The organism is Microcystis sp. BLCC-F210 (assembly GCF_042134685.1).
Taxonomy (GTDB): Bacteria; Cyanobacteriota; Cyanobacteriia; order Cyanobacteriales; family Microcystaceae; genus Microcystis; species Microcystis aeruginosa_D.
In genome coordinates, this window is the sequence record NZ_CP169647.1 from 1834808 (window position 1) to 1892478 (window position 57671).

Sequence of the window (57671 nt, forward strand, 5' to 3'; positions counted from 1 at the left end):
TAAGTCTATCCATATACTATTGTGACTTAGATCTTGACCGCTTAATAGATTAATTGGGGGAAATTTTTTTTAGGCCGTTAATTCTTCGGCGGCGTGGGCCAGTTGGGCGGCGACTTTGGCTAAATAGGGACGACTTAACCACCAGATAAAGGGGGACAGCCAACCCCGCAGGGTGACAGAATAGGAAATATAACTACCACAGAGGGTTGATTCGACTTGGTAGGTCATTTTCTGTTCCATGCCGGGGATAGCGAGAACTCTGAGGCTGAGAAGTTCCCCGGGACGGACATTTTCCACGAAAACCCGGATAGGAATGGGAGTCAGACGGGTGACAGCTTGATAGATTAACCCCGGTTTAGCGATTAAACCCAAGGGAACATCAGCTTTGGCGATCAAAGGATGCCAAGAGACATCGGCCACATTAATTAATTTTTGCCAGAGGACATCGACGGGGGCGCTACTGACCACCCGATAGGTTTTGTAGAGTGAAAACTTACAGAATAGTCTGCCTTTGGCCGCTACAATCCTTAGGGAAAAATTGAGAATCACCGATCGCCCCCCCCGCAAAAATAATCCAGGTAATCTTCTATTCTAGAAAATAAATGACTTTCTAGGGGTGAGTGCTTTCTATAATTTCAAGGTGTGGCGGTAAGTTATTATCAGCCGTCAGGAGTCAGGATTCTCTGAGTTGGTATTCAGGATATGGGAGACAGGTTTGAGGTTTTGGGGTTTTGGGGTTTTAGTTCAATTTCCCCACTTCCCCACTTCCCCAATTGATAATTCATAATTCATAATTTATAATTCCCACTCCCCCTTACCGCTCTTTCTGGCGAGAAAAAGCCAGATCAGCAGTCTCGATTACCTTTAATAGCTGTTCGATGCGGTTTTCCGTCGGGGGGGCCAAACAGGGAAAAACGGCTAAACCGGGGATTTGATTGGCCACCTCAGTGACAGCCACATCAAGGGTGACTAGGGGTAAATTAGCGAGGGTTTCCGACTCGCTCAAGGTTTGTAGATAAGAGTATAAATCTTCTGCGATCGAACTATCGATTAAGATAGCGTCCACCTCCCAGACAGTGGCTAAAAGTTCCGCCTGTTCGCAACTATCGGCCTCAATAAAACGATAATTCTCCCGAACTAATTGATTATTCCAAATCCAGCTAAAGGAAGATAAATCGGAGAAATTGGGGGCATAATGACCGTGTAAACGCAGCAGAGTCGGAGCAGTGCGCTGTTTTCGGCTAGGAACAGGGGAAACGGTCAGATTCAGACAAGCTTGCAGGGCTGCCGAGGTAATCGGTGGAACCAGAAAACTATCGGCTCCTTGCTGTTGACTGCGGTTGCGCTCAGAATCGGCGGCGGTGACAATAACTTTTATATCTTTGGTTTGGGGATGGGATTTCAGCAGCGTTAACACATCCCAACCGGACAGGAGGGGGAGATTGGGATTGAGAAAAACACAACGGGGTTTTAACTGCCTGGCTTTTTCGATCGCTTCCGTGCCGCTACGAGCGATAATGGCTTTTAATCCCAATTCACTCAATCGATCGACAAACTGTTCAATCACTTGGGGATTAGCTTCCACCACTAAGACCAGACGTTGGGGAGTGGCGGACTCCTGATCGACACTTTGGGGATGAACTGGAAGTAGTAAAGTAAATTGACTGCCTTCCCGAGCTTTGGAGACAAAAGATAGATCGCCACCGTGACAGCGTGCTAATTTTTGGCTGAGAACTAAACCTAAACCCGCACCCTCAAATTGACGGGTGAAAGGACTTTCTAGCTGTTGGAATTTCTGAAAAATCAGATGCTGGGATTCTTCCGGAATACCGATTCCTGTATCCCAGACGGTAAAAGCCAGCCAATTTTCCCAACGATTGACTTTAATGCCCAAATTACCGCCATCGATGGTGAATTTCACCGCATTATCTAATAAATGCACTAACATCTGTTGTAAACGGGTTTCATCGGCCAGGGCATAATCTAACCCAGATTCGATGTCAAGACGATAGCTGCTGGGGAGATCGAGACGTTGGGGATATTTATCGACGATGATATCGTACACCCGTTGACAGAGGCGATCGATTTTGACTCTAGATAAAGTTAATTGTAGTTGTCCTGTCTCTAGGCGGGTTAAATCGAGGAGATCATTGACCAGAGACATCAACTGACGACCGCTGCGATAGATTAAATCGGCATATTTGGACTGTCGGGGGTTAAGTTCACCGATTTTTTGTTCCCGCAGCAGATTGGAGAGACCAATAACAGCGGTGAGGGGTGATTTAAACTCATGGCTAACACAGGCGAGAAATTCATCCTTGAGACGATTTAAATGGACTAAATCGGCATTTTTAACCGCTAATTCCTGACAATAGTGCTGTTGTTCGGTGATATCGGTGGCTAACAGTAACCACAGTCCTGAAGCTTTCTCGATCAAAGGATAATTATCTGTTAAATTTAACGGCGCAGACAAGAGGCGCCAAGTCTTGGCTAAACCCGATGTCACTGTTTCTAGACGCTGGGGAAACAGGGGAGGAGTGGGGGATTGCAGGGTTAAGGGATCTAAAGTCAAGGGAGAGTTACCGATATTAGCGGGGAAAGCTGCCCCGATTTGTTGACACCAAGCCTGATTTTGGTATAAAATCCCTGCTTCTGGACTGTAGAGCAGCAGGGGCAGCGGTAATTGTTCCAGAAATTCCAGAGGACGATCACTGCGGGGGGGGAAATTGCGATCGCTGATGTGGAGCTGCGGGGGAGGATCATCGAGAATTGAGTGTCCGAGACAAAATTGCAGAAGTTTGCCCGTGTCTAAGCGTCCTAATAGTTTGCCCTGAGCATCGACTAAAATAGGGGCTAAGGAGATCGCTTCTCCCTTCAGGTTTACGAGAAACTCACTCACGGCCATGCGCGAGTTAAGAGAGATAATCGGACGCAGCCAACCACTCAGATCCAGACAGTTGGAGGAAGGGTTTCTGGTTTCGGGGTGCTGTTGTTGATAGAGGAGGTAAGCAATCAGGGTTTGACTCTCAATCAGTCCTAGGGGACAATACCTCTCATCCACTACCACGAGCGCTTCTGGATTGCCCCTATTAATTAAATCCCAAAGACTAGCCCTGTCAATAATTAATTCACAGGTAGTGACAGATTGATTAAAGTGATGGAGACTGAGGGTAACGCTAGGCATGGGAATAATTGGAGGGGCAGTGGCGGTAACTTTAGGGCATAATTAACAAACTGATGGCCAAACTATTAGTAGTCCTAAAACTTGAATCTGCTTTGATTATGACGATCGCTCATCTAGGGGACCGCTCCATTGATTACAATTAACTACGATACCCACTGCCAAAAAGCCGAGTTAACTTTAACTTCCCTTAGCTGATGGCGGGGGGGTTGTCTTCTCAACAGAGAAAGCCTAACCTATTGTTTGTTATTTTCTATCTACCTTGCGGGTGAGAAAACGTTGCCTCCGAGACTGACTATTTATGCTTTTGTCCCAACGGACTCACCCTTGATGGAAGTGAGTTCACCTCTGGGGCTGGTTAATTCTTTGACGGCTTTATTGGCCAATGAACGCTATAATCTGACCCTAGGGTCGTCTTCTAGCGAATTACTGGCTAATATCGAGGCACAGAAGGAAAAAATCGATTGTTTGCTGGTAGTCTTTCATCCTTCCCTACAGCCGACTTTTAATCAACTCTACGAAGGGGGGATTTTACTGCCAGTGGTGATCATTGTCGCCGACAAAAACATCACTGCCGAGACAAATGACTCCCCCACCTGTCTCTATCATAGTGCCGAATTACAAATTACACTCAAGGAATTAGACAGCATCACCGCCGTCATCGACCAAGCGATCGCTAGATTTCTCCATTTAGCTCCTAATTGCTCTTTTTTCGAGCGTACTACGATTGTTAACCAACCAAATCCCGTGGAAAATAATCACAGTTTTCTCCTCCTACAACAGCGCCGTTTAGCAGAAAAATTAAAAGAAAGACTCGGCTATTTAGGTGTTTACTACAAACGCAACCCGCAGCTATTCTATCGCAATCTTGCCCCGGAGGAAAAAAAAGAATTACTGCGGGAATTAAGAGCAGATTATCGTGAGATTATTTTGAATTACTTCCAACAGGATTATCCGATTAATCAAGCGATCGATGAATTGGTTAATAATGTCTTTTTTACCGATCTCTCAGTGTCGCAAATTCTGGAAATTCACATGGAGTTAATGGATGAATTTTCCCAACAGTTAAAATTAGAAGGCAGAAGTGAGGAAATTCTCCTAGATTATCGTCTCGCTCTCATTGATATCCTTGCTCACTTGGGGGAAATGTATCGTCGTTCCATACCTCGCGAGGATATCCCTTATGATTTATTATTGGGAATAGACTAAAATCTCCCCCCATAAATAGCTATGAACTCTTATCCCCAGCCCTTTTGATTCTAACCTATGAGCGTCTTTAAAAAAACCTATGTTTTAAAACTGTACGTCGCCGGCAATACCCCCAACTCCGTGCGAGCCTTAAAAACCCTGAAAAATATCCTAGAAGAGGAATTTCAGGGAGTGTATGCGCTCAAGGTGATTGATGTGCTGAAAAACCCACAACTAGCGGAGGAAGACAAGATTCTCGCTACTCCTACCCTTGCGAAAGTCCTACCTCCCCCGGTGCGGAAAATTATCGGTGATTTGTCCGATCGAGAGAAGGTTCTGATCGGTTTAGACTTGCTATACGAGGAAATTCGTGAACGAGAAAATGATAGCTAGGTCTTCGGCCATAGGTGATTAGACGGGTTATATTTATTGAAGAAGAAATGATCGGGGCGTAATCTAGTACGTCTAGGGGAAAGTCAAGAGTCAATGGAAATCAAGATGGTGTAAAGTGTCTAGTCAGGCTTGATATGTTTCTGTGGAAAAATTAGATAAAAATTCTACTCTTTAAATATTCACTGGATAAATAATGACTCAATCTAACTCTAATAGCCAATCAAATCCACCGATTAAACCCAAAGGTGTTCGCAAAATTAGAACTCTAATTGAAGGTTTTGATGAGATCACTCACGGTGGTTTACCCCTGGGGCGAACTACCTTAGTTAGTGGCACTTCTGGCACGGGAAAAACCCTGCTTGCTGTGCAGTTTCTCTACCATGGGATCAAGTATTTTGACTATCCGGGCCTGTTTGTTACTTTTGAAGAATCTCCCACCGATATTATTCAAAATGCCTATAGTTTTGGTTGGGATTTAGAGGAATTAATTGACCAGGGTAAGTTATTTATTCTCGATGCTTCCCCAGATCCGGAAGGTCAAGAGGTGGTGGGTAGTTTTGATCTTTCGGCCCTAATCGAGCGCATTCAATACGCAATTACCAAATATAAAGCCAAACTGGTATCAATTGACTCTGTAACGGCGGTTTTTCAGCAGTACGAAGCGGTGTCAGTGGTGCGGCGAGAAATTTTTCGGCTCGTGGCCCGGTTAAAATTATTAGAAGTGACTTCAATTATGACCACGGAACGTATCGAAGAATACGGAGCGGTGGCCCGTTTTGGTGTGGAGGAATTTGTCTCTGATAATGTGGTAATTATGCGGAACGTCCTAGAGGGAGAAAGGCGACGCAGAACCGCAGAAATCCTCAAATTACGGGGAACAACCCACATGAAAGGGGAATATCCCTTTACTATCACCAATGACGGCATTAATATCTTCCCCCTCGGTGCGATGCGTTTAACTCAGCGCTCTTCTAATGTCCGCATTTCTTCGGGAGTAAAAACCCTGGATGATATGTGTGGGGGCGGTTTTTTCAAGGATTCGATTATTTTGGCCACAGGAGCAACCGGTACGGGTAAAACTCTCTTAGTCAGTAAATTTTTGGAAGAAGGCTGCCGGCGCGGTGAGCGGGCGATTTTATTCGCTTATGAAGAATCTCGCGCCCAATTGTCCCGAAATGCCTCTTCTTGGGGTATCGATTTTGAGGAAATGGAACGCAAGGGATTATTAAAATTGTTGTGTTCTTACCCGGAATCGGCGGGATTAGAAGACCATTTACAGATGATTAAGTCGGAAATCTCGGAATTTAAACCCTCTCGTATTGCTATTGATTCTCTATCGGCGCTCGCGCGGGGGGTGACAAATAATGCTTTTCGGCAATTTGTGATCGGGGTGACAGGATACGCCAAACAGGAGGAAATTACGGGATTTTTCACCAATACCACCGACCAATTTATGGGAGCGCACTCAATCACCGAATCTCATATTTCTACGATTACGGACACGATTTTAATGTTGCAGTATGTGGAAATTCGCGGCGAAATGTCGCGAGCGATTAACGTCTTTAAGATGCGCGGTTCTTGGCACGATAAAGGGATTCGTGAATATACTATCAGTCAGGATGGGGCGGATATCAAGGATTCTTTCCGCAATTATGAGCGGATTATTAGTGGTTCCCCGACTAAAATTAGCGTCGATGAAAAGAGTGAATTATCGCGAATTGTTCGCAATGTGCGCGAAAAATTACAGGATGAATAATCGCGAGTTGATTGATTTATAGCAGTTATCTTAATGGTGAGGTACGAAGTTTTCCTTTTGGGGAGTCGTACTAAATCCGTTGAGTATAGGCTAGGGTTTGCTGAAAAAGTGTACTGGTGAGGTGTAGGAGTCATTAGCCGGCTGTGAGAGTTCGGCGTTAGACTTTGGCGTAAGCTTTTGTTGAACGCTCAGACCAAGCGCCGAACGGAGGCAGCAGTTTCAGGCTTTGTTGCCCTCCTTTTTATACCAGTTTATGTACTATAAAAAGAATAATGCAAGGTTTTTGAATGTCCCAATCCTATTTTCTTGCACTAACACCGGATTTTAACAAGTCAAAAGCCTTATTTTAAAAGGGTTGTACCATTATTCAGCAAGCCCTAGGCTAGTTATGAGCAGAGGCAAAGTTGGAACTAGACAAGTTCCAACCAGTAACAAAAAATTGACCTTGAAGATTAACGACGGATTGGTGCCATCACACCGTCGGCAGCAGCGCGAAAAGGTTCCACTGCCTCGCTATAATCGATCGGTAAAATAGCCACCACGTTATCGTGAGGACGGGGGATAATCACCCAGGTTTCTAAAGCTGCCCCCTCGGTTTTATTGACGGCTTCAATGCCGGCAGCCATAGCAGTTTTTACCTCCTGTACATCCCCACGAATATTGAGGGTAAAACGGGCGCTTCCTGCTCTTAAATAACCAACAATCGTGATCCGTCCTGCTTTTACCATCGCATCGGCGGCCGCTAGAATACCGGGGAAACCTTTGGTCTCAATCGATCCCACCGCGGGTTGGGCTGTCATAAATTAACTCCTAATAACAAAAATCAGATAAGTTCAATTGATAGAATCCAATCTATTTTCCAGTCTTTAACTATAGTCTAGTTTGGGGCTAATCGCTAGGGAAATTAACTGCGAAAACGGTCTGACTTAGGCGTATGCTGCACTGGTAAAACCGCCAGTACATTTTCTGGAGGATTCGGTACGATGTAATGACTGACCACATTACCACCAAAAGCGGTCATGGCCGCCGCTAATCCTGCCTCTACTGCCGGTTTAACCTCGGAAATCGGACCGCGAATCGCCACTAAAAATTCGCCCCTTTCCGCTAGATCAAAATAAACTAGGGTGACTCGTCCCCCTTTAACCATGGCATCCGCCGCCGCTAAAACGGGGGGAAAACCCAACGTTTGAATGACTCCGACCGCCTCGGGCATTTTTCCTGATCTCCTGCGAAAGCAACTTTACATTATACCCCGATCCTGTCTTGATATTTTCTTCTGGAAATCCTCGACCGATCGAGCCTGTTTTTTCTCTAAATACTGTTGATGGGACTGATCGGCCAGATAATAATCTCCTGCGGGTTCGATCAAAGTCACGATATCCTGCTGAAACTTTCCCGATAGTTGTAGTTGACGCTTGGAAGCAGTGGCGATTAACTTTTGTTGCGGGGTGTGATAAAAAATAATCGATCGATATTGTTCTCCCCTGTCCGGTCCTTGGCGATTTAACTGGGTCGGATCATGAATTGACCAAAAAACGGCTAACAACGCCTCGTAGCTTATTTCTTGGGGATTATAGGCAATTTGTGCCACTTCCGCATGACCAGTAATTCGCGATAAGACATCGAGATAACTAGGATTGGGGAAATGTCCCCCCATATAACCCACAGAAGTCGCTAAAACCCCAGGTAAACGCCGAAATGCGTCCTCGGTTTTCCAAAAACAACCGGCCCCAAGGGTGGCCTTTTGGCCGCTATTCATTTCCCCTCACATCCTTGGCAAATTCTACCACTGCTTTTGTAATTGTCTCGCTTAAATTAGCATAAACTTTGGCAAAAGGGGGAGCTTTTTCGGTTAATCCTAGGATATCCGCCGTTACTAACACCTGACCATCACAATCTTCCCCCGCACCGATACCAATCGTCGGGATAGTCAATTTATCGGTAATAGTAGCGGCTAAATTGGCGGGAATATGTTCCAAAACCAGGGCAAATACTCCCGCTTTCTCCAAAGCTAAAGCTTCCTCGATTAATCTTTGTGCATCCGATGGAGTTTTTCCCTGCTGACGGTATCCTAAGCGATGGACTGACTGGGGAGTTAATCCGATATGACCCATAACAGGGATGCCTATCTCGGTTAAACGGCTAATCGTCTCGATCATAGCCGGATAACCTCCCTCTAATTTTACCCCTTGCACTCCCGCTTCTTTTAACATCCTTCCCGCCGAGTGAATTGCCTGACTGACACTTTCCTGATAGCTGAGAAAAGGCAAATCACAGACAACTAAAGCTTGTTTTACCCCACGAGACACGGCCGCCGCATGGTGAATCATCGCCTCTAGGGTGATCGGTAAAGTGGTAGGATAGCCCAAAGCGGTCATAGCTAAGGAATCACCCACCAAGATAATATCAATTCCTGCCCGATCGAGCAGTCGCGCGATCGGATAATCCCAAGCTGTGAGGGTGACAATCGCGCGTTGTTGCTGTTTCCACTCGATTAATTTGTTGGTGGTGACTGCCATTGTTTATTCACTGCGGACAGCTTCGAGAATACGGGAAAAATAGAAACGAGTGCTAGTCATACTCGTCCGTTCAATTTTAAAGCCATTTTCGTTGAGAGCGGCGATAATAGTTTTTTCCTTGTGTTGATAAGCGCGAGTGGTTTTACTCGGGCCGGGGAAAAATTGACCAATTTTCTTGAGAATGGTTAATAAACAGGTTTTAGGGGCAAAACTGAGAATTAAACGGGATTGAGCTAGGGATCCCAAGTGTTTAATCATGCCTAAGGCTTCTTCTGTGGGATAGTGAATGAGAACATCCAGACAGATGACCGTGTGATATTGGCCGGTTAATGCTTCTAAATCTTGAACGGCAAAGGTGAGTTTACCAGTATCTGCTAACTCTTTGGCCGCTCTTTCCTTAGCTTCTGTCACCATTTTCTCAGAAATATCACTGGCGAAAATAGTTGCGCCCGCTTTAGCGAGGGGAATACTAAGACTACCGACTCCACAACCAGCATCACAGATTGAGAGATTAGGCAAATTGTCATCACTTTCTAACCAACCGATAACAGTATCGAGCGTCTGTTGATGACCGATGCGAATATCTTTTTGTACTTTGTTAACTTCGCCATCCCCATAAATCCGGCGCCAGCGATCGAATCCTGTGGCGTTAAAATAGTCCTTGACTATGGCTTTATCGTCTAATGTGTTGGTCATAAGGAAATATAAACGAGTGGTCTCTGAGCTATGCCGAAGAGCGGAGATGGTTATTAGTTTATCCTACCGTGAAAGCCAGTTTTCCGACTGAATCATTCAGAGACATCATTAGAACATAAGTATTATTTTGTTCCCCCGTACTGCCAAGGATTGTCAAAGATTTGTAAATTTTTTGAGCAAAATCCTTGAGGTAATGCTAGGCTGATTGCAGTGAGCAAACCATAGCTTAATAACGATTAAATATAAGGTTAGGGTTTTAAACTTATATTATCGGTTTAAGTCTAAGTACATAGAAAATTAATTGACATTCCCTAACCTAGTTCCGTTGTTTCCCAGAGCCTGAATTGATAGACAAAATTTAACACCAATCGGGCTGGAGTTCTGAAAAAACGGTACTTAGAGACTGGAGTGAGCTTAGGAAAATGGTTTCCCAAACCGTGAACATTTTGAGGGTAGTTAATTAACTAACTCATCTCTAATTTTATTGAACTATCCTGAACAATTAAAGGATGGTTAGACCAGTGGTTAATGATTGAAAAATTTTCAGAAAAAGGGCTGGTGTTAAGCCATTTTTCCGTGATTGTATTAGCTAAAATGTGCATTTTTTGGAGGTATTTTTTATGTCTGGACAAGCGAGTTTTCCCATCCCCAGGACTGCCTCAAATGAGGAAACCACAGGGCGATATATTGTTACTTTCCAAGATGGAGCAACCCCAGAAGGAATCGCCGCTCTGCGAGATGTGGCGGGGATATCTGCCTTGCCCGATGCCCGGGATTTTGCCGATTCGGCCATGGACAGTTCAGAGCTAGATGCGGCGGGAGGGGGAACCTTTCCGACTTTGGGAGTGGCAGTGGTTTCTATGGATGACTTAGCCTTGAGCGGTGTCATGAACATAGCGGGGGGAGGTTCGGCAATTTTAGCGATCGAACCCGAACGAATTTACTATGCGATCGAGGAGGGTTTATCCTCGGAATACTTCAAGGGTTATCGTGATGCCGTCAATCATCTTTATGAACAGTCCAAGGCCAAAGAAGAACTGGGAGACAAGGATCTCGCGGCCCTGGCCTTTCTCGATGATGCCCAATCCACTTGGGGATTAAAAGCCACGAAAGTAATCAATTCCCGTGGTCGCAGTGGTCGCGGTATTAATGTGGCTGTATTAGATACCGGTATGGATTTGAACCATCCCGACTTTTTTGGACGATCGATCCAAAGTCAGTCTTTTGTACCAGGAGAAGCGGTGCAGGATGGTCACGGTCACGGCACTCACTGTATCGGTACCGCCTGCGGATTTAAAAATGTCAACGGTCGCCGCTACGGGGTCGCCTACGAAGCGACCATTTACGCAGGTAAAGTTCTCAGTAATGCTGGCAGTGGTTCCCAAAGTTGGATTCTGGCTGGCATGGAATGGGCGATCGCCAGTCGCTGTGCGGTGATTTCTATGTCCTTAGGCAATAAAGTTCCAACCCTCTCCACGGCCTACGAAACTATCGGCCGTCGCGCTTTGCAAAATGGTTGTTTGATTATCGCCGCAGCCGGCAATCACCGGCCTGGTACGGTGGGTCAACCGGCTAATAGTCCCTCAATTATGGCCGTGGCGGCGATCGATAGTAATCTGCGATTAGCCTCTTTTTCCTCTGGTTCTGGTACTGCCCAAGGTGCTAACGTAGATATCGCTGGTCCCGGGGTGGCGATCTATTCTTCCGTACCGATGCCCGGACGTTACGCCGTTTTTAACGGCACCAGCATGGCTACCCCCCATGTGGCCGGGATCGCTGCTCTTCACGCTCAAGCTTCGGGAGTCCGCGGGGCGCAACTCTGGCAGTTACTCACCTCGAAAGCCTTGCGACTGTCTATTCCCACCGTTGATGTGGGTAGTGGACTGGTTCAAGCGCCTTAGCAGTCAGTATTCAGGAGTTAGGAGTCGGGAGTCAGGGGATTATTTTTATTTATTCTCCCCCGTCTCCCCTCTCCCTTCTGCCCCATCTCCCTACTTCCCATCTCCCCGGCCCCCCTTCTCGACTCCTGCTCATCTTTTTACTTTCATTAATAGCCATGGAAAAGATTATCGTGACGATCGATGAACAGCATTTAGCCGATATTCAGACAGTGGCCAATAATTTACAATCCCTGGGCATGACAGTAGATAATATATTATCGGTTTCTGGCATTATTACCGGTTCGGCCTCTCGATCGCTGATTCCCTCTTTAAAGGCAGTCCAGGGAGTTCTCGATGTGGAGGAAGATAAGGAAATGTGGGCTATATAAGCTGTTGACTATCTAAAAAATTGGCTCTTCTAGGTTCTGTGTGATAAGTTTAACTTACTATATGATCGATCGATCTTTGTGTCCTTTGTGTCTTTGTGGTTCGTTTCACCCCCTCGCTAGAAGGAATGTACCTTAGAATGCATTTTGTCCACCAAACCCAAGAGAGCCAAAAATTAGTCGTCAAGCCTCTAGGATAGCACCAGAGAAGGGAGCAGGGAGCTTTTTGATGTGATCAGTATTAGGCAGTAATACTAAATTAGGTTATTAAAAACTGATTATTTATTTCCCCTTTTGCCTGTTGACTTCTGCCTCTTGCCTGTCCTGATATGTAGTCTATGCTCAACGGATTTAGTATAATCAGTGAAAAGAAAAGTCCCAACTTGCTACTTAATAATATTGAAAACTCAAATCTGATCACTGATCACTGACTCCTGACGGCGAAGGAGAGGGCCAGGAGCGATTGCAAGTCTGTGGAAAAACTTAATTTGTTTTGCGCTTCACCGTTAGTTAACCTAAAGTGAATATCATGTAATCGTCCCAAGATCGATTAGTAAGGGTTCCATGTCAATTATCACCCATAGAACTAAGATCGTAGCCACGATCGGCCCTGCCAGTAATTCGCCGGAAGTCCTCAAGGAGATGATCGGTGCGGGGATGAATGTAGCGCGGCTAAACTTTTCCCACGGTAGCTACGAAGATCATGCGAGAGTTGTTAGCCTTTTACGGCAAATTTCTCAAGAATTAGACAATCCGATCACTCTCCTGCAAGATTTACAAGGTCCAAAAATTCGCGTCGGTAATCTCCCCAATGATTCGATTACCATCAACGACGGCGATTATCTCACCCTTGTACCCATGGATGAGTATCGAGGAGAAGCGAACACCGTTTCGATCGATTATCCCTATCTGGCCGAGGAAGCACAGCTAAATGAGCAAATTCTCCTTGATGATGGCTTATTAGAGCTAAAAATCGTTGAAATTAACGGAAAAAACCTAAAATGTCAGGTGTTAGAAGGAGGGATTCTCAAAAGTCGCAAGGGAGTTAATCTACCCCGTCTCAATTTACGCTTACCTTCCATGACCGAAAAAGACAAACAAGACCTAGAATTTGGTCTTGCTCAGGGGGTTGATTGGGTTTCCTTGAGCTTTGTTCGTAAAGGAGAAGATATCAAGGCGATTAAGGCATTTTTAGCCGAGAGAAATCATGGGGATGTGCCAGTGATAGCTAAAATTGAAAAACCGCAAGCGATCGAAAATTTAGAGTCAATTGTCGAGGAATGTGACGGAATTATGGTGGCTCGGGGCGATTTGGGGGTAGAATTAAGTCCCGAAAAAGTCCCCATGTTGCAAAAACGCATTATCAAACTCTGCAACATGAAAACTATTCCCGTCATCACTGCCACCCAAATGTTAGAAAGCATGATTCACAATCCCCGACCGACTCGGGCCGAGGCCAGTGATGTGGCTAATGCAATTATCGATGGAACCGATGCGGTGATGTTATCGGGGGAATCAGCAGTGGGAGATTTTCCCGTCAAAGCGGTGGCTATGTTGGCCAAAATCGCCCATGATGTGGAAGCAGATGTGAAGTTTGATAATGTTCCCCCCAATCAGTCCGATGAAACTCATGCTCTCAGTGAGGCTTTGGTGGCGATCGATCAAACCCTTGATCTCCGTTATATTGTCACTTTTACCACCTCTGGCTACACTTCGCTACTGGCTTCTAAGGAACGGCCCTCGGTTCCTGTGATTGCCATGACTCCCAACAAACGCATCTATCACCGTCTCAACCTAGTCTGGGGTGTGATCCCGATTCTTCTTGACCATCAGGTGTCTGTCTTTGAGGATGTGTTAAAGCAAACCGAATCAATTCTGCTTCAGAAAAATCTAGTCCAATCCGGCGATAAAATCCTGATTATGGCGGGAATTCCCATGCAGAAAACTAAAGGTACCAATTTCCTCAAAATTCACACCATTTCCTAAGTTCTAGGAGTCGGGAGTCAGGAGACAGGAGACAGGAGACAGGAGATTATTTCTATTTATTCTCCCCACACCCCACACCCCACACCCCACACCCCACACCCTACACCCCACACCCCACACCCCACACCCTACACCCCACACCCCCACTTCCTCCTAATTCATAATTCCCATCTCCCCACTTCCCAAGAAAACCCATGTCAAAACTTGTATTAATTCGTCACGGCCAAAGTCTTTGGAATGCGGCCAATAAATTCACTGGATGGGTCGATGTTCCCTTGAGTGAACGCGGTAGGGCTGAAGCGATGATCGCTGCCTGTAAACTTAAAGAAGCCAATATCACGATCGATGTTTGTTTTACCAGTCTCCTAATTCGCACGATGGAAACGGCAATAATTTGTCTGACTGAGTGTGATGAAATTCGTGCCGGTAAAATCCCTATTTTTAAACACGATAGCGATGATCCTGATTGGCACGGCTGGGATCGGTACGATGGTGATCCCAGTCAGGAAATTCCGATTTTTCCCAGTCAGGCCATCGACGAACGCTATTATGGTGATTTACAGGGTTTAAATAAAGCCGAAACTGCTGCTAAATTCGGAGAGGCACAGGTTAAGGAATGGCGTAGATCCTATTTTACCCGTCCTCCCGGAGGTGAAAGTTTAGAGGATACCGTCGCCCGGGTTGCACCCTTTTTTCAGAGTCGTATTCTCTCCCATATCCGACAGGGTGATAATGTCTTGGTGGCAGCCCACGGTAATTCCTTACGGGCAATGATTATGACCTTAGAAAATCTTAGCCCAGAAGAAGTCCCCAGTTTGGAGTTAATCACGGGAGTTCCAATTGTCTATGATCTCGATGAGACGGGAAAAATTATCAGTAAGCAAATTCTGCCCTGATTTTTCCGTCTTCTTCCAGACGCGCGAGGTCATTTTATGTTAGGTGGGTAGATGCTAAAAATTGTCAGACACCCTCCTTATTAAGGGGAAATGAAAAGGGGATTAAGGCGGAATCCATCTTCAATTTGATCATAACCAGCTACTTATCCCCACACCCCACGGAAAACTTTTTCAGCAGATACAGATTTTGGGCGGTGGATTAGTTGTGATAGAAATATAAGTATCGATCGCTTGCTGTCAATCTTGATGAAAAGACGATATTTTCTGGCTTTTATCGGCTCAATTGCCCTTATTTGCTTATTATCTCCAGACATAAACCTTTTTTCCTCTACTATCACCACCAGCGAAACCCAGACAATTCTAGTTTCTGCCGCCGCTAGTCTCAAAGATGCCCTAGAAGAAATCAAGCCGGGGTTTGAAAAAGCCCATGGCAACATTAAAGTTAATTATAACTTCGGTGCGTCGGGGGCTTTGCAACAGCAAATTACACAAGGTGCGCCGGCCGATGTTTTCCTCTCGGCTGCCAGTAAGCAAATGGACGCTTTAGCAAAAGCTGGTTTAATCGATACAACTACCAGAAGAAAGCTGCTCACTAATCGCCTAGTTTTAATCGTTCCCAAGCATTCCACCCTAAAAATCAGCAATTTTCGTTCCCTGACTAACAGTAATGTCAAAAGAATTGCCGTGGGTGAACCGCGCAGCGTTCCCGTCGGTCAGTACAGTGAAGAAGTTCTGAAAAATCTCGGCATTTTAGAGCAAATAAAACCAAAACTGGTCTTTGCCAACTCCGTCCGTAATGTTCTCGCCGCCGTAGAGACTGGTAACGCCGATGCTGGCATTGTTTACATCACCGATGCGAAAATTTCCGACCGGATAAAAGTAGTGGCTACGGCTGCCAATAATCTCCATTCTCCGATTATTTACCCGATAGCTGTGATAAAAGCCAGTAAAAACCCGCAAGCTGCCAAGACTTTCGCCCAACATCTCACCAGGGCAGCCGCTAAAAACATTTTTGAAAAATTCGGCTTCGGAATAGCCAGATAATTTAGGGGAAGTGGAGAAGTGGAGAAGTGGAGAAGTGGGGAAGTGGGGAAGTGGGGAATTTCAACTAAAACCCCAACACCCCAACACTCCAACACCCCAACACTCCAACACCCCAAAACCCCAAAACCCAACCCCTGACCCCTGAAAAATGCCAGACTTTTCCCCCCTAGGGATATCCCTGAAAACCGCCACCATTGCCCTGATAATCATCTTTTTTCTCGGTATTGCCGCCGCTTATTGGATGTTGGGCTATCGTGGACGGTGGAAATCCCTAATCGAGGGAGTTTTCGTCGCGCCTTTAATCTTGCCCCCGACGGTGCTAGGTTTCATTTTACTGCTCCTATTCGGCAAAAACGGACCATTAGGACAGTTATTAGACCTATTTAACTTTCGCATCGTTTTTACTTGGTATGCCGCCGTTATCACCGCGACGGTGGTGGCTTTTCCCCTGATGTACAAAACCACCCTCGGGGCTTTTGAACAGGTGGATGCCAGTCTTTTACAGGTTGCCCGCACCCTAGGGGCATCGGAAGGGAAAATATTCTGGCGCCTACTTTTGCCCCTCTCCTTCCCTGGGGTATTAGCAGGATTAACCCTAGCTTTTGCCCGCGCTTTGGGGGAATTTGGGGCGACTTTGATGTTAGCGGGTAATATTCCGGGGCAAACTCAAACTATCCCGATGGCGATTTTCTTCGCTGTGGAAGCAGGAGCGATGACCGAGGCTTGGATCTGGATGTTTATTATCATATTAATCTCCCTATCGGGGATTATCGCCGTTAATCTCTGGCAAAGTCAACGTAAACAGCAATTAGGACGACCGGGAGAAAGCAAACCTAACGAGATGGAGGACTGGCTGCCACTCTGGGAGGGTCGCAATTTTGCCCTTTTAGCGGCTGAAAATCCCTATTATAGGGATAAAATAGGCTTATTTGTCGATATAGAGAAATATTTACCCGGTTTTAACCTCTCAGTCACTTTTAACTGCCAAAATCAGCCATTAGGACTACTAGGGGCTTCGGGTTCGGGAAAAAGCCTGATTTTGCGATCGCTAGCTGGGGTGGAAACGCCCTCAAGGGGTCGTATTGTCTTAAATGGTCGCATTCTCTTCGATTCCGAAAAGGGAATTAATCTCCCCAGTCGTCAGCGTCATATCGGTTTTGTGGTGCAGAATTATGCTCTTTTTCCCCATCTCACCGTGGCAGAAAATATCGCTTTTAGTCTCCCGAAAAACTTATCTAAAAAAGTTATTAAACAGCAAATTGCCAACCAATTGGAATTAGTGCAGTTACTTGGCATGGAAAACCGTTATCCCCATCAATTATCGGGGGGACAACAGCAACGAGTCGCCATTGCTCGCGCTTTAGCTAGTCGTCCGGAAGCTTTATTATTAGATGAGCCTTTTTCTGCCCTTGATACCCATCTACGCGCTCAATTAGAACGTCAGATGATCAAAACTTTAAGTAATTACGATGGTGTGACAATTTTTGTTACCCATAATATGGATGAAGCTTATCGAATATGTGAGAATTTATTAGTTATGGAAAAAGGGCGGGCAATTGCTAATAATTCTAAACAGAAAATTTTTGAGCAACCAGATAGCGTTAGTTTGGCCAAGATTACTGGTTGTAAGAATTTTTCTCGTGCTATAATCATTAATAATCAACAATTAGAAGCCATTGATTGGGATGTTAAATTATACACCGTCCCCGAAATTCCCGACTATTTAGCCTATACGGGAATTCGCGCCCATCAAATTATTTTTGGTCGAGATTTAGGCGATATTAATACTTTTCTCTGTTGGTTGGCTAATGCCATTGAAGGACCCCATCGAGTGACTCTCTATCTGAAACTTAATCAACCCTCCAACCACGATCAAGATTTTCATATCCAAGCAGAGTTATATAAGGATAAATGGTTAGAAATTAAGGAGCAAGCTTTGCCTTGGACTGTTACTTTATCTCCCCAGCGTTTATTATTATTAAAATAAACAGAGATTTTGATGCTAATACTAAATCTAGTGATTAAAAACTGATTATTTATTCCCCCTTTTGCCTCTTGCATGAGTGCCTCTCCTTGTAACTAGCCTATACTTAGGATTTGGTGTAGAGTTTTACCGATTTTGGGGTGGTCAATTACCTAATTTTCAGGGAAAAAGTGCCTGAAATTTCCCCCCGACCACTCCAAAGTCCGGTACTTTTGGATTTTAAAAAGGTCTAAAGATATTATCCAACAAGGTTTTTAGATTTATTCAGCCAGCCCTACTTAAAGGATTTAGTATGATACTCAGCTTTTTATTCTACCTTGTTTGAGTTAGCGATCGCTTTTTCTTAACTTCTCCAGTCAAAAAGTTGCACACGGGGGTATTATTCTGTAGGAGCGCACGCTCTGGACAACCCCTGAGATAAACTTTTCTGCACTACAAGCGCAGGATATCCCTCCGCACCACCTAGAAGGAGAATCTGATGTTCAAAATCGATACTTGCTGTACTCTCGTACCCTATTTTGAAGTACAAGAAGGAAAAATTGATGCGTTCAAAAAACTAAGCCCCAAGTTCATTGAGAGAGTCCGCACCGAAGAGGGCTGTATCCATTATGCTTTTTCCTTTAGCGGCAATATTCTTCATTGCCGCGAGGGTTACATCGATGCTTCCGCAGTTCTTGCCCACCTGCAAAACGTCGGGGAACTGCTAGACGAACTTCTCAAAATCTCCAAGATTATTCGCCTAGAAGTTCACGCTCCCGCTGCCGAAATCGAAAAGCTGCGAGAGCCGTTGGCTTCTCTTAACCCTCAGTTTTTCGTTATCGAGGAAGGTATTCGCCGCACCAGTGAATCCTAACCCCATACCGACACAAAAGAGAAGGAGTAAACTAGAGAGGGTAATTAAACCCACATTCCGCACCCTAAAGTGTCACATTGAAAATTTTATCCAAATCGTCAAAACGATTGCTGGCTCTGAATTACAGGCTAATTTGTTTGTCTAGCAGATGCACAATTAGCCCTAAAAATCTGATAGCTCTGATACCAAATTATTGAGATAAACTCTCATTAAGCTGGCGATCGCTGACTAGAGTGTGACACTTCATAATTCTTAGTAATCGCTAAAAGTCTTACTATACAAGGGCTAGAGCAACTTTTGATTTCAACGACTAGGGTGCGGAATGTGGGATTAAAGGCTCCTACAGGGTGTGAGGGGTAGGATATAGGGAAAAATCTTAAGACCAACGAAAGAAAATGAACTTATTTCGACAAAACCTAAGCAATTAGCCTGATTGTTCCCCATTATCCCTAGATTCTGGCATCTTCTCTGAAAGAAACAAAAAAGCACCCCCTCGCGGGAGTGCCTTTTCGTTCAGACTAGGAATTAACCATTGATAGCAGGAGCAATCAGAGCTACAGGAGCCTGTTCACCACTAGCTAAGTCTAAGGGGAAGTTGTGAGCATTACGCTCGTGCATTACTTCCATCCCGATACCAGCGCGGTTCAGCACATCGGCCCAAGTACCGATTACACGACCTTGAGAATCGAGAATCGACTGGTTGAAGTTGAAACCGTTGAGGTTGAACGCCATGGTGCTAACACCCATTGCCGTAAACCAGATACCGATTACCGGCCATGCACCCAAGAAGAAGTGCAGAGAGCGGCTGTTGTTGAAAGAAGCGTATTGGAAGATTAAACGTCCGAAGTAACCGTGAGCGGCAACGATATTGTAGGTTTCTTCTTCTTGACCGAATTTGTAACCGTAGTTCTGAGATTCGATTTCCGTGGTTTCACGCACTAACGAAGAAGTTACTAACGAACCGTGCATGGCACTGAACAAGGAACCGCCGAACACACCAGCAACACCTAACATATGAAAGGGGTGCATCAGGATGTTATGTTCTGCTTGGAACACAAACATAAAGTTAAAGGTTCCAGAGATTCCTAAAGGCATACCATCAGAGAAAGAACCTTGTCCGATGGGGTAAATTAAGAATACAGCAGTAGCGGCGGATACAGGTGCAGAGTAAGCTACACAAATCCAAGGACGCATTCCTAAACGGAAAGACAGTTCCCACTGACGACCGAGGTAGCAGAAAACACCTAGTAAGAAGTGGAAAATGACTAACTGGTAGGGACCACCGTTGTATAACCACTCATCTAAGGAAGCAGCTTCCCAGATGGGGTAAAAGTGGAGTCCAATCGCGTTGGAAGAGGGAACAACTGCACCAGAGATGATGTTGTTTCCGTAGAGTAGAGAACCAGCTACAGGCTCGCGAATACCGTCGATATCTACAGGAGGAGCGGCGATAAAGGCGATGATGAAGCAGGTGGTGGCGGTGAGCAGGGTGGGGATCATGATGACACCGAACCAACCGATGTATAAACGGTTGTTGGTGCTGGTGATCCACTGACAGAACTGCTCCCACAGGGAAGCGCTCTCGCGCTGTTGTAGAGTGGTGGTCATTGGTTTATGATTCCTATTAAGTTATCGAGGTACGATTGATTGATGATGTTTCTATCTTAGAGAGTTTGTAACGGTTTGTAAAGGGGTTTGAAACTATTGTTACTTATGCTATTGATAAGTTTAGCTGATATTAGAGGGGGAAAAATAGAAACCCACTGTAAACGTCGCTTCCCTCTATGCTTTCTCCAGAAAAATGGTGACAATCAATAGCACGGCGAGTAAGATAGTTACAGATGAGCAACGTGGCACTTCTAAGATGGATGTGGTTGTTATTGCGGTGCGCTCAATACTGGGGCTGTGCTGAGACTGTACCATTGAATCAGAGATTGGCTGAGTTGGTGAGCCGAATAACAGCACTGAAAGCGAAAGAAAAGGTAAAAGCAAAGTAGGGAAACTACGATGGGTAATGAAATCATTAAAATCTTTCTCGCCTCCTCATCTGAATTGAAAGATGATAGAGAACAATTTGAAATATTTATCAACCGTAAAAACAAAAAATACATAGAACAGGGAATATTTTTAGAATTAGTTGTCTGGGAAGATTTTATCGATGCTATGTCAAAAACGCGCCTACAAGATGAATACAATAAAGCGATTACACAGTGCCATATTTTTGTCAGTCTCTTTCATACTAAAGTAGGTAAATACACTGAAGAAGAATTTCTCAAAGCGTTGGAAACCTTTAAAGCAAATGGTAATCTACGGATTTATACCTATTTCAAAAATGCACCCATCAATGCGAGTCAAATTGGACCAGAAATTATGACTTTGTTGAATTTCAAGGAAAGACTCCATAATTTAGGACATTTTCATACTAGCTATGCTGACATTAACGACCTGAAACATAAATTTAGCGAACAACTAAATAAGATTATGCCAAAATTAGCCAGGGAAATCGAGCCAGCTTTTCATCAAGAACAGCAGGAAATAGAACAAGCACCGAAATCTCAGATTCAGCAGTTAGAACAACAGTTAGAACAAGAGCGACTAAAAAACGCTCAATTACTAGAAAGAATATCTCGCTTAACTGAACAGCTAATAAATTGTTCAAGTGTAACGGAGAAGGATCGTATCCAATCTAGAATTAAAATACGGCAAAAAAAACTAACAGAAAAAGAAGCAATAATTTCTCAGATGCAAGAACAAATAAAGCAGCTACAATTTTCTTTAAAAATTGTTATAACAGGAGAAATCGAACTCGAAAGTGAGAAAGGAATCGACTACACTAAACTTCGTGACTTACTAGCAGCAGGTAAGTGGGAGGAGGCGGATCAAGAAACAGTTAAAGTCATGTGTCAAGCAGCAGGAATAGACAACAAAGGCCGCCTAGACTCAGTGTCTATCGGCAACTTCCCCTGTATAGATTTACGAACTATTAACCAACTCTGGCTGCACTACAGTAGCGGTAAGGACGGCTTCAGTGTCCAATGTCAAAATATTGAAGCGATTGGTGGCGTAGAGGGATTAAGGAAGCGAGAAACCTTGTGTTTGTGCCGCCCGTACCTACTAGGTACATCCCTTGATTTATTAGAGGCTCTCTTCTCTCGCGTAAAGACTTGTAACCTGGGACATATAACGATTTGGCGGTGCTACAATTAAAAGAGAAAGTTTGCTCCAAGAAAACCATGCAACTAGAAGAATACTTTGAAGTTTTTGAGCCAGATGACATCCGCATTAAAGGACATCGCATTGGGATTGAGGATGTCATCAACTACCATTTAAAAGGTTATACTTCCCAGCAGATTCTCCAAGAGTTACCCACCTTAAACCTAGAGAAAATTTACGCTACTCTCACCTATTACTATCAAAATAAGACCCTGATAGATGCTTATGTTCAGCGCCTCCGTGACTGGCAGGAAGAACAATACCAACAGTGGTTAAATACCGAGCCATCCCCCCTGATTCAACGCCTAAGACAACTAAAACTAAAACGGAAACAGCAAGAACTAAACCTCGCATGAAAATCCGGTTTTTGTTAGATGAAAACTTATCCCCAGACCTCAAAATATCTCTGTTACGATTGAACCCTAATCTCGATATTTTGCGAGTAGGTGAACCCGATGCACCACCACTGGGAACTTTAGACCCAGAAATCCTAGATTATGTTGCGTCATTTCAACGGTTGTTAGTTACCAATAATCGTCGCAGTATGCCCGGACACCTGAAGAACCATTGGGATAAGGGTGGACATATTTGGGGTTTACTATGGTTGCGTCCCAGTGCTAATTTAGAAATCTGGGCAGAAGAATTATATCTGATTTGGGAAGCATCCGAAGCAGAAGAATGGATTGACCGAGTTGATTGGATTCCCTTTTAAATCTTCGCTATTTATAGAGGAATATGAGTAATCCGGTCTTGATAATCTTGGGCATCTCCTAATCAAGCAATGAGAATTACTTAATACTGATTAATAATTTTCTGCCGCTGCCCTTTCTGCCTTTAATTTCCGCATTTTCTCCACAAAAGCGGGGGGTTCATCTAAATCCGCTGAGTGTAGGCTAGTTATACAGAGAAGAACAAATGTTAGCCTCTAGCAAGATTTACCTAATTTAAAGGTATATTAGGAACGTAGAATATCGGACAAAATATCTATAATTAAAGTTTGAGTTTTTAATGATAATGAGCCTAGTTCACGCTGAATCAGTGAAGCTCGAAGTGTTACTAAATGATCAAGTCTGATGGCTGAGGATTGGCGAAGACCACTTATCATAAAATCTGGACTTTCTGAACTCAAAATAATATCTGTACGAAGGAGATTTTCGGGAATACGACTGGTGATCAGGGCAAAGATAATGTGTTGATAGCCTCCAATTTTATTGGTTAGGCAATAAGCAGGGCGAACTTTACTGGAAGATAAATCGTCGAAGGGAAATTGAATCAATACGATTTTACCCTTCATTGCTTACAGGTTGTCCATCGTTTAGATTATAAATATCTTCTTCAGTATCATGCAGAAAAGCAAAGCTAGGGTTATGGGAAACGGCATCTAGCCAGTGTTTTTCGTTCAGTTCATCCTCCGACATCAAAAGAATGACGCGCACAAATCGATCTTTTTCTTGAGGAATAGGATGATCAAGTTGAATTTGACCTTGGGTATTGAGGATACCAGTGGTTTCAATCGCACGCATAGCAAAGTCTAAAGGGAGTAATTCGATTCTAACATTAAAAATGTGGCTACTATGAAATTAGGATTAAAGGAACGGGGAATGGGGGACAGAGTAAAGTAAATGTTTACAGATAGTTCTAACAATTCAAAACCTGATCAGGATTTTCAGGATTTTCAGGATTTGAAAATTTCAGGATGATCAATCCAAAATTATCAAATCATCGCCTAATTCAGCAACGCTTATCATAATTCTAACAACAAAAAAGCACCCCCTTGCGGGAGTGCCTTTTCGTTCAGACTAGGAATTAACCATTGATAGCGGGAGCGGTCAGAGCTACAGGAGCCTGTTCACCACTAGCTAAGTCTAAGGGGAAGTTGTGAGCGTTGCGCTCGTGCATTACTTCCATACCGATACCAGCGCGGTTTAACACATCGGCCCAAGTACCGATTACACGACCTTGAGAATCGAGAATCGACTGGTTGAAGTTGAAACCGTTGAGGTTAAACGCCATGGTGCTAACACCCATTGCCGTAAACCAGATACCGATTACCGGCCATGCACCTAAGAAGAAGTGCAGAGAGCGGCTGTTGTTGAAAGAAGCGTATTGGAAGATTAAACGTCCGAAGTAACCGTGAGCGGCAACGATATTGTAGGTTTCTTCTTCTTGACCGAATTTGTAACCGTAGTTTTGAGATTCGATTTCAGTGGTTTCACGCACTAAGGAAGAAGTTACTAGGGAACCGTGCATGGCACTGAACAAGGAACCGCCGAACACACCAGCCACACCTAACATATGGAAGGGGTGCATCAGGATGTTATGTTCTGCTTGGAACACGAACATAAAGTTAAAGGTTCCAGAGATTCCTAAAGGCATACCATCAGAGAAGGAACCTTGTCCGATGGGGTAGATTAAGAATACAGCAGTAGCGGCGGATACAGGTGCAGAGTAAGCGACACAAATCCAAGGACGCATTCCTAAACGGAAAGACAGTTCCCACTGACGACCGAGGTAGCAGAAGACACCTAGTAAGAAGTGGAAAATGACTAATTGGTAAGGACCACCGTTGTATAACCACTCATCTAAGGAAGCTGCTTCCCAGATGGGGTAGAAGTGGAGTCCAATCGCGTTGGAGGAGGGAACAACTGCACCGGAGATGATGTTGTTTCCGTAGAGTAGAGAACCAGCTACAGGCTCGCGGATACCGTCGATATCTACAGGAGGAGCGGCGATAAAGGCGATGATGAAGCAGGTGGTGGCGGTGAGCAGGGTGGGGATCATGATGACACCGAACCAACCGATGTATAGACGGTTGTTGGTGCTGGTAATCCACTGGCAGAACTGCTCCCACAGGGAAGCGCTCTCGCGCTGTTGTAGAGTGGTGGTCATTGGTTGATGATTCCTATTAAGTTATCGAGGTACGATTGATTGATGATGTCTCTATCTTAAGGAGTTTGTAACGGTTTGTAAAGGGGTTTGACGATATTGTTACTTATGCTCTTGATAAGCTGAGGTTATGAAACGGGTCGGGTGCGGTTCGGTCTTTTCTGATCTAAGATTGAAGATATGACTAGACGACCTCACGACCAATTTGCCAAACAATACCTAGAAGAATTGCTGTCTCCTTTGGGAAGGGTGGAAGTTAGCAAGGAAGTGGCGGATGAAACCCGTCAGGTGGATGTTTTCTTCTCTCCTGACTCTAATATGCGGGAAAATGCTCAATCTTTGGGTCTTTTAGGGCAAATGGTGACAACAAGCACTTTGCTTGAGCCTTTTCGCAATGCTCCCAATCGAACGGAAATTCGCAACTGTATCTTAAAATTGTTTTCGATTTTCGCTGAACTTCAACGGAAAGGGAAACGGGAAAAAACTGAGTTAAACGAGGATGACTTACCTAGATTATGGATTTTGGCTACTTCTATTAGTTTACACATCCTAGAGAGTTTTGATGCTAAATTAGAACTAGAAAACTGGACAGAAGGGATTTACTTTTTATCTCCCTCTCACCGAACGGCAATTGTAGCGATTAATCAGTTACCTATTACCCCGGACACTTTACTGTTAAGATTGTTGGGAAGGGGGAAAACCCAAAGCCAAGCGGTGAGAGAGTTGCTTGAGTTGCCCTCTGGCGATTCCTTCCGTCAAAATGTCATGGAATTATTGATTAGTTGGCGTGTGAGTGTTGAAGTTAACAATCTTTTAGAATCAGAAGATAGGGAGGTATTTATGGCTTTATCTCAATCTTATTTAGAGTGGAAAGAGGCGACTAAACGGGAAGGACTTCAACAAGGACTTCAGCAAGGACTTCAACAAGGACTTCAACAAGGACAACGACAAATTATTGAAAATTTAATGCAAGTGAGGTTTGGAGAATTGGATGAGTCTTTAATAAAAGTTATTGATGAGTTGCTCAGGTTATCACCGATGGAGTCTAGTCGTTTATTATTGGAGTCTTCACGGGAAGATTTAATCAGACGATTCCTCTCTGAATAAATTAATTAAGGTTCTTCAGTTTGTGGGCTCTTCGGTAACTGTTATGCAAATAATTAACTTAAAATAAAATTCGATGAGAGAGCCTACGCCCAAAAATAGCTGAAACCCATACAGGAAAAGGTTTAAGGCACAAACTGGTTAATACAAAAAGATAGACAATCGAGTTAAGATTTGATATAATAGCCAAAAACCAGAGTATTTTACTTATGATACTTGACAAATTTTTGAACCTAGAAGGAACCTCTATTCAAGGCTATCTACACCTAGAAAATATCGGTATAGTTTTCCAAATCGAATCGAAAAATAAAAAAGCAGTCTGTCCTCGTTGTGGGTTAGAGAGCGATAAACTCCACCAAAATCATCGACATTTAGTCAAAGATTTACCGCTCTCAGGTCAACCAGTGTACCTACAAGTTAATCGTCGTCAATTTAAGTGCGATAATTGTCGAAAACCCTTTAGCGAAGAGTTAGATTTTGTCGCCAGTAAACGAACCTATACGAAAAGACTAGCCGAAAATATACTAGAACAATTAAAAGAAGGAGATATTTTAAATGTTAGTCGAAGAAATGACGTAACGGAAGAAGAGATACAAAGAATGATAGAGGACATAGCCAAAGAAATTACAGAACCAGACTTATCGAAATTAAAAAGACTAGAATTGATGAAATCGCTCTAGTCAAAGGACAAAAAAATTACTGTGCGGTTTTAGTAAATTTAGATACGGGAAAACTAATAGCTATTCTAGAGAAGCGAACACAAGAAGAATTGAAAAAAACGCTTACAGACTGGGGAAAAGAGGTGTTAGAGCAAATTGAAGAAGTCAGCATAGACCTTTGGTTGCCCTATAAAAATTTGGCGAAAGAATTGATACCATCGGCCCAGGTAGTCGCCGATAGATTCCATGTAATGACTGGACAGCAATTCTCATTTTGAAACTATTTTGCGTTGTTTCAGCGATCTAGAGATTCGTTAAGAATTATTAACCCCTCTAGGTGCAAGGGTTTTAATGTCATGAAACCTTAAAATGAGAATTGCTGCTTCTAGGTAGGCAGAAGTGACATCATACAAGACTAATGTTCCTGATTCTAAGTGTTTAAGTGCTAGGTGCTTCTCAATTTTCTCTTGTTTTTCTAATAACCAATCTAAGGCGTTATATAATTCGTCTTCATCAGCTTTCTCTAAGTCTAATAATTGTCCTAAACTCTGACTGTAAGTTTCGCTATTAAACCCTCTTGCTGTGGCTAGTTTCGATTTAGGATTGATGATTCTTGCCACAATCATTGCCACGACTAAGTTTCTGATTCGTGAGGATTTTTCACTGATTATTTTATCTAAACCTAATTTTTTAATCGTCTCTAAAATAGCCATTACATGACCATGAGGAAGACTTCTAATCACTTCAAAATGATTGGGAATGCCTTCATTCATGGACAGTGTTGCTCCTTTAAGAGCCAGTTTTAGATTGTCGATAATATCATCGGGTAATTTTGAGAGATTGGCCAGGGTTCTTTTTTTGACTTGATCTCCTTCTCAGTAGGACTCTCGAAGAAGAACAGCGGGGGGAGAATTACGGTTAGGAACTTTTTCTATATACATGGCTATCATTTTAGCAAATGGAGAGAATTCTTGTCCATTAAGAAATATTACAAATTACATGGGTACATCAAGAAGGGTTAAGGGGGTGCATCCATTGATGGATAAGGGTTTTCGTCTATTATGGTATATATGCATGGGGGAAGTTCAGTAATGAAATTAAAAACTTGACTCACTATCATTGGCTAACTTATGACTGATTGTTATCATCTTTTTAAAACAGGATTTAGTATAATTAGAGTTTGCTGAAAAAAGTTTTCTGGGGAAAGTGCCTGATGAGCTTGGTTTTCCCCATGATAGGGACTACAATCGAGTTTTCAAATTCTCCCAAGTGGATTGATAGGTATTGCCTAAATCTGCCTTGCGACGATTAAAAATCGAATAGAGAGCCAATTTGACTCGATCGATAATCAATAACCAGACTAGGGCATAGAGCCAGCTTTTTGCCACTCCCTCAAAACCGATCGGGGCGATCAGGATTCCGAACAGCGAAATCAGCGAAGATATAATGACCGAGATGCCAGTAGCGATCGCTAGAGGTTTAGCAGGGGCCAAGGACCAAAACGCACCTTTTGCCCGCACCGAATAGAGAGTCATCATCCCTAAGAGAGCGATATTGAGGAAAATATAGGTTTGCACCTTGTCAGGAGTCATTCCCCATACCCGGCCCGCTAGATAGTACACCAGAAAAGTGGCAATGACGTTGACCACGCCCAAAACCGAAGCAATGGTGAGAACTTTCGGCATATCCCAAGCTTGGGGTACTTTCGATATCTTGGCATTATCGTAGGCGATCGTCATGATTGCTCCATCGTTAAGAATTGCTAAGAAAACGATCATAATTGCCGTAATCGGGTAGGAATTAAAGAACAGAATCGCCAAAGTGGTAAAAACGAGAATCTGAATTGTGGCGATGATCCGATAGAGAACATAACTGGTCATCCGCTCAAAAATCTGACGACTTAACCTAATTGCATCGACGATTACCGATAAACCGGGGGTAAGGAGAACTATATCGGCCGCCGCCCGGGCTGCATCCGTCGCCCCGGAAACCGCAATCCCCGCATCGGCTTTTTTCAGCGCCGGCGCATCATTGACCCCATCTCCAGTCATACCAACAATGTGATCGGTTTTCTGCAAGACATCGACGATATGATATTTGTCCTCTGGGAAGACTTGACCGAAACCATCGGCACTGAGAATCTGTTCATCGAGGGTTCCTAACTGATTGGGGGGGACTTCCCGAAAAATTTTGGCATCGAGGATATTGTTACCTAAACCCAATTGTCGAGCGGTTTCCTTAGCGATTAACACCTGATCCCCCGTGATCATCTTGACGGGAACCCCTAATTTTAGGGCGGTTTGTAGGGTTAATTGGGAATCAACCCGTGGTGGATCGAATAGGGAAATAATGCCCAAGAATTGCCATTGACCTTGGGGGTTGGTTTTTGCCACTCCTAGGGCGCGATAGCCTTTTTTGGCGTAATCTTCGATGATTTGATTCACCGGCCCTTCGATTTCCTCTTTATTGTAGGCTAGATCGAGCATTACCTGCGGTGCGCCCTTACTGGTTTTAAAAGTCTGACCATCGGGGGCGGTAATATCGGCTTCGGTACGTTTAGCGACGGGATCGAAGGGGGTAAAGTGGGTGACTTGATAGCGATCGAGTACCGTGGCATCTTTTAAACCGGCGAGAATAGTTTTATCGATCGGATCGTCATCGCTAGTTTGGGAAGCGAGGGAAGCGGTGAGAATTAGATCGTCGGCACTGATCCCCGGCAGGGTGTAGGGATCGCCTAAACTCAGCTGATTAAGGGTGAGAGTGCCGGTTTTATCGGAACAGAGCATATTCATGCCCGCTAGTTCCTCGATCGCCGCCAAGCGTGTCACCACGGCGTTTTTATCCGCTAGTGCCTTCGCCCCTACCGACATACTGACGGAAAGAACTGTGGGCAAGGCGACGGGAACAGAAGCAATGGTGAGAACGAGACAGAATTTCAGCAAGCGGATCAATTCTAAGCCCTGTTTTTCGACAATACCGTTATAGAGACGATAAACAACGATAATAGCGATTAAAATCAGGGCAATGACGATGAGAAAGTCGCCGATTTTGAGAACTGATTTCTGGAAATGGCTGACGTTTTCGGTACTGGCTACCAGTTTAGCGGTACGACCAAAAAAGGTATTACTGCCGGTCCCGTTAACTATGGCCTCAGCTTGACCTTTTTTCACCACTGAACCTGAGTACACTTGTTCGCCAGAACTGCGATCCACGGGTAAGGATTCCCCCGTTAGGGCAGCTTGGTCAATTTTGACGGGATCCCCCGGCAGCAATCGGGCATCGGCCGGCAGCACATCGCCGATCTTGATCCGGATTACGTCTCCTGGTACTAATTCCCTAGCGGGGACGGAGATAAATTTGCCGTCTCTTTTGGCATCGGCATTGAGGGCGAGTTGCGCTTTCAGGGCAGCCACCGCATCCCCGGCGGTTTTTTCCTCGAAGTAGCCGATCAAGCCGTTAGCCACCAATAGAATGGCGATAATCACGAAGTCCACCCAATCACCGACGATAGCGGAAAAAATTACCGCCGCTTCGATCATCCAGGAAAAGGGATTCCAAAAGTAGGAAAGGAATTTGAGCAGGGGGCTGACTTTTTTCTCGGCAATCTCGTTATAACCGTCGCTATCGAGGCGATTTTTTGCTTCACTGGTGGTGAGACCGTCGGGAGATGTTTTCAGTTGGATCATTAAATCTCGCATGGAGATTTTTGAGAGATCGTTTGTCGGTTTATCGCTAGTAGTAGTCATCTTTGGTTAATTTTTAAGCAATGTACGGCAGTTGCTCGGTTTTTTTAACGCTTTTATTCTAGGGCAACTTGGGAAAATTAACGCTAGTTTTATAATTTTCTCAGGTCAATTGGGGTTAAATGTGATTTCGATGACAATAATCCTAAATCCGTTGAGTACAGGCTAGTTATGAGGAGAGGCACTCATGCAAAAGGCAAGAGGCAACAGGCAACAGGGGGAATAAATAATCAGTCTTTAATAACCAGATTTAGTATTACCTAAGCAAAAAAAGGAAGAAATTAGCACTAATTTCTTCCTTTTATCTAAATGCTGCTAAGTTTTGTCAAAAGTTGTCAAAAACATTGACAAAGTTGCCACTTTATGGTAAAAAATTGGGTCATTTTTGTCCCTTAAATTTTAAATTTCATCCCATCCACTTAAGCCAGAAGACATAACATAACTGGTAACGGTTGCTTCAAAAAAGTTCGCTTTGGTGTGGCCTTCTTTTTTGGTATCGGAGAAGCGTTCCAGATGGTTATAGGGACTTTTGTTATACTTTTCTTCCCTGTATAAAGGCTCAAGTCCGATCGCTTTCAGTCGAATATTAGCAAGGTATTTAGTGTACTGTTCGGTACTGTATTCGGTAATACCTAAAATATTGTTGCCAACAATGTGATTTGTCCAGCGACATTCGTGTTTAACCGCATTATCGAACATCTCATAAATTTGTTCAACAGAATGGGGAAAAATTGCCATGGCTTCAGGAATAAGTTTCTGATACAAACGGACGTGACTTAATTCGTCCCGGTTGATCATTTTGAAAACGTCAGCGCTACCAGACATTAGCTGTCGAGAAGCGAGATTATAGAAAAAGATGACGCAACTACCCATCCTTTCAGAGTGGGGCTAGAACATACCATTATCTTCTTGAACCTTTTATAGCGTATTTACCAAGAAGATACTCACCCTCTGTTCGTTGAACCTTCCCCTTTAAAATAGAGGCTTGGCTGCTGATTACCCATTGTTTTTAATAGCTGCCTTACGGCTTTTATTAAATCCCTTAACTTTTTTCTGCTCTCGCTCCTTTACGCTTATCTTTTCAGACTTCGCTTTGGCATAAGGGCTTTAGGGCTTCCCAGCAATTTGGCGAGTTTTAACTAACACCTCACGATGCTAGTGGGCTACCTCATTATTTAACCCGTTATAAAAATACAAACTCTCTAGCAAATAGTCGGCAAGAAGGGCGATAAAATAGCTTTCAGTAGTTTGTTTGTCGATATACTGCTGGTAGAGACTAGCGATAAATTGACAGCGATCCTTGAGAACTTTATCGGTGCGCCAAAAGTCATAAACTTCACCTCTGCGATCCGAGGGAATAATCGTTTCAATTAGGTATTGATAACTTTGATTGTGCATGGCTTCTTGAGAAATTTGTTCCGCCATACAAAGACTAATTTCTGGCGCAGTGACGCTACCTTTTAGGTGAGGAATATTACAGGTTTGTACGGAATCAAGAAAAGTTAGATAGGACAAAATACCATCATAAGCATATCTTTCTTCGTCGGTAAGATGCCCGTATTCAGTCACGTCTTGAGTGATATCTAAGCGTTGCGGAATCCAGAAATTTTCCCGCATTTGTTGATATAAACCCACCGCCCAGGTGTAGCGGACATCGTTTAATTGCATCAGGTTGGTGGTGTTACCAAACCAGATCGAACGGTTTTCGATCGCATCATCTCCCGACGGATTGAAGATCGGGGAAATGGGCATCGAATGGCAAGAATTAACTAAATGTAAGGACATGATTCCTTGGATATTATGGCACTTCTAGGTTATAGTAGGTTTTTGGTAAAAAGTCAAATGTTTTGATTAGGGATAAATTCAAAATCTAGGGCTTCTGCCAAAGTAAATGGGCAATTCTTCGGGAATTTCTCTAGGTTTATCCCTGTTTCAATAGCAGCTTTTTTTCTGGCTTTATTATAGCATTTTTTTAAATTTTCTTCTGTTAAAAAACTCTTAAGACTAGGGCTATTTTCTAAATCTTCTTCGATTCTCTCTCGATGCTCAAAAAGGGTTAATGCCCAGCTTCTGGTTTGTTTTTCTGGCTCTTGTAAGTATTTTAGTAAATGCCACAAAATCACAGTCAGATTGCTTTTTAATGCTTTCTGTTGACTGATAGACATAGATTTAATTTCGTCAATTAAATTCTCTAAATCCAAATCAGAAAACTGATTATTTTCCAGTAAATTAATGGTTTTATCTAACCAGAGATAGTAATCTTTTTCGTATAATTTCTTTTCCATAATTATCCCCATTATTTTGATATTTCAGGAAACCAATCCTCATTTAAAGCCTGTTCTATAGTGCAAATTGGAGCTAAACCGACCAAATTTTCAGCCATTCCAGATAAATCCAGAAACAATTTACGGGCATTTTGATAACAGGACGAGAAAATTTCCGATACATAGGGCTTTAAACTGGGACTGTCTTCAATAATTTGTTGAATTCGTAGGCGAAAGTTCCGAATTTCATTTTTCCATCCTCTTTGATTATATTCTAATTCCGATTGCCAGTAAACCAGTTTTAGCAAATGTTCTAATAAGCGAGTTAAATAACTTTCTAAACTTCGTTTCTCGCTTTTACCCATGCTGCTAATTTCTTCAATTAAATTCTCTAAATCTAAATCAGAAAACTGATGATTTTCTAGTAAAGATATGGTTTTCTCTAACCAGAGATAGTAATCTTTTTCGTATAAATCATTCTTCATTGCTTAATCCTTTCCGAGAAACTCAGGAAACCAATTTTTATCTAAAATTTGGTCAATTGATCCAATAAGTGTAGCACTTAAAAGTCTTTTATCAATGCCAGAACCTTCGACAAATAGATGGCAAGCATCCTCATAACATTGATCGAGAATCTCGGTGAGGTAAGATACTAAGTTTGTATGATAAGTTCCATCCTTTTTATTGCTAATAATTCTTTTTATTTGAATGCGAAAATTTAAAATCTTTCGTCGCCACTTGTTTTTATTGTAATCGCGCTTAGATTGCCAATAAGTTAATTTAAGTAAATGTTCCAAGAGTTTAGTTAGTAAACTCTCTAACTTCTGACGTTCTCTTCTGGACGTATCTTTTATTTCTTCAATTAAATTTTCTAAATCCAACTCAGAAAACTGGCGATTTTCTAGTAAAGATATGGTTTTCTCTAACCAGAGATAGTAATCCTGTTCGTATAAAGTCTTATCCATAGGTGTGATTAATTGATGAATAAGACTTATCTTAGCTTTAATTAGCGCAACTAGAACAACTATCGTCAGACTCTCGAAAATTGTCCTTTTGCACGGTACGGACATAATAAATCGCTTTACACCCCAATTCCCACGCCATGATTAGAGTATCAAAGATATCTTTAGCAGTGAGACAACGGTTAGGTTCTGCGGGAAAGTAAACCCCTTCATTGAGGTTGAATAATAATTCCATAGAAATTCCTGTATCAATCCATTCTTGCATAGTAGCGATCGCTTTTACCACTTGCTGCTGTTCGAGGTTTTTATTCTCTGGATAAAACCAGAAAGCTTCTTCAATAAAAGGTGGTGCGATGGGAACAGTTCCCTTTGCCCATTTATCGTAGAAAAAGCGACTATAAACCGGCAAAACACTAGCGGTACATCCCTGTACCAAACTGGAGGAAGTATTAGGAGCAATGGCAGTAATATGGGAATTACGGATGCCAAATCGTTGAATATCTTCGGCTAATTGTTGCCATCTTTGCGGTTGCACTGCGTTATTTAAAAACCATTCCACTGGTTTAGCACCGATTAATTTACCTTGACTCCATTCGCTACCCAAGAAAGCTTGATAAGCGCCGCGTTCTTTGGCTAATTCCATCGAGGAATAGGTACACCAATAGCCAATTTCTTCAAATAAATCACTAATTTCTGACAGGTTATTGTAGGATAATTTCCGTTTAGCTAACCAGTCAGCCAATCCCATCGCCCCTACCCCAATAGTGCGATATTTATCGTTGTGGTTTTTAGCATTATCAAAGGGAGGATTAGTAATATCAATAGTATTGTCGAGAATCCTGACAGCGATTTGACAATTAGACTCGATTTCTTCCCTGTCAATGTTGGCTAAATTAAGGCTAACTAAATTACAGCAATGGGCAGTTTTATCGGGGGTGACATTCGAGAAACTCTCGGTGCATAAATTTACACCGGGGATGTAGCCATCGTGTTTATTAGGGTTAGCGCGATTGATGGTATCTTTGAAAGCAATATAGGGCATTCCTGTTTCCACTTGGGAACGCATGATACTTTTAAATAAGTCCCGAGCATTAATTTTTTTATAGAGGAAAATCTCTCTATCTAAATTAGCTTCTACTAAACGATAAGCCTTTTCAAATTCTTCCCCCCATAGTTGCGCTAATTCTATACCTAACTTATTGCGGACTTCGTAGGGATCTACTAATGTCCATTCGGTTTTATCTATCACCCGACGCATAAATTCATCGGTGATAACTAATTGGGGAAAAACATCATAAGCTTTGCGTCTTTGATCACCATTTTCTGTCTGCATTTCCAGAAACTCTGGCACATCTAAATGCCAGATATCAACACCGATAGTTACTGCTCCAGCGCGTCTTCCCCCCTGATTTACTGCAATAGCTGTATCGTTGAGTAATTTAATCCAGGGAATAATTCCGCCGGAAGCATTAGCTTTCCCCATTACCCAGCTACCAGTAGAGCGAATTCTACTCACATTCACCCCGACACCGCCACCATTTTTGGAGATGCGGGCAGCATTAGTAATCTCGCTAAAAATGCTTTCTAAACTGTCGTCAATGGAAAGTATAAAACAACTGGTTAGGGAACCTTTGGGTGTGCGTAAATTGGCTAAAATTGGGGTGGCAAGAGAGATTTTTCTTTGAGCAATCCCTTGATAAAATTTCTTAGCCCAGTGGAGTCTATTAGCCGGCTCTTCCACAGTAGCAAGCAGTAGGGAACAAGTTAATAATGCCTCTTGGGGTAACTCATTTTTAAGTAAATAACGGCTAGTAATTAATAATGCCCCGGCGTAATCGTAATCGATATCCCAATCGGGATTAATCCAAGAACCAGCTTCTTTTAATTCCGCTTCGGAATAGATGAGAATCCTTTCGTCGTACAGCCGATTTTTAACTTGAGTTTTGACAGTTTTCTCGTAATTTCCGTACTGATAACCCCGCGCTACTAAGGTATCTTTCCACAGACTCCAAATGTGCAATCTTCCCGCCACATAGCGCCAATCCGGTTCCTCGGGACTACACATTTCTAGGGCGCAATTAATTAAATTATCCTGTATTTCCCTAGTGGTAATCCCATCCCGCAGACGTGTGGTTAAACCCGCTTCTAAGGCGATCGAATTGACTTTTTTACCTTCACAAGCCCACTCTACCACGTCGCGAATTTTGCCGATATTTAAGCTGGTGGTGGAACCATCGCGCCGAATCACTCTAATTCCATGGCTGCCCATATTAGCTAAAGGGGTAGAACGAAAGGGTATTACTTCGTTATTTTTGTGAATGGAGACGGCAGTAGTCAAGGGCTTCGATTGCATAATTGGGAAATTGCGGCGTTAAAAAACTTGACAAATTAATCTATTTGTACTAGAGTATTCTAGCAGATTTTCTGAAAAAACACAACATCTAGCGTCTTAAATAATCTTATAACTCTATATGTGGTATGGAGAAGATTGTTTTCTTCCCGAAAACAGTGTTTTAGATAACATTTTCTGGAAAAAATTCTCGATTTATTTCCTCAAAAATAGTTTTTTTGTATGCTTGACAAAAAGCTAATTATTTGATACGTAAAGTTCGAGGATGGGACAACTTGACCAATCTACGGTAGGGATAGGGGAGCGATCGAGGTAAGATTTGAGAGTATCTAATCTTTTTCCTATGTTCGAGCAGACATTTAAGAATATCGATGATATTCTCCGAAAAGAGGCGGGGTGCGCGACGGAGTTGGATTACGCGGAACAGATTTCCTGGATTCTCTTTTTGAAATATCTCGACGATTTGGAGGTCGATCGCCAGAATCGGGCGTTATTAACAGGAGAAGACTACGATCCGTTACTAGACGAACCCTATCGCTGGTCGAATTGGGCCTACCCCAAGGACGCAAGGGGTGAACTGCTGAAAACCGCCAAGGTAGGGGACGATCTGATCGAGTTCGTCAATAGCGAGCTATTTCCCTACTTTCAGGGATTTAAGCAATACGCGGAACTGGGGACATTCGGGGCCAAAATCGGGGAAATTTTTGCAGGGGTGCGGAATAAGTTTCAGAGCGGGTACAACCTGCGGGAAGTTCTCGAAAGTATCGACCGGCTTCAGTTTCGCACGCAACAGCAGAAACACGAGCTTTCGGACCTCTACGAAACCAGGATCAAAAATATGGGCAATGCGGGGCGAAACGGGGGCGAATATTACACCCCCCGGCCTCTGATCCGGGCGATGATTCAAGTGATTAAACCGCAATTAGGGGAGACGATTTATGACGGGGCCTGCGGTTCGGCGGGGTTTCTCTGCGAGGCCTACGAGTATTTACGCCACAGTAAGGCCGATCTGAGTACGAAAGAGCTAGAAACCCTACAGACGAGGACTTTTTTCGGCAAGGAGAAAAAGGCTTTAGCCTATATTATCGGGGTGATGAATATGATCCTGCACGGGATCGAGGCCCCCAATATTATTCAGACCAACACCCTGGCCGAAGATATTCAAGCGATTCAAGAGAAGAATCGTTATGACATCGTTTTAGCTAATCCCCCCTTCGGAGGCAATGAACGCAAGGAGATCCGCGGCAATTTCACGATCAATACCGGAGAGACGGCCTTTCTTTTTCTCCAGCATTTCATCAAGAGTTTGAAAACTGGGGGACGGGGTGCGATCGTTATTAAGAATACCTTTCTGTCGAACGCGGACAACGGCTCCAGAGAGTTACGGAGGGAGTTAACCTCCTCCTGTAATCTCCATACGGTTTTGGATTGTCCCGCTAAGACGTTTTTAGGTGCGGGGGTAAAGACGGTGGTTTTATTTTTTACCAAGGGTTCACCGACGCAGAAAATCTGGTTTTATCAACTCGATCCGGGGCGAAGTCTCGGAAAAACAAACGCGCTCAATGATGATGATTTGCAAGAGTTCATCGAGTTTCAATCGACTTTTAAGCTATCGGAGCGCTCTTGGTTTTTAGACTTAGAGGAGGTCGATCCGGGTTCCTTCGATTTGTCGGTGAAAAATCCCAACGCGCCGGAGGGCGATCCTTTACGCGAGCCGGAGGAAATTTTAGCGGAGATTGCGGAATTAGACCGGGAAAGTGGGTCGATTTTAGTGGCGATTTCCGATTTATTGGAGTCTTCTCCTAGCTGATGGGAAGGGTGGTTTCGGCTTCGCTCAACCAGCATCCGACTTCACTCCACCAGCATCGAGTTTCGATTACGAAAATTGATAGAAAACAAAAAAATTAAAGTAAGTGCGGAGATTTTTACAAGTATTGGAGAGATTTTATGAAAGAAAAAACAATTAATTTACCAGAACTATGGATGACTAAAAAGCTTGGCGATTTATGCGATATTGCCCGTGGTGGCTCACCTAGACCTATTCAGCAATACTTAACGAATAGCCCAGATGGTATCAATTGGATAAAAATCAGTGATGCTTCTGCCAGTTCAAAATATATTTATGAAACAAAAGAAAAAATAAAGCCCGAAGGAGTTACGAAATCTAGATTAGTTCAAAAAGATGATTTTTTATTGTCAAATTCTATGAGTTTTGGTCGTCCGTATATTATGAAAACATCTGGTTGTATTCATGACGGTTGGCTAGTTTTAAAAGATAAATCGGGACTTTTTGATCAAGATTATTTATATTATTTTTTAAATTCTCAAGCTGCCTATAAACAATTCGATAATCTTGCGGCAGGTTCAACAGTTAGAAATCTTAATACACAGCTTGTTAAAAATGTTATTATTCCTATTCCCCCGATCGAAGAACAAAAAAGAATAGTAGAGATACTAGACAAAGCTTTCGAGGGTATAGCCCAAGCTGAAGCTAACACCCGAAGAAACTTAATTAATGCCCAGGAGCTTTTTGATAGTTATTTAAATAATATTTTTAGGGAGAGAGGAGATGAATGGATAGATGAAAAGTTAGGCGATATTAGTGAGAATCTGGATAGCGAAAGAATTCCTGTAACGAAATCAAAGAGAACTTCTGGTAAAGTTCCTTATTATGGAGCTTCTGGTATTGTTGATTATGTAGATGATTTTATATTTGATGAAGAGCTACTGTTGGTTTCTGAAGATGGGGCTAACCTTTTGGCAAGAACTTATCCAATTGCATTTTCTATAAGTGGAAAAGCATGGGTTAATAATCATGCTCATGTTTTAAAATTTAACGATATTAGTTTACAGAGATTCATAGAATATTTTCTAAACTCGATCTCTTTAGAGCGTTATGTTAGTGGAATGGCTCAACCAAAGCTTAATCAAAAGGCATTAAATTCTATTTTGATACCAATTGCGCCTAAAGAAATAAGAGAAAAAGTTGTTAATAATTTAGATAGTTTAAAAGGAAATGTTAACAGTCTTGAAACCATTTACCAACGCAAACTAGAAGCGATCGCCGAACTTAAACAATCGATCCTAGAAAAAGCCTTCACTGGTCAACTCAGCCAGTAGAACCGTTAAAATGTAAATAGCGTCTTCCCGTAGCTCCATGATCATCCAAAAAATCATCGACGAACTCCACGAAATCCCCGAAGATCACCTGACTCAGATTTACGAGATCGTTAGATCCTTTCGCCTTGAATTAGAACGGGAACGATCGCACAACCCGGACGACACCCCAGACGAGGAAATCGTTGCCAACCTTAAACAAGGAATGCAAGAAGCCCTAGGGGGAAATACCATCCCCCTAGATCGAATGTGGGAAGGCATTGATGTCGATTAACGAAAACCCCATCGAAATTAGACTCACCCCCCGCTTTCAAAAAGATCTCAAAATCCTCGCCAAACGCTATCGATCCATCCGCCAAGACGTACAACCCCTACTTCAGATTTATTCCTCCAATTGTAGAACAAAAAAAAATCGTCGAGCAAATAGAAGAATGTTATCAAAAAACTCAAAAACTCGAAACCATTTACCAAAGCAAACTAGAAGCGATCGCCGAACTTAAACAATCGATCCTAGAAAAAGCCTTCACCGGTCAACTCAGCCAATAGATGGGTTAAAATACACAGAATAGCGGGAACGCTCATCGATGCCGACCTATACCCTCGCAAACACTCGTAATCCACCCGGTGCGGGGCCAGCCGCCAGAACCAACGGGAAACCATCGGGAAAAAGCGGGGTCGAATTCCTAGAAATATCTGGTATGAAAGCCGAAGAATTTGACGCGAAATTTGATGCGGGGGAAGACATGAGCGAATTTCTCGATTTCTCCACCGCCCGACGACCCAACCGGGAAAAGCAAAAAATCGAACTCGATTTACCCTTTTGGATCATTCGCAAACTAGAAGCCGAAGCCCAGAAAGAGGGCGTTTCCACTCAAACATTCCTAGAAAACTATCTAGCCCGACACATCGCCTCCGCCCCCTAGTTTATGAACGAAGCCGAAACCAAAGCCGAACTGATTGACCCCGCCCTCAAAGCCGCCGGATGGGGAGTCATTCCCGACAGTAAAATTCGTCGCGAGGTAATTGCCCCCGGTCGTCTGATGGGTTACGGCCAGCGCAGTTCATCGAAAATCTGCGATTATGTCTTAGTCTATCGGGGTCACAAACTCGCCACCCTGGAAGCCAAAAAACGCGACGCGCACCCCACCGAGGGACTTGGGCAGGCTAAGGACTACGCCGAGCGCCTGCAAACCCCCTTCGCCCTCTGTACCAACGGCCTCCGCATTTATCGAGTGGATACCCGCGCCGGAAAAGAAGGCTATATCGATCGCTACCCCACCCCGGAAGAACTCTGGGCGGCCACCTACCCCGATTCCAACCACTGGCGCGACCGTTTCGCCACCGTCCCCCCCGATAATAAAAGCGGGATGCGCGAGGCCCGCTACTACCAACACAACGCCATCCAGGCCGTTCTAGAAGCGATCGCAGCTGGTCAAAAACGGATGCTCCTGACCATGGCCACCGGCACCGGCAAAACAACGATCGCCCTTCAAATCGCATGGAAACTCTTTCATAGTAGTTGGAACCTGAGCGGTGAACCGACCCACCGGCCCTGTATTCTCTTCCTCACGGATCGCAATATTCTGGCTAATCAAGCTTTAACCGAGTTTACCGCCTTCCCCGAAGATGCCCTCGTTAGGATCGAACCGAAGGAAATCCAGAAAACAAAGAAAGTCCCTAAAAACGGCAGCGTCTTTTTTTCGATCTTTCAAACCTTTATGACCCAAAACGGCGAGGAACTAGCCCCTAACTTCCTCGAATACGCTCCCGACTTTTTCGACTTGGTGATCGTGGATGAATGTCATCGGGGCGGGGCCAACGACGAAAGCACTTGGCGAAAAATCCTCGAATACTTCGCCCCTGCTGTACAACTGGGATTAACCGCCACCCCGAAACGGGATCTCAACGGCGACACCTACAAATATTTCGGCGAACCCCTCTACACCTATTCCCTGAAAGAAGGCATTAACGAGGGCTACCTAACCCCCTTTAAGGTGGTTGAATTCACCACCAGTCTCGACGAGTACCAATATGATCCCGACGATGAACTGATCGAGGGCGATATCGACGAAAACAAGGTTTATACTGAATCCGACTTTAACCGGATTATCGAGATCGAGGAACGGGAACGCCAACGGGTAAAAATTTTTATGGAGGCGATCGACCAAAACGAGAAAACCCTGGTTTTCTGCGCCAATCAAGACCACGCCCTAGCCATTCGCGATCTGATCAATCAAATGGCCATCAGCAGCGATCCCAACTACTGCGCTCGCGTTACCGCCAACGATGGCAGCTTGGGAGAAACCCACTTAAAAAAGTTTCAAGACAACGAGAAAAGGCTCCCCACCATCCTTACCACCTCTCGCAAACTCTCCACTGGGGTAGATGCTAGAAACCTGAGAAATATCGTCCTACTGCGTCCAGTCAAATCGATGATCGAGTTCAAACAGATTATCGGACGGGGGACGCGCCTTTTCGATAATAAGGACTATTTTACTATCTACGATTTTGTTAAAGCCCACGAAAACTTTAACGATCCCGAATGGGACGGGGAACCGCAGGAACCCGTCCTCATCGATCCGAGACCGCGCCCCGAATCACCTGATGCGATCGAATATCCGCTCGACGAGCCGGATCCTCTACCGATAGGTCAGAAAATTAAAATCAAACTGGCCGACGGCAAGGAACGAGAACTAGAACACACCCAGAAAACAAGCTTCTGGAATGCCGACGGAAAACCGATCTCGGCCGAGGAGTTTATCCAGCAGCTTTTCGGGGATATTCCCGATCTTTTTCAAGATGAAGCGGAATTACGCCTTCTCTGGAGCCGACCCGACACCCGCAAATCCCTGCTAACTGGACTCGCGGAAAAAGGCTACGGCGAGGAACAGCTACAGGCGATCGCCCGGATCACCAACACGGAAAACAGTGATATTTACGACGTGCTGACCTATATCGCCTACGCAGCCAGACCCCTGACGCGAGAAGAACGGGTAATCAAGCACAAAGATTTAATTTTCTCGAAATACACGCGAAAACAAGGGGAGTTTCTCGACTTTATCCTCGACCAGTATATTCGCTCTGGCGTTGGCGAGCTTGACCGGGAGAAATTGCCAAAACTGATCGAGATTAAGTATCACACCATTAACGAGGCGATCTCCCAATTGGGAGACATTCAAGAAATTAGCGGGGTATTTATGAGTTTTCAGGCTTATCTCTACCGGTCAGACGTGGCCTAATCCCCTATAGGAGATACAGCACGGGTTATGGTCTTTTGTCAACGGAAAAGTCTAAATATGGTGGCTAGGGCGATAAGTACCTAAGCAAAATTAATTACACATATCTAACCCCGCTCTTGCCTCTTGCCTCTTGCCTCTTGCCTATCTTCACTAGGAAATTAATTTTGCACGACTACTTAATTGGTTTAGTATTACACTTCATGTTGATGATCAAGGCTGTGGTAAAGTAAAAACCAAGAAGGAAAGCTAGTATTTATTCTTGAAAATCATTGAGTAAAATAACGCAATCCCTTGACTAATCTTTCTACTGCCGCTAAAGCCGTTTCTGGAGATAAAGTAGCGTAGGCAAGACGCAAATAACAGCCCTCTGTTATACCAAAAGTTGAACCGGGTAACACCGCCACCCGCTGCTGCTCAATTAAACTTTTAACTAACTGAAAATCATTCTTGTCTGTATGAATTTTCAGGAAGAAATAAAAAGCTCCTTCCGCAGTGGCAACATCACAAATATCCCTAACCGATTCTAGAGCATTCAGGCAAATTTCTCTAACTTGACTGATGGTTTTTAACTGTTCTAAAGGATAGCTTTTACTCACCTGCAACGCTCCTAATGCTGCGTATTGCGAAACCACCGGCGGACAGATTAAAATAGTATCCTGAATCTTATTAATCGCCTCAGATAAATGTTCTGGTACTACCATATAACCAATGCGCCAACTGGCAAAACCGTAGGCTTTTGAGAGACTAAATAAGGAAATAGTCCGGGATTCACTATCAACAATTGCCGCCGGGGAAAAGTGGCAAGCATGGTTATAGGTAAAATACTCATAAGCCTCATCATGAATATGATAGATGCCCTTTTTTTGACAAATTCGATTGACTTCCCTTAGGGTATTTTCTGGATAAACTACTCCCGTAGGATTATTAGGAGAAATCGTCACCACTGCCTTAGTTTTTTCTGTGATTGCCTCTTCAATGGCAGCCGGACGCAATTGATAATTTTTGTCTGTGGCGACCAAAATAACTTGACAATCAGCCATTTTTATGGCCATTTCATGATTGAAATAAAAGGGAGTGTTGAGAATAATTTCATCTCCCGGGGAAGTAATGGCTAAAATAGCATTCATAAAAGCCATATTACTGCCCGCAGTCACAAAAATTGCCTGTTTATCACTGATTTCTATCCGATTATCTTCGGCTAGTTTTTGTCGAATTACTGTTAATAAGGGGGGAATTCCCGCCACAGATTGATATTGATGATTTTTGGGATTGGCTAAAAATAAAGATAGAGATTCGATCGCTTCCCGGGGTGGATCATAGGAAACAACCCCTTGACCTAGGGAAATAGTGCCGGGGTTCGCTTTAATTAATTGACCGACCACGGGAATGATCGGTGTTTGTACCCCGTCCATGCGGGAGAGAAGGTTTTTCATTAAACTAATCAATGGAGCCGAGCAGAGTCGAACTGCTGTCCAAATTAGGTATTGACTGTCCGTTCATTCACAGGTTTAGTTTCGATTACCCTCGAAACGGGGACTGTCACTTATCCCGGACAGTGGGATGCTCTAGTTAAAGCTTAGACGGTTAACTAACTAGAGAAAGTTAAACGTGGCATCCGTTGGGGGTTTATCCATAGTCCTTAACGGAGTCAAACTATGAATGCTCGAGTCGATTAGAGACTATTAGGCAGCTACAGGAGCGGCTTTACGAGCGAAAGGAACGATGTTGTTCGCATTTACTTTTTGTTTGAGCCTTTGATTTACGAGAGGAGACTCACTCTCGACCTGTATCACGGGGGAGCTTTCGCTAACCTGTCGAAACCGTTACGGCCCCTTGTGCTTACATTCTGATTATAGCATATTTTTTGATTAAGCTAATTTCCGATTTTCCCAAGGGTTAGAGCCGGGCTAGATCGGTAAAAAAGGGTTTTTATCGCTGATTTTTGGGAAAGTTATCCTATATTTGCGATCCAGCTGCCATGGTTGATGCCGAAGTTGCCTCAACTCTGAACATTTTCTGAAGATGCCCTGGCGTGGACGAGAGTGTAATTAATCCGTAAAGCTTCTACACGGGCGAAATGTTGAATATTACCCGTAACCAGTTCTAGATTAGATTGAATCGCCGTGGATGCGATCTGTAAATCGGCATGGGCGAGAATATTTCCCTGTTGTTCTAGTTGCGCTTGAATTTCTCCGTAAATTTTCGCTGTCAAGCGATCGAATGGCAGGATCGTGAATTCGGGGATAATTCTCGTTTCGATTTTTTCCAGAAAATGATTGCGCTTCGGGGAACGGAACGCACCTTTATATAGTTCGGCGATCGTGATACTGCTAGTATATTGATTTTCTCGATCGAGCGATCGTAACCATTGCAGATAGTCCAGTAGCGGGCGCTTGCGTAACATCTCTGAAATAGCATCGGTATCAAAGAGATAAGCCATCAGGTTCTCTCGTCCAAGATATTATCCAGTTCTTCGGCTAATTCTTCTGAATCTTCCCAATTTTCGCTTAAATTCGCTAACCCTCCCCTCTGACGAGCGCTTCTCAGTCGTTGCAATTGTCGGATATCTTCGTAACTCACTAGGGCAGCCACGGGTTTGCCGTAGCGGGTGATGACAACGTAGCCCTCTTGGAGAGCAAGATCGATCGATTCGGAAAGACGCGCTTTCACTTCGGCTGTCGAGAGGATTTTTGTCATTGATCTTAAGTTGGACATCTTGACCATAATAATTCTACCAGAGTCGATTCAAGGTTGATGCGCGATCGGCGGCGTTGTCAAGTTTGAAGATGATCGCGTATCGGAGCAGCATTGAAAACGCTTTGAGAGCAGGGCTTTCCTTGTGTCGTCATTCATTCTTCATATTCTGTCTGATCTTCTCACTTCCCCTCCCGACCACCGACTCCTAACCCCACCAACAAACTTATTCAGCAAGTCCTAATTATTGATTGCCTCGGTTTGAATGGCCACCTATCAACAATCTATCTCCATACCACAATTTAGCCATTTTGTCAAAAAAATTTTGACTTTGCAACAAAACTACACAAAAATTAGATCAACGTTGTTCGGGAAAAAAGGGATAATTGGCGAAAGTGTTTGGTTTTGCTCAAGGGAAAAATCTAGATTTAGCAAGGGTTTTAAGACAACTCAGACCATTAAAACTCTAAAAATTAAAATAAAAGCCATCATAGCATAATGCAAAATTATACCAGAATGGCTGGAAGTATTGCAACCTCGTAAATAAATAAAAATTATTCTCAATAAATTCTTAAGTAAAAATAAATATTACCGATTGTAAATTTAAATATTTTTAAGTATTGAGAGTATTTATATATAAAATACTTATCATTTTGCCCTGATTGCCTCTGACTTTTCCCTCCCCACAGTAACCACAGGAAAGACTATTACAGCATAATTATTCGATTCAAGAGCCAAAAGTAAAACTAGAAATATAGAGAGCTTAGTAACAAGCTCTCTATAAAGTTTAGGTCTTTTACCACTTATCTTCCAGACTAGGATCTGTTAGCAGTATTCAAGCTACCCACTTGAATATTCAGATTAATTTTTTGTCCTCCCCGGCTAATTTCTACGGGTAAATTATCGCCGATTTGAGTGTTAGCAACAATTTCTCGAACCGCATCAGGATCGGTGACATTCTTACCACCTACAGACTTTAACACATCACCCGATCGCAACCCTGCTGCTGCGGCAGGAGAATCTCTCATCACCCGCACTAACAAGACACCAGAATCATCGGGGATAGTCCAATTATCAGCCATGGGACTATCAGCTAATTGTTCTTTTACCTCTGGAGTTAACTGCACCATTTGAACACCGAGATAGGGATGTTCCACCTTACCCGTGGCGATTAATTGTTCAGCGATTCTTTGGGCAGTTTTAATCGGAATAGCAAAACCTAAACCCTGGGCATTTTGAATGATAGCGGTGTTAACTCCGATAACTTCTCCCCGAGCATTTAACAAAGGTCCGCCGGAATTTCCGGGGTTAATTGCCGCATCGGTTTGCAGGAAATCCACCCGTTTATCACTAGCACCAATTTGGGAGCCATTGCGTTCCTTGGCGCTAATAATCCCCGTGGTGACAGTGTTATCTAATCCCAAAGGATTACCGATAGCGATCGCCCATTCTCCCACCTGTAAACTATCAGAATTACCTAATTTAACCGTGGGTAAATTGCTCGTTTCTACCTGTACCACTGCCACATCAGTTAAAGGATCACTACCTAAGACTTTACCATCAATAGTGCGACCATCTTTGAGGGTGACAGTTACCTTATCTGCTCCCTCGACAACGTGAGCATTGGTGATAATTTTACCGTCATTACTGATAATAAATCCTGAACCCGTGCCTCTTTGAACTTGTCTCTCTCCTCGCTCCGGTATTTGGGAACCGAAGAAGCGACGGAAAACAGGATCGTTAGCAAATTCGCCTAAATCATCGCCTCCATTGACTTCCCTAGAAGCATTAATTCTCACCACCGCCGGCCCCACTTCTTGCACCACAGAAGCGACAAAATTGGTAGGAATAACCAAAGACGAGGGAGCGGCTGCGGCTGGTGTGGAGGGGCGAGGATTATTGGTAGCGGTGGCAATATTTTGGGCTAATTCTAGAGGATTTTGGCTGTAGGCATAGGTGGCACCGATACCTAACCCGGCACCCAAAACCAGTAAGGAGGAATAGGCAAAAAGTTTTTTCATTGCAGAAGATTTGGAGCGTTTGGGATTACCTTCGTTGAGCGGGGAAATATTATCGTTAAAAATATTGCGAGTCATAGTTTTTATTGTTTAACCATTCTGAGAAGGGAATAAAAGTCAGTCCTAGTAATCGTGGGTGTGAGAGGAGTGTTTCGGAAAACGGCTTGGGACTGACTATCTCTAATTTAGGCGGGGGATATGAACTTACTGTGACGCAGACATGAACTTTTGATTGCAAGCTCATTGTTTTATAGTTTTTGACAGCTATAAGCATTAATACGCATGGCACAAGTGAGATGCTCCTCAGCAGAATAGACTCACTACTATGGCACAATTTAATTTTTGGGTTGCATTAATTAACCTAATCTAGGGAAGATAACAATATAAAAAAAGGAATTATGAGGATAGTTTTATGTTTTGTTAGCCTTTGGAATGCAGGAGAAAAGCCAATAACCAACCGCTTGCTAAACCGCTTAGATTTGTGCCAGAAATAATTAAAAAAGAATAGAAGCCACCAAAATATTTTTCTAACTTGTTAGTATATGGATAATTATTTTCATAAACAGTAAAAGCAACCCCAAACGAAATTATGAGCATAATTAAAGACACAGGTATAACCACAATCATAGCAAAAACTCTAATCCACATAAAAGAAAAAGAACCCTTAGACATAATCGAAACCACTAGCACAAGTAAAGCCCAACTCATAACGATAGTCAAAACGAAACAACATAGCACAGCCCATGTGAAATTGACAGCAAAAGCAATAGCTAAAAAAACTGTCCCAAGCACGAGTAACCAAGGAGTTGAAAATATCCATACACTGTAACCAATTACACCATACATAAGAAACACACCGATTAACAAACCCCAAGGAAAGTCTTTTCCTTTTGGCTCTTTCCTTGGCTGTGGGGGATTAACTTTTTCTTGACGATATTTTTCTTCTACAGGAGGCGGTGGTAATTCCAATTGTTGAAGCCAATCGGACATAGACTGAGGGCGGTTTTCTTTTTCCAAAGCCATCCCCAGAGTAATGGCTTTGTTAAGATGATCACTTAAATTAGGATTAATTTCTTTCGGTGATGTTAAGGGACGATTATCTAAACGGCGTTCCATTGAAGGAGTCGGTTTTTGTCCGGTGACAGCATAATAAAAAGTAGCCGCAAGCGTATAAACATCGACACTAGGTTTACGATTACTTGTAATGTTTTCTAAAGCTCTATCTTGACTTTGAAAGTGTTCTACAATCTGTTCATAGGGGGCAAAATACAAATTAGCTCCTGAATTTGTGGAACTACTACCAGCCGGAATAATCTCTTTAGCAATGCCAAAATCAATCAAGATAGCATTCCCATTGGGTTGAATCATAATATTGTCAGGGTGAGCATCTCGGTGTACCATTCCTGCTTGATGAACTGCCTCTAATGCGCTGCCAATTTGCCGAATATATTTTAAACATTCCGCTTCCGATAATTTTCCTTGAGTTTTCACCCTTTCCATCAAAGTTTGACCCTGAATAAAATCCATCACCAAACAGGGAACTTGACCTTCAGTAAAAAAATCGGAAATACGGACGATATGGGCATGGGGAGTCTGGGAAAATTTGGCTAACTTGCGCCCTTCTGCTTCAAATTGTTTAACATAATCCTCGTATTCCGTATCTCTTTTTTGCAAAATATCAGGAGTTTTGATCACCACTTCCAGGGTGAGTTGGCGATGACGTGCTTTATAGGTCAGGCCAAAACCTCCCCGTCCCAAGACCTCAAGGATCTCGTACTTGCCATTGTGGAGGAGTTGTCCCGCTTGCCAAACCATAGAATTTTGCGACAGTTATTTTTATCATACCAAAAAATCTGCTTTTGTCTCAAAATTGGCTTATGTTTTGGTATTTGAGTTTGTAGGGGCGAAGCATTCGGATAAGAAATTTACGGTTTCAGCGATAGGTTATTGCCCGAATGCTTCGCCCTTACGGGAGTTTGGTGGTGCTTAAGTTTACACCAATGGCACGTCTTGCATCCCATTGTGGTTAGTGAGTTTATCGAACTGCAATCGCCTTTGATCCCCCCTTGATCCCCCCTTGATAAGGGGGGTTTGATCCCCCTTGATCCCCCCTTGATAAGGGGGGTTTGATCCCCCCTTGATCCCCCCTTGATCCCCCCTTGATAAGGGGGGCATTTGATCCCCCCTTGATCCCCCCTTGATAAGGGGGGCATTTGATAATTTTTAACGCCTACCTACTTAGGAGAAGATGGGGGAGAAACTGTCGGAGTTGGTTGAGGAAATAAAATTTGCTTAATTTTATCTGTCACCCCAATAGATGTTAAAAAAGTCAAGGAAAGAGCCAGTAAACCTGTTGTTGCTGTCACTGCTGTCCAATTAATAACAATGGGTTGAGATATTTTAAATTGTTCTTTTTTGGGAATAGACAAACCTAAATCCTTAAACCATGCTTGCACTGACTGAGGACGTTTATCTGCGTCTAATTCCAATGCCCAAAGAATTGCTTTGTTGATATTAGGGCTGATTTTTGAATTGTAGGTTTTCGGCTCAATTAAAGGCGGATGATCAATTTTTCGAGTCATCGCATCTTTTCGAGTCATCGCATTCACTGGAATTTTACCCGTTAAAAGCTCGTATAACACGGCTCCTAAACTATAAATATCGGTAAAAGCTCCGCGTTTATTATTAAGAAAATAACACTCAATAGGCGCAAAACCTGAGGCTAATTCCTGGGTACGAATTTTGGTTAATTCCTCATCAAAATCTAAGGCTAAACCAAAATCAATTAAGACTGCTTCTGGTTTACCAGTCCGAATCATAATGTTACCCGGTCGAATATCTCGATGCAGAAAACCGCGACTATGTACCACCATTAAAGCCTGTCCAATCTGCTCAATGTAGCGTAAGGCTTCTTTTTCTGGTAAAATTTTTGTTGATCGCCGATCTAAGGTCGTCCCATCAATATATTCCATAACCATGCAGTTAGCTTTACCCTCTGAAAATAACTCTTTAACTCGCACGATATGAGGATGATCACAACCTTTTAATTTACTCGCTTCCTGCCAAAAAAGTTTCTGTAAACGCTTAGACTCCCACAATTTAAAACCCACATCCCTCGGCGTTTTGATCACTACTGAATCACCATTGCGATCGCTGGCTCGATAGGTAATGCCAAATCTCCCTTCACCCAATACTTCCTGAATCCTGTACTGGCCATCTTTAATTTTCTTGCCCAGATCCCAAACCATTAACTCCTAGCTCCTCTGCTCACAAACATTAATTAAACTTATTTTAATAGCGATGTCATTTTCCTAGAAGTATAACCTAATGTGGTGTTAACGACCGGCGACCGGCGACTGGCGACCCAATTAGATAAATTTGACCTAATCTTAGGTTTTATGGCTAGGATTGTCTCTTGTCTTTTTTCTCCTCCTGTCTCCTCATCTAAGGGAAGATTTTTGATTTTTACAGGATTTCTATTAATCTTTCAGCAATTCTAGGCGATAACGATACAAAGCCACAGGACGATTCGGCGCTTGGAAATAATCCGGCGATTGGGGAGAAAGATAAATGGCTGTCACCTGATCGCCTAGAATTTTATTAGGAGATAATAGCTGATAGGCGGTGGTGGTTTCCACCTCATTAAGATAAGTGTTGGTTTCTCCCCGGAAAATTTGTTGACTGATTTCTGTGGCAATAAATTGATTTCGGCTAGGAGTTTCGCTATTTCTGGCAATTACCGTGGAAATTAGTTGATGAGCGCCCCGTAAAAAGGTAATCTGACGATTGGGATTATTAGGGTCAGTTTTTAGCGATAATACCGATTGATTACCTAAGTAGGCGCGACTAATTGCTAAACCATTAAAGGATCGATCGGCCACAATTGATGGTTTACTGATAATAGTGGATAAAAAGGCAGCATTTATCGGTCTGGAAATAGCTTTCTCGATGAATCTCACCGGAAACTCGATCGATTTTTCTAGGTAACGACGATTACTTTCAAAACCGGGTGTGATAATCTGGGGAGAAAGAGGAGCGGTTAAATCGATTAGGGTACTGGTGACAGTCCAACTGCCCACCATCCAATCGGGATAAACTAAATCTCCACTGGCAAAACTAACCACTGGTTTAGTCATCCAGCGAGGATAATTAGTTAAGCGATCGCTTAAATTTCCTGCTATAGATAATTCTAAATGGTTACTACAGCCTAGAATCAATACTAACAAAAACAAAATTATCCTTTGCATGGGTAAAAATATTTTTTAAGTAATATTCTTTAATTATGAACGATTTGATCAACTCCCAAGCCTTTAATCTCGATTCGGCAGTAATTCCCATCGCACCCACTGGTTTTAAATCCGGTTTTATTGGCATTATTGGTCGTCCTAATGTGGGCAAATCCACCCTGATGAATCAATTAGTGGGACAAAAAATCGCCATTACTTCCCCCATCGCTCAAACTACCCGCAACCGTTTACGCGGCATTGTCACCGACGAGCGCTCCCAGATGATTTTTGTCGATACCCCCGGCATTCACAAACCCCATCACGAATTAGGCAAAGTTTTAGTTAAAAATGCCGAAAACGCCATAAATTCTGTAGATTTAGTTTTATTTGTTGTCGATAGTAGTAATTTTTTGGGCGGTGGAGATCGCTATATTGCCGATTTACTGACTAAAAACCAAACTCCCGCGATTTTAGGGCTAAATAAAGCCGATCAGCAACCGGAAGACCCTGAGCCTATCGACGATAGTTATCGTACCTTAGCGGCGGAAAATAACTGGCCTCTGCTCAAATTTTCGGCACTGGAGGGGACGGGAATCCCAGAACTGCAAAATCTGTTAACTGATTCCCTCGAAGTCGGTCCCTATTACTACCCCCCCGATTTAGTCACCGATCAGCCGGAAAGGTTTATTATGGGCGAATTAATCCGCGAACAGATTTTACTGCAAACCCGTCAGGAAATTCCCCATTCTGTGGCGGTGGTGATTGAACGCGTCGAGGAAACTCCCGCTTTAACCAAGGTTTTTGCCGCCATTAACGTGGAACGAGCTTCCCAAAAAGGGATCGTCATCGGTAAAAATGGCAGTATGTTAAAAGAGATCGGCTCTTCCGCTCGATCGGCTATTCAAAAGTTAATCGCCGGGGAGGTATATTTAAAATTATTTGTGAAGGTAGAACCGAAATGGCGACAATCTCGCTCACTTTTAGCAGAATTTGGCTATCGCACCGAGGAGTGAATTGGGGTGTAGGGTGTAGGGTGTAGGGTGTGGGGTGTGGGGTGTGGGGTGTAGGGTGTAGGGTGTGGGGTGTGGGGTGTAGGGTGTAGGGTGTGGGGAAAAGGAAGAATAAATAAAAATAATCTCCTGAAGACTGAAGACTGATAATTTTCATTTTTGTAGTAGAATGGAGAGCCACTAATAACCGATTTCTGGAATAATGACCGATATTAAAACCCTAATTAAACAGGTACACCAAGAGGCAAAAAAAGAGGATTTTCCCATCGATACCCTAATTTACCAAGAGGCAAAAAAAGACCCCTTTGAACCAGTTTTGTATGCTGGTAATCTTGCTAGTCAGTTATGCTTTTTTGGCCGGGATTTAGGACGAGATGAAGTGTATGCAGGACAACCTTTGATCGGGGCTGCCGGTAGAATGGTAAGAGAGGGATTTTTTCAAGCTTGGCAGGGGAGAAAATCCCATGATCGTCAAGAGTTATTATCGGTGTGCGATCGAATTTTCCTAACTAATACAGTTCCCTACAAACCTCCTGGTAATAAAGCTTATTCTGGGGAAGTGAAAGATCGTTTTCGTCCATTTATAGAAAAACTGCTCGTTTTTTATTGGCAAGGTGATCATATCATTCCCCTTGGCACGGAAGCTTTTAAATGGTTTGAACCCTACGGTAAACCCAAAGAAGTAGATAAATTCTATCTTGATAAAGAACGCTTTACCAAAAAACTCCTAGTTACCCTCACCGCTACCGATGAAGATGGATTAAAACAGCAAAAAAAAGTGACTTTATTGCCTCTCCCTCATCCCTCTCCTCTCAATCAAAGATACTATGCTCTTTTTCCTGATTTATTACAAAAAAGATTAACTGAATTTGCCTTTTAACTAATGAGAATTTACGGCAATCGTCCCATAAAAACCCTAGCAGGACAATTAACCCGTCCGACGACAGCAAGGGTGCGAGAAGCTTTATTTAATATCTGGCAACAGAAATTATCCGGCTGTCGTTGGTTAGATCTTTGTGCGGGTAATGGTTCCATGGGTGGGGAAGCTTTATGTCGAGGTGCGAGTCTAGTAATCGGAATTGAACAATCAGGACGCGCTGGCGAAATTATCAAGGAAAATTGGCGCAATTTAGCAACTTCTCACCAGCAATTCCAAGTAATTCGGGGAGATGTACTGACAAAGTTAGCCACTTTAGCGGGGAAAAGTTTTGATTTAATTTATTTTGATCCTCCCTACGAAAGCGGGTTATATTTACCGGTACTAACTGCCATCTCTCAATCTAATTTATTAGATTCTCTGGGGGAAATTGCCGTGGAACACAATCCCAAATCTTGGCAAGCAATTAATCTAGAAGGTTTAACCATTTGTCGTCAAAAACGCTACGGCAATACTACCTTAACTTTTTATCAAAAAACAGATGAATTATGAATTATGAATTATGAATTATGAAGTGGAGAGATGGGGAGATGGGGATATGGGGAGATGGGGAGACCACTTCGCGCACGTTGCGGGGGGAGAATAAATAAAAGCAATCTCCTGATTCCTGACTCCTGACTCCTAACCCCACCAACAAACTTTTTCAGCAAACTATACCTATCAATCGTTTCCCCTTTTTTTAAGTTTCTTCTCTTTTTGTTAAGAAGGATCTGACTAATGGATAACAAAGACAAAATCTATTGGCTAAAAAACCGGTACACTGATAACTGATAATTGATAACTGATCACTGCTTATGCCTCCTCGTTGGCCACGTCAACCCGATCGCAAAAACGATCCTGCTTTCCGACGTTTAGATGATCGCATGAATTTCGCCGTTCATGTGGCGGGTTTTTTAGCGATTAATTCAGGGTTGTGGTTTTTTCATATCATTAAATTTTCCGATTGGACTTGGTTAAATCTGTTCACGGGAATTTGGGCTATTCTATTGGTGGGACATTTGATTTATATAACGGCGATCGCTAACTACTCGGTAACACCCCATGGCTAACACAACTCAGGACATCGAAAATCTGGCAGCCCAAATCGGCGACAATATCTACATTGACGTGGCTAAATGGCATCTGTATCTCCGGGAGGCCCATTTACACAGTGTTGTTGCCGAAAAAGTCTTTCCTTTGCTCGAAAACGACAGTTTAAGCGAGAATGCAGTCATGTCTATCCTGCGGGAGATAAAAGTCACCCTTGGAGGTGGTCATCTGCAAGTTTCCCTAGCGGATTTATTACCCAGCAAATGTCAGATAGATTTAATCGATTTGCTCGAAGAATACCAAAAAAGTCTCTAAAATTCGCAAATAGTATGCCTGATAACTCGCAGACTAGGACTAACAGGCTAAAGTAGTTAGAAATAGTCCCCCAGAAGCAAACCATGGAAATAGGTGTTCCCAAAGAGATTAAAGATCAAGAGTTTCGCGTCGGTTTAAGTCCCAGTAGTGTGCGTGTACTCAATGATCGCGGTCATAGGGTATTTGTGGAAACGGCCGCCGGATTAGGTGCCGGATTCAGCGATGAGGATTACCAAAAAGCTGGGGCCAAAATTGTGGAAAAAGCGGCGGAAGTTTGGGATAAACCGCTAGTTGTCAAGGTAAAAGAGCCGCTTAAGGCAGAATACGGCTTTTTAAACAAGGAAGCTCTTCTATTCACCTATTTACACCTAGCGGCCGAGCGCTATTTAACGGAAGCATTAATTGAGTCGGGAACAACTGCGATCGCTTATGAAACGGTCGAGCTTGCTGATGGTCGCTTGCCTCTCTTAACTCCCATGAGTGTTATTGCCGGTCGTCTTTCGGTACAATTTGGGGCCCGCTATCTGGAAAAACAACAGGGAGGTAGGGGAGTTTTACTGGGGGGTTTCCCCGGGGTGAGTCCTGGACAAGTGGTTATCCTTGGCGGTGGTGTGGTGGGTACGGAAGCGGCCAGAATTGCCATCGGTATGGGGGCGAAAGTAACTATTTTAGATATTAACGTCGAGCGCTTGGCCTATTTAGAAACTTTATTCGGTTCCAGGGTAGAATTGCTTTATAGTAGCTCGGCACAATTAGAAGATGTGGTTCCTAGGGCCGATTTATTGATTGGGGCAGTGCTAGTCTTAGGAAAACGAGCGCCGACGCTGGTTTCTCGCTCTTTAGTCGCCAAAATGAACCCTGGTTCTGTAATTGTCGATGTGGCAGTGGACCAAGGGGGCTGCGTGGAAACTCTCCGGGCCACTTCCCACAGTCAACCGACTTACTTGGAGTCGGGAGTAGTACATTATGGAGTGCCTAATATGCCTGGAGCAGTACCCTGGACGGCAACCCAAGCTTTAAATAATAGTACCCTACCCTACGTTATTAAATTAGCCGACCATGGGTTAAAAGCCTTGGATCAAGATGTTTCCCTCGCTAAGGGGTTAAATGTCGCCAATCATCGGTTAGTTCATCCAGCAGTGCGCGAAGTTTTTCCCGATTTGATTTGAGCAGTAATTTCAGGGCTGATGGTGGTATTTTCTAGGGGTTATGACTAAGAATTTATGGACAAGGGATGAGCTGCTGATCGCTCTCAATTTATACTATAAATTTCCCTATGGACAATTCCACACCAATAATCCTGTTATTATCGAAGTTGCTCAAAATTTACAGCGAACACCATCGGCCCTGGTGATGAAATTATGTAATTTTGGTTCTCTCGATCCCAGGCATCAATTGCGAGGAGTACAGGGGTTAAAAGGTATCAGTAAAGCTGATCGGGAAATCTGGCGGGAGTTCGAGGATAACTGGACAGAATTAGCCCTAGAAAGTGAGGAAAAATTACAGGTTCTTTTAGGAGGTATCAACGAACAGCAAGAGGATTTTACTAGACTTGATTTTTCGGAAAAGATCAAAACAGAAACCGAGGCAATCAGAAAAGTTAGAATCGGACAAAACTTTTTTAGAAAGACAATTTTAGCCCTATATGACTATCGTTGCTGTATTACAGGAAATCCCATTCCTCTGTTACTAACAGCTAGTCATATATTACCCTGGAGTCAATTTCCTGAACAGCGTTTAAACCCTCATAATGGCTTGTGCCTAGCTCGTACTCATGATACTGCTTTTGATCGAGGTTTAATTAGTTTCGATGAGGATTTAAGATTAATTATTGGTCATGAGATCGAAAAAAAGGCTCAGGATCAAGGTAGCGAGACGTTAGAACTAAATTTTATCAAATATCGCGGCAAGACTTTAAATGTTCCCGATCGCTTTTCACCGGATTTAGATTTTTTAAACTATCATCGCTATCATATATTTCAGGGTTAAAAATAGGATAACTAATAAAAAATCTGCTGTTCGAGGATTGGAAAATACATCGATCATAACAGCAGGAAAAATCGGCAACAGGGGAGAAGTCATGACATTAACTGCAAAGGATGACTTCAGCTATTTCATGCAAACAATCCCCAATCTTTCAAGGTTTCCATAACAAAAATTAATATTTATTACAAGAAAACGGGTTTCTAAATAGGGCTCTTCGTTACTTGGTATGGTTCGATAGGGGGCATAAATCGACTAAATCCTTATCTGGCAAGGAATTTAATTGATTAGTTCGCTTTAGATCAAAAGCAATTGACAAAAATCGCCAAATGCCTTTGTATATAAGGGTTCCATCCCTTATAACCCCCGTCCATTGCATAAGACAAACCGAAGAACCCTAAATAGTTTCTCAAAGAAACCCATTTTCTAAATAAACGCATAAATTGCGATGGCGTTTGCATAATTATTCCTGTTTGTTCTAACATTTATTGGTAAAACTATATAATGCCGTCAGATAGCCAGGGTTAAGTATAACTACTCACTTGCACAAATGAGATGCTCCCCAATCCACATCCACACGGATTGAGTGCCATCGAGGGTCGATTGTGATAATTGATTATTGTCTATGGTTTATTATGGTTTCACTGGGCATTTATGGGGTCTATTATAGACAAATTAATCAATATTATTGATTAATTTTTCTTAACTTTTTTTGTATCAGATTTACTTGAACGGGAGCATTAAATGCTTATAATTGAGTTTGTCTAAAGCACTTTTGCAATTATGAAATTTTGGAATTGACGAGTTCTAGCCAAGAATTTAACTTAGGCTTATTCTTTTGGACATAAACTTGATTCTAGAAAAACTATTGGTAATCAGAAAATGCTGACTTCATCGCCTCCCAATCTCTCGCAACTTGCCCTTTTATTTCTCAAAATCGGCATTATCGGTTTTGGTGGTCCGGCTGCCCATATCGCTTTAATGGAGGAAGAAGTGGTTAAGCGTCGCGGTTGGATGACTAAGGAGCGATTTCTCGATTTGGTGGGGGCCACTAATCTGATTCCTGGTCCTAATTCCACGGAAATGGCTATTCATATCGGTTATATTTTTGGTGGTTTAGCGGGTTTAATCATCACTGGGGTTTGTTTTATCACTCCTGC

The 57671-nt window shown here is 43.2% G+C and carries 51 protein-coding genes, 1 other RNA gene and 4 pseudogenes (1 of these 56 cut by a window edge); 29 read left to right on the forward strand and 27 right to left on the reverse strand.

Annotated features, from left to right (window positions below; translation table 11 throughout):
• Window positions 1-69 precede the first annotated feature (69 nt).
• A complete protein-coding gene (locus ACE3JL_RS08830) occupies window positions 70-549 on the reverse strand; it encodes a hypothetical protein (RefSeq protein ID WP_002782775.1) in 480 nt (159 codons plus the stop codon).
• Window positions 550-814: 265 nt separating this feature from the next.
• Window positions 815-3184: a hybrid sensor histidine kinase/response regulator gene (locus ACE3JL_RS08835; protein ID WP_271990065.1), complete on the reverse strand. Its 2370-nt coding sequence runs from the start codon at window positions 3182-3184 to the stop codon at window positions 815-817.
• Window positions 3185-3460: 276 nt separating this feature from the next.
• Here ACE3JL_RS08835 and ACE3JL_RS08840 point away from each other — a divergent pair, with 276 nt between their 5' ends.
• From ACE3JL_RS08840 to kaiC, 3 genes are all read left to right on the forward strand, one after another.
• On the forward strand, window positions 3461-4390 hold the full coding sequence (locus tag ACE3JL_RS08840) for a circadian clock protein KaiA (protein ID WP_271990062.1): 930 nt from the start codon (window positions 3461-3463) through the stop codon (window positions 4388-4390).
• Between the two features lie 57 nt (window positions 4391-4447).
• Entirely contained in the window at window positions 4448-4762 is a 315-nt protein-coding gene (gene kaiB, locus ACE3JL_RS08845) for a circadian clock protein KaiB (RefSeq protein WP_002733742.1), read from the forward strand.
• A 193-nt stretch (window positions 4763-4955) separates the two neighbouring features.
• Window positions 4956-6518: a circadian clock protein KaiC gene (kaiC, locus tag ACE3JL_RS08850; RefSeq protein ID WP_271990060.1), complete on the forward strand. Its 1563-nt coding sequence runs from the start codon at window positions 4956-4958 to the stop codon at window positions 6516-6518.
• Between the two features lie 452 nt (window positions 6519-6970).
• On the opposite strand, the gene ACE3JL_RS08855 is transcribed toward kaiC, so the two are convergent.
• The 5 genes from ACE3JL_RS08855 to bchM all read right to left on the reverse strand — a co-directional run bounded on the left by ACE3JL_RS08855 (window position 6971) and on the right by bchM (window position 9733).
• A complete protein-coding gene (locus ACE3JL_RS08855; RefSeq protein ID WP_271953094.1) occupies window positions 6971-7318 on the reverse strand; it encodes a carbon dioxide-concentrating mechanism protein CcmK in 348 nt (115 codons plus the stop codon).
• Window positions 7319-7422: 104 nt separating this feature from the next.
• Window positions 7423-7731, reverse strand: coding sequence for a carbon dioxide-concentrating mechanism protein CcmK (locus ACE3JL_RS08860; protein ID WP_002732196.1), 309 nt, complete (start codon window positions 7729-7731; stop codon window positions 7423-7425).
• A 27-nt stretch (window positions 7732-7758) separates the two neighbouring features.
• Window positions 7759-8277, reverse strand: a complete 519-nt coding sequence (gene msrA / locus ACE3JL_RS08865; RefSeq protein ID WP_271990058.1) for a peptide-methionine (S)-S-oxide reductase MsrA — start codon at window positions 8275-8277, stop codon at window positions 7759-7761.
• On the reverse strand, window positions 8270-9037 hold the full coding sequence (panB, locus tag ACE3JL_RS08870; RefSeq protein WP_271990056.1) for a 3-methyl-2-oxobutanoate hydroxymethyltransferase: 768 nt from the start codon (window positions 9035-9037) through the stop codon (window positions 8270-8272). Before panB ends, msrA begins: the two co-directional genes overlap by 8 nt.
• 3 nt (window positions 9038-9040) lie before the next feature.
• On the reverse strand, window positions 9041-9733 hold the full coding sequence (gene bchM / locus ACE3JL_RS08875; protein WP_375329297.1) for a magnesium protoporphyrin IX methyltransferase: 693 nt from the start codon (window positions 9731-9733) through the stop codon (window positions 9041-9043).
• 620 nt (window positions 9734-10353) lie between these two features.
• Between bchM and ACE3JL_RS08880 the strand changes: the two genes are divergently transcribed.
• The 7 genes from ACE3JL_RS08880 to ACE3JL_RS08910 all read left to right on the forward strand — a co-directional run bounded on the left by ACE3JL_RS08880 (window position 10354) and on the right by ACE3JL_RS08910 (window position 18762).
• A complete protein-coding gene (locus tag ACE3JL_RS08880) occupies window positions 10354-11634 on the forward strand; it encodes a S8 family serine peptidase (protein ID WP_271990053.1) in 1281 nt (426 codons plus the stop codon).
• A 155-nt stretch (window positions 11635-11789) separates the two neighbouring features.
• Complete coding sequence (locus ACE3JL_RS08885; protein ID WP_375329298.1) at window positions 11790-12002, forward strand: hypothetical protein; 213 nt, start codon at window positions 11790-11792, stop codon at window positions 12000-12002.
• 561 nt (window positions 12003-12563) lie between these two features.
• Window positions 12564-13985 (forward strand): pyruvate kinase, encoded by a 1422-nt coding sequence (pyk, locus tag ACE3JL_RS08890; RefSeq protein ID WP_271990048.1) that lies wholly within the window; start codon window positions 12564-12566, stop codon window positions 13983-13985.
• 194 nt (window positions 13986-14179) lie between these two features.
• Window positions 14180-14881 carry a 2,3-bisphosphoglycerate-dependent phosphoglycerate mutase gene (locus ACE3JL_RS08895; RefSeq protein WP_271989978.1) on the forward strand — a complete coding sequence of 234 codons (702 nt, stop codon included), beginning with the start codon at window positions 14180-14182 and terminating at the stop codon, window positions 14879-14881.
• Between the two features lie 246 nt (window positions 14882-15127).
• Window positions 15128-15925, forward strand: coding sequence for a molybdate ABC transporter substrate-binding protein (modA, locus tag ACE3JL_RS08900; RefSeq protein WP_271989980.1), 798 nt, complete (start codon window positions 15128-15130; stop codon window positions 15923-15925).
• A gap of 148 nt (window positions 15926-16073) precedes the next feature.
• Window positions 16074-17912: a molybdate ABC transporter permease subunit gene (gene modB, locus ACE3JL_RS08905; protein ID WP_375329299.1), complete on the forward strand. Its 1839-nt coding sequence runs from the start codon at window positions 16074-16076 to the stop codon at window positions 17910-17912.
• Window positions 17913-18387: 475 nt separating this feature from the next.
• Window positions 18388-18762 carry a putative quinol monooxygenase gene (locus ACE3JL_RS08910; protein WP_375329300.1) on the forward strand — a complete coding sequence of 125 codons (375 nt, stop codon included), beginning with the start codon at window positions 18388-18390 and terminating at the stop codon, window positions 18760-18762.
• Between the two features lie 525 nt (window positions 18763-19287).
• Here the strand turns inward: ACE3JL_RS08910 and psbA (ACE3JL_RS08915) are convergent.
• Window positions 19288-20370, reverse strand: a complete 1083-nt coding sequence (psbA, locus tag ACE3JL_RS08915) for a photosystem II q(b) protein (protein WP_012264511.1) — start codon at window positions 20368-20370, stop codon at window positions 19288-19290.
• Between the two features lie 399 nt (window positions 20371-20769).
• Here psbA (ACE3JL_RS08915) and ACE3JL_RS08920 point away from each other — a divergent pair, with 399 nt between their 5' ends.
• From ACE3JL_RS08920 to ACE3JL_RS08930, 3 genes are read left to right on the forward strand one after another with little or no spacing between them, the layout of a single operon-like run.
• Window positions 20770-21969 carry a GUN4 domain-containing protein gene (locus ACE3JL_RS08920; RefSeq protein WP_375329301.1) on the forward strand — a complete coding sequence of 400 codons (1200 nt, stop codon included), beginning with the start codon at window positions 20770-20772 and terminating at the stop codon, window positions 21967-21969.
• Window positions 21970-21995: 26 nt separating this feature from the next.
• Window positions 21996-22331, forward strand: coding sequence for a DUF433 domain-containing protein (locus tag ACE3JL_RS08925; protein WP_375329302.1), 336 nt, complete (start codon window positions 21996-21998; stop codon window positions 22329-22331).
• The gene (locus ACE3JL_RS08930) at window positions 22328-22687 is read left to right on the forward strand and encodes a DUF5615 family PIN-like protein (RefSeq protein ID WP_287628239.1); all 360 of its coding nucleotides are present in this window, start codon (window positions 22328-22330) and stop codon (window positions 22685-22687) included. The genes ACE3JL_RS08925 and ACE3JL_RS08930 overlap by 4 nt, the downstream gene beginning before the upstream one ends.
• 243 nt (window positions 22688-22930) lie before the next feature.
• Here ACE3JL_RS08930 and ACE3JL_RS08935 read toward each other — a convergent pair whose 3' ends face one another.
• From ACE3JL_RS08935 to psbA (ACE3JL_RS08945), 3 genes are all read right to left on the reverse strand, one after another.
• Window positions 22931-23269: a type II toxin-antitoxin system PemK/MazF family toxin gene (locus ACE3JL_RS08935; RefSeq protein WP_375329303.1), complete on the reverse strand. Its 339-nt coding sequence runs from the start codon at window positions 23267-23269 to the stop codon at window positions 22931-22933.
• Window positions 23259-23498, reverse strand: coding sequence for a hypothetical protein (locus tag ACE3JL_RS08940; protein ID WP_072927911.1), 240 nt, complete (start codon window positions 23496-23498; stop codon window positions 23259-23261). Before ACE3JL_RS08940 ends, ACE3JL_RS08935 begins: the two co-directional genes overlap by 11 nt.
• Before the next feature lie 283 nt (window positions 23499-23781).
• Entirely contained in the window at window positions 23782-24864 is a 1083-nt protein-coding gene (gene psbA / locus ACE3JL_RS08945) for a photosystem II q(b) protein (RefSeq protein ID WP_045358920.1), read from the reverse strand.
• Between the two features lie 177 nt (window positions 24865-25041).
• On the opposite strand from psbA (ACE3JL_RS08945), the gene ACE3JL_RS08950 reads away from it, so the two are divergent.
• Together ACE3JL_RS08950 and ACE3JL_RS08955 are read left to right on the forward strand one after the other, a co-directional pair.
• Complete coding sequence (locus ACE3JL_RS08950; RefSeq protein ID WP_375329304.1) at window positions 25042-25968, forward strand: hypothetical protein; 927 nt, start codon at window positions 25042-25044, stop codon at window positions 25966-25968.
• A gap of 206 nt (window positions 25969-26174) precedes the next feature.
• Window positions 26175-26878 (forward strand): annotated as a pseudogene (locus ACE3JL_RS08955) (ISL3 family transposase); the annotation flags it as partial.
• 129 nt (window positions 26879-27007) lie between these two features.
• On the opposite strand, the pseudogene ACE3JL_RS08960 reads toward ACE3JL_RS08955, so the two are convergent.
• The 8 genes and pseudogenes from ACE3JL_RS08960 to ACE3JL_RS08995 form a co-directional block, all read right to left on the reverse strand.
• Window positions 27008-27565: pseudogene (locus ACE3JL_RS08960) on the reverse strand (tail length tape measure protein); the annotation flags it as partial.
• 300 nt (window positions 27566-27865) lie between these two features.
• Window positions 27866-30370 (reverse strand): plasma-membrane proton-efflux P-type ATPase, encoded by a 2505-nt coding sequence (locus ACE3JL_RS08965; protein ID WP_375329305.1) that lies wholly within the window; start codon window positions 30368-30370, stop codon window positions 27866-27868.
• A 396-nt stretch (window positions 30371-30766) separates the two neighbouring features.
• Window positions 30767-31281, reverse strand: a pseudogene (locus ACE3JL_RS08970) (ribonucleotide-diphosphate reductase subunit beta); the annotation flags it as partial.
• A gap of 271 nt (window positions 31282-31552) precedes the next feature.
• A pseudogene (locus tag ACE3JL_RS08975) lies at window positions 31553-32152 on the reverse strand (ribonucleotide-diphosphate reductase subunit beta); the annotation flags it as partial.
• A gap of 53 nt (window positions 32153-32205) precedes the next feature.
• A complete protein-coding gene (locus tag ACE3JL_RS08980) occupies window positions 32206-32652 on the reverse strand; it encodes a DUF29 domain-containing protein (RefSeq protein WP_375329306.1) in 447 nt (148 codons plus the stop codon).
• A gap of 11 nt (window positions 32653-32663) precedes the next feature.
• Window positions 32664-33116, reverse strand: a complete 453-nt coding sequence (locus ACE3JL_RS08985; protein ID WP_375329307.1) for a DUF29 domain-containing protein — start codon at window positions 33114-33116, stop codon at window positions 32664-32666.
• Window positions 33117-33119: 3 nt separating this feature from the next.
• Window positions 33120-33596, reverse strand: a complete 477-nt coding sequence (locus ACE3JL_RS08990) for a DUF29 domain-containing protein (protein ID WP_375329308.1) — start codon at window positions 33594-33596, stop codon at window positions 33120-33122.
• Between the two features lie 37 nt (window positions 33597-33633).
• Window positions 33634-35946, reverse strand: a complete 2313-nt coding sequence (locus ACE3JL_RS08995) for a ribonucleoside-diphosphate reductase subunit alpha (RefSeq protein ID WP_271990083.1) — start codon at window positions 35944-35946, stop codon at window positions 33634-33636.
• 340 nt (window positions 35947-36286) lie between these two features.
• Between ACE3JL_RS08995 and ACE3JL_RS09000 the strand changes: the two genes are divergently transcribed.
• The 5 genes from ACE3JL_RS09000 to hsdR all read left to right on the forward strand — a co-directional run bounded on the left by ACE3JL_RS09000 (window position 36287) and on the right by hsdR (window position 42299).
• The gene (locus tag ACE3JL_RS09000) at window positions 36287-37753 is read left to right on the forward strand and encodes an N-6 DNA methylase (protein WP_375329309.1); all 1467 of its coding nucleotides are present in this window, start codon (window positions 36287-36289) and stop codon (window positions 37751-37753) included.
• Window positions 37754-37890: 137 nt separating this feature from the next.
• On the forward strand, window positions 37891-39063 hold the full coding sequence (locus ACE3JL_RS09005) for a restriction endonuclease subunit S (protein ID WP_375329310.1): 1173 nt from the start codon (window positions 37891-37893) through the stop codon (window positions 39061-39063).
• Between the two features lie 37 nt (window positions 39064-39100).
• Complete coding sequence (locus tag ACE3JL_RS09010) at window positions 39101-39334, forward strand: hypothetical protein (RefSeq protein ID WP_045359782.1); 234 nt, start codon at window positions 39101-39103, stop codon at window positions 39332-39334.
• Between the two features lie 310 nt (window positions 39335-39644).
• Window positions 39645-39983, forward strand: a complete 339-nt coding sequence (gene brnA / locus ACE3JL_RS09015; protein ID WP_271987791.1) for a type II toxin-antitoxin system BrnA family antitoxin — start codon at window positions 39645-39647, stop codon at window positions 39981-39983.
• 3 nt (window positions 39984-39986) lie between these two features.
• Entirely contained in the window at window positions 39987-42299 is a 2313-nt protein-coding gene (hsdR, locus tag ACE3JL_RS09020) for an EcoAI/FtnUII family type I restriction enzme subunit R (protein ID WP_375329311.1), read from the forward strand.
• Between the two features lie 266 nt (window positions 42300-42565).
• Here hsdR and ACE3JL_RS09025 read toward each other — a convergent pair whose 3' ends face one another.
• From ACE3JL_RS09025 to ACE3JL_RS09040, 4 genes are all read right to left on the reverse strand, one after another.
• The gene (locus tag ACE3JL_RS09025) at window positions 42566-43732 is read right to left on the reverse strand and encodes a pyridoxal phosphate-dependent aminotransferase (protein WP_375329312.1); all 1167 of its coding nucleotides are present in this window, start codon (window positions 43730-43732) and stop codon (window positions 42566-42568) included.
• 9 nt (window positions 43733-43741) lie between these two features.
• Window positions 43742-44132, reverse strand: a transfer-messenger RNA (tmRNA) gene (gene ssrA / locus ACE3JL_RS09030).
• Window positions 44133-44298: 166 nt separating this feature from the next.
• Window positions 44299-44739 carry a type II toxin-antitoxin system VapC family toxin gene (locus ACE3JL_RS09035; RefSeq protein WP_002784674.1) on the reverse strand — a complete coding sequence of 147 codons (441 nt, stop codon included), beginning with the start codon at window positions 44737-44739 and terminating at the stop codon, window positions 44299-44301.
• On the reverse strand, window positions 44739-44996 hold the full coding sequence (locus ACE3JL_RS09040) for a type II toxin-antitoxin system Phd/YefM family antitoxin (RefSeq protein WP_002757932.1): 258 nt from the start codon (window positions 44994-44996) through the stop codon (window positions 44739-44741). The genes ACE3JL_RS09035 and ACE3JL_RS09040 overlap by 1 nt, the downstream gene beginning before the upstream one ends.
• A 262-nt stretch (window positions 44997-45258) precedes the next feature.
• On the opposite strand from ACE3JL_RS09040, the gene ACE3JL_RS09045 reads away from it, so the two are divergent.
• A complete protein-coding gene (locus ACE3JL_RS09045) occupies window positions 45259-45492 on the forward strand; it encodes a hypothetical protein (protein WP_375329313.1) in 234 nt (77 codons plus the stop codon).
• Between the two features lie 316 nt (window positions 45493-45808).
• On the opposite strand, the gene ACE3JL_RS09050 is transcribed toward ACE3JL_RS09045, so the two are convergent.
• The 4 genes from ACE3JL_RS09050 to ACE3JL_RS09065 all read right to left on the reverse strand — a co-directional run bounded on the left by ACE3JL_RS09050 (window position 45809) and on the right by ACE3JL_RS09065 (window position 51258).
• A complete protein-coding gene (locus tag ACE3JL_RS09050; protein ID WP_375329314.1) occupies window positions 45809-47089 on the reverse strand; it encodes an HhoA/HhoB/HtrA family serine endopeptidase in 1281 nt (426 codons plus the stop codon).
• 342 nt (window positions 47090-47431) lie between these two features.
• Window positions 47432-48826 (reverse strand): protein kinase, encoded by a 1395-nt coding sequence (locus ACE3JL_RS09055; protein WP_375329315.1) that lies wholly within the window; start codon window positions 48824-48826, stop codon window positions 47432-47434.
• A 419-nt stretch (window positions 48827-49245) separates the two neighbouring features.
• A complete protein-coding gene (locus ACE3JL_RS09060) occupies window positions 49246-50259 on the reverse strand; it encodes a serine/threonine protein kinase (RefSeq protein ID WP_375329316.1) in 1014 nt (337 codons plus the stop codon).
• 231 nt (window positions 50260-50490) lie between these two features.
• Window positions 50491-51258, reverse strand: a complete 768-nt coding sequence (locus ACE3JL_RS09065; RefSeq protein ID WP_375329317.1) for a DUF6816 family protein — start codon at window positions 51256-51258, stop codon at window positions 50491-50493.
• A 35-nt stretch (window positions 51259-51293) separates the two neighbouring features.
• On the opposite strand from ACE3JL_RS09065, the gene era reads away from it, so the two are divergent.
• The 8 genes from era to chrA form a co-directional block, all read left to right on the forward strand.
• Window positions 51294-52250: a GTPase Era gene (era, locus tag ACE3JL_RS09070; protein ID WP_375329318.1), complete on the forward strand. Its 957-nt coding sequence runs from the start codon at window positions 51294-51296 to the stop codon at window positions 52248-52250.
• A gap of 199 nt (window positions 52251-52449) precedes the next feature.
• On the forward strand, window positions 52450-53127 hold the full coding sequence (locus tag ACE3JL_RS09075; RefSeq protein ID WP_002750869.1) for a uracil-DNA glycosylase family protein: 678 nt from the start codon (window positions 52450-52452) through the stop codon (window positions 53125-53127).
• A 3-nt stretch (window positions 53128-53130) separates the two neighbouring features.
• Window positions 53131-53676, forward strand: coding sequence for a 16S rRNA (guanine(966)-N(2))-methyltransferase RsmD (rsmD, locus tag ACE3JL_RS09080; protein WP_375329319.1), 546 nt, complete (start codon window positions 53131-53133; stop codon window positions 53674-53676).
• Window positions 53677-53978: 302 nt separating this feature from the next.
• The gene (locus ACE3JL_RS09085) at window positions 53979-54233 is read left to right on the forward strand and encodes a hypothetical protein (RefSeq protein ID WP_271989575.1); all 255 of its coding nucleotides are present in this window, start codon (window positions 53979-53981) and stop codon (window positions 54231-54233) included.
• Window positions 54226-54528: a DUF3181 family protein gene (locus ACE3JL_RS09090; protein ID WP_002782261.1), complete on the forward strand. Its 303-nt coding sequence runs from the start codon at window positions 54226-54228 to the stop codon at window positions 54526-54528. The genes ACE3JL_RS09085 and ACE3JL_RS09090 overlap by 8 nt, the downstream gene beginning before the upstream one ends.
• Before the next feature lie 83 nt (window positions 54529-54611).
• A complete protein-coding gene (ald, locus tag ACE3JL_RS09095; RefSeq protein ID WP_375329320.1) occupies window positions 54612-55697 on the forward strand; it encodes an alanine dehydrogenase in 1086 nt (361 codons plus the stop codon).
• Between the two features lie 40 nt (window positions 55698-55737).
• On the forward strand, window positions 55738-56517 hold the full coding sequence (locus ACE3JL_RS09100) for an HNH endonuclease (RefSeq protein WP_375329321.1): 780 nt from the start codon (window positions 55738-55740) through the stop codon (window positions 56515-56517).
• A gap of 876 nt (window positions 56518-57393) precedes the next feature.
• Window positions 57394-57671 carry the beginning of a chromate efflux transporter gene (chrA, locus tag ACE3JL_RS09105; protein ID WP_271992628.1) on the forward strand. The gene runs 880 nt beyond the window's last position, so only the first 278 of its 1158 coding nucleotides appear in the window; it begins with the start codon at window positions 57394-57396; the stop codon falls past the right edge of the window.

Coding starts and splice junctions, on each gene's coding strand:
- ACE3JL_RS08835 (WP_271990065.1), bottom strand. CDS start 3,184: ATGCCTAGCGTTACCCTCAGTCTCCATCACTTTAATCAATCTGTCACT.
- kaiB (WP_002733742.1), top strand. CDS start 4,448: ATGAGCGTCTTTAAAAAAACCTATGTTTTAAAACTGTACGTCGCCGGC.
- kaiC (WP_271990060.1), top strand. CDS start 4,956: ATGACTCAATCTAACTCTAATAGCCAATCAAATCCACCGATTAAACCC.
- ACE3JL_RS08855 (WP_271953094.1), bottom strand. CDS start 7,318: ATGACAGCCCAACCCGCGGTGGGATCGATTGAGACCAAAGGTTTCCCC.
- ACE3JL_RS08860 (WP_002732196.1), bottom strand. CDS start 7,731: ATGCCCGAGGCGGTCGGAGTCATTCAAACGTTGGGTTTTCCCCCCGTT.
- msrA (WP_271990058.1), bottom strand. CDS start 8,277: ATGAATAGCGGCCAAAAGGCCACCCTTGGGGCCGGTTGTTTTTGGAAA.
- panB (WP_271990056.1), bottom strand. CDS start 9,037: ATGGCAGTCACCACCAACAAATTAATCGAGTGGAAACAGCAACAACGC.
- bchM (WP_375329297.1), bottom strand. CDS start 9,733: ATGACCAACACATTAGACGATAAAGCCATAGTCAAGGACTATTTTAAC.
- ACE3JL_RS08880 (WP_271990053.1), top strand. CDS start 10,354: ATGTCTGGACAAGCGAGTTTTCCCATCCCCAGGACTGCCTCAAATGAG.
- ACE3JL_RS08885 (WP_375329298.1), top strand. CDS start 11,790: ATGGAAAAGATTATCGTGACGATCGATGAACAGCATTTAGCCGATATT.
- pyk (WP_271990048.1), top strand. CDS start 12,564: ATGTCAATTATCACCCATAGAACTAAGATCGTAGCCACGATCGGCCCT.
- ACE3JL_RS08895 (WP_271989978.1), top strand. CDS start 14,180: ATGTCAAAACTTGTATTAATTCGTCACGGCCAAAGTCTTTGGAATGCG.
- modA (WP_271989980.1), top strand. CDS start 15,128: ATGAAAAGACGATATTTTCTGGCTTTTATCGGCTCAATTGCCCTTATT.
- modB (WP_375329299.1), top strand. CDS start 16,074: ATGCCAGACTTTTCCCCCCTAGGGATATCCCTGAAAACCGCCACCATT.
- ACE3JL_RS08910 (WP_375329300.1), top strand. CDS start 18,388: ATGTTCAAAATCGATACTTGCTGTACTCTCGTACCCTATTTTGAAGTA.
- psbA (WP_012264511.1), bottom strand. CDS start 20,370: ATGACCACCACTCTACAACAGCGCGAGAGCGCTTCCCTGTGGGAGCAG.
- ACE3JL_RS08920 (WP_375329301.1), top strand. CDS start 20,770: ATGGGTAATGAAATCATTAAAATCTTTCTCGCCTCCTCATCTGAATTG.
- ACE3JL_RS08925 (WP_375329302.1), top strand. CDS start 21,996: ATGCAACTAGAAGAATACTTTGAAGTTTTTGAGCCAGATGACATCCGC.
- ACE3JL_RS08930 (WP_287628239.1), top strand. CDS start 22,328: ATGAAAATCCGGTTTTTGTTAGATGAAAACTTATCCCCAGACCTCAAA.
- ACE3JL_RS08935 (WP_375329303.1), bottom strand. CDS start 23,269: ATGAAGGGTAAAATCGTATTGATTCAATTTCCCTTCGACGATTTATCT.
- ACE3JL_RS08940 (WP_072927911.1), bottom strand. CDS start 23,498: ATGCGTGCGATTGAAACCACTGGTATCCTCAATACCCAAGGTCAAATT.
- psbA (WP_045358920.1), bottom strand. CDS start 24,864: ATGACCACCACTCTACAACAGCGCGAGAGCGCTTCCCTGTGGGAGCAG.
- ACE3JL_RS08950 (WP_375329304.1), top strand. CDS start 25,042: ATGACTAGACGACCTCACGACCAATTTGCCAAACAATACCTAGAAGAA.
- ACE3JL_RS08965 (WP_375329305.1), bottom strand. CDS start 30,370: ATGACTACTACTAGCGATAAACCGACAAACGATCTCTCAAAAATCTCC.
- ACE3JL_RS08980 (WP_375329306.1), bottom strand. CDS start 32,652: ATGGAAAAGAAATTATACGAAAAAGATTACTATCTCTGGTTAGATAAA.
- ACE3JL_RS08985 (WP_375329307.1), bottom strand. CDS start 33,116: ATGAAGAATGATTTATACGAAAAAGATTACTATCTCTGGTTAGAGAAA.
- ACE3JL_RS08990 (WP_375329308.1), bottom strand. CDS start 33,596: ATGGATAAGACTTTATACGAACAGGATTACTATCTCTGGTTAGAGAAA.
- ACE3JL_RS08995 (WP_271990083.1), bottom strand. CDS start 35,946: ATGCAATCGAAGCCCTTGACTACTGCCGTCTCCATTCACAAAAATAAC.
- ACE3JL_RS09000 (WP_375329309.1), top strand. CDS start 36,287: ATGTTCGAGCAGACATTTAAGAATATCGATGATATTCTCCGAAAAGAG.
- ACE3JL_RS09005 (WP_375329310.1), top strand. CDS start 37,891: ATGAAAGAAAAAACAATTAATTTACCAGAACTATGGATGACTAAAAAG.
- ACE3JL_RS09010 (WP_045359782.1), top strand. CDS start 39,101: ATGATCATCCAAAAAATCATCGACGAACTCCACGAAATCCCCGAAGAT.
- brnA (WP_271987791.1), top strand. CDS start 39,645: ATGCCGACCTATACCCTCGCAAACACTCGTAATCCACCCGGTGCGGGG.
- hsdR (WP_375329311.1), top strand. CDS start 39,987: ATGAACGAAGCCGAAACCAAAGCCGAACTGATTGACCCCGCCCTCAAA.
- ACE3JL_RS09025 (WP_375329312.1), bottom strand. CDS start 43,732: ATGAAAAACCTTCTCTCCCGCATGGACGGGGTACAAACACCGATCATT.
- ACE3JL_RS09035 (WP_002784674.1), bottom strand. CDS start 44,739: ATGGCTTATCTCTTTGATACCGATGCTATTTCAGAGATGTTACGCAAG.
- ACE3JL_RS09040 (WP_002757932.1), bottom strand. CDS start 44,996: ATGACAAAAATCCTCTCGACAGCCGAAGTGAAAGCGCGTCTTTCCGAA.
- ACE3JL_RS09045 (WP_375329313.1), top strand. CDS start 45,259: ATGGCCACCTATCAACAATCTATCTCCATACCACAATTTAGCCATTTT.
- ACE3JL_RS09050 (WP_375329314.1), bottom strand. CDS start 47,089: ATGACTCGCAATATTTTTAACGATAATATTTCCCCGCTCAACGAAGGT.
- ACE3JL_RS09055 (WP_375329315.1), bottom strand. CDS start 48,826: ATGGTTTGGCAAGCGGGACAACTCCTCCACAATGGCAAGTACGAGATC.
- ACE3JL_RS09060 (WP_375329316.1), bottom strand. CDS start 50,259: ATGGTTTGGGATCTGGGCAAGAAAATTAAAGATGGCCAGTACAGGATT.
- ACE3JL_RS09065 (WP_375329317.1), bottom strand. CDS start 51,258: ATGCAAAGGATAATTTTGTTTTTGTTAGTATTGATTCTAGGCTGTAGT.
- era (WP_375329318.1), top strand. CDS start 51,294: ATGAACGATTTGATCAACTCCCAAGCCTTTAATCTCGATTCGGCAGTA.
- ACE3JL_RS09075 (WP_002750869.1), top strand. CDS start 52,450: ATGACCGATATTAAAACCCTAATTAAACAGGTACACCAAGAGGCAAAA.
- rsmD (WP_375329319.1), top strand. CDS start 53,131: ATGAGAATTTACGGCAATCGTCCCATAAAAACCCTAGCAGGACAATTA.
- ACE3JL_RS09085 (WP_271989575.1), top strand. CDS start 53,979: ATGCCTCCTCGTTGGCCACGTCAACCCGATCGCAAAAACGATCCTGCT.
- ACE3JL_RS09090 (WP_002782261.1), top strand. CDS start 54,226: ATGGCTAACACAACTCAGGACATCGAAAATCTGGCAGCCCAAATCGGC.
- ald (WP_375329320.1), top strand. CDS start 54,612: ATGGAAATAGGTGTTCCCAAAGAGATTAAAGATCAAGAGTTTCGCGTC.
- ACE3JL_RS09100 (WP_375329321.1), top strand. CDS start 55,738: ATGACTAAGAATTTATGGACAAGGGATGAGCTGCTGATCGCTCTCAAT.